The organism is Psychrobacillus sp. Z16_25 (assembly GCF_056856695.1).
On the sequence record NZ_JBXEOV010000005.1, the window covers coordinates 57672 to 115342 of the forward strand.

General features: G+C 38.0%; 57 protein-coding genes and 2 riboswitches (2 of these 59 cut by a window edge). Of the genes, 37 read left to right on the forward strand and 20 right to left on the reverse strand.

Annotated elements, in window-relative coordinates; genetic code table 11:
* The 6 genes from AC1VU3_RS07335 to AC1VU3_RS07360 form a co-directional block, all read left to right on the forward strand.
* Positions 1-454: the 3' portion of a bifunctional transcriptional activator/DNA repair enzyme AdaA gene (locus AC1VU3_RS07335; protein ID WP_482983201.1), read on the forward strand. Its footprint begins 107 nt before the window's first position; only the last 454 of its 561 coding nucleotides appear in the window; its start codon lies beyond the left edge, outside the window; the stop codon is at positions 452-454.
* Positions 451-1365, forward strand: a complete 915-nt coding sequence (locus tag AC1VU3_RS07340; protein WP_482983202.1) for a DNA-3-methyladenine glycosylase family protein — start codon at positions 451-453, stop codon at positions 1363-1365. The genes AC1VU3_RS07335 and AC1VU3_RS07340 overlap by 4 nt, the downstream gene beginning before the upstream one ends.
* Positions 1322-1837: a methylated-DNA--[protein]-cysteine S-methyltransferase gene (locus tag AC1VU3_RS07345; RefSeq protein WP_482983203.1), complete on the forward strand. Its 516-nt coding sequence runs from the start codon at positions 1322-1324 to the stop codon at positions 1835-1837. The genes AC1VU3_RS07340 and AC1VU3_RS07345 overlap by 44 nt, the downstream gene beginning before the upstream one ends.
* A 109-nt stretch (positions 1838-1946) precedes the next feature.
* The gene (locus AC1VU3_RS07350) at positions 1947-2804 is read left to right on the forward strand and encodes a hypothetical protein (RefSeq protein ID WP_480389213.1); all 858 of its coding nucleotides are present in this window, start codon (positions 1947-1949) and stop codon (positions 2802-2804) included.
* 425 nt (positions 2805-3229) lie between these two features.
* Entirely contained in the window at positions 3230-4723 is a 1494-nt protein-coding gene (locus AC1VU3_RS07355; RefSeq protein WP_480389212.1) for a malate:quinone oxidoreductase, read from the forward strand.
* Positions 4724-4950: 227 nt separating this feature from the next.
* Positions 4951-6258, forward strand: a complete 1308-nt coding sequence (locus tag AC1VU3_RS07360; protein WP_482983204.1) for a Spo0B domain-containing protein — start codon at positions 4951-4953, stop codon at positions 6256-6258.
* Positions 6259-6410: 152 nt separating this feature from the next.
* On the opposite strand, the gene AC1VU3_RS07365 is transcribed toward AC1VU3_RS07360, so the two are convergent.
* Positions 6411-7052: a hypothetical protein gene (locus AC1VU3_RS07365; RefSeq protein ID WP_482983205.1), complete on the reverse strand. Its 642-nt coding sequence runs from the start codon at positions 7050-7052 to the stop codon at positions 6411-6413.
* Between the two features lie 501 nt (positions 7053-7553).
* Here AC1VU3_RS07365 and AC1VU3_RS07370 point away from each other — a divergent pair.
* Together AC1VU3_RS07370 and splB are read left to right on the forward strand one after the other, a co-directional pair.
* Entirely contained in the window at positions 7554-7778 is a 225-nt protein-coding gene (locus AC1VU3_RS07370; protein ID WP_480389209.1) for a transcriptional regulator SplA domain-containing protein, read from the forward strand.
* Between the two features lie 10 nt (positions 7779-7788).
* The gene (splB, locus tag AC1VU3_RS07375) at positions 7789-8817 is read left to right on the forward strand and encodes a spore photoproduct lyase (protein WP_482983206.1); all 1029 of its coding nucleotides are present in this window, start codon (positions 7789-7791) and stop codon (positions 8815-8817) included.
* 176 nt (positions 8818-8993) lie between these two features.
* On the opposite strand, the gene pgeF is transcribed toward splB, so the two are convergent.
* A complete protein-coding gene (gene pgeF / locus AC1VU3_RS07380; RefSeq protein WP_480389207.1) occupies positions 8994-9755 on the reverse strand; it encodes a peptidoglycan editing factor PgeF in 762 nt (253 codons plus the stop codon).
* Between the two features lie 220 nt (positions 9756-9975).
* Here pgeF and AC1VU3_RS07385 point away from each other — a divergent pair, with 220 nt between their 5' ends.
* From AC1VU3_RS07385 to AC1VU3_RS07430, 10 genes are all read left to right on the forward strand, one after another.
* On the forward strand, positions 9976-11922 hold the full coding sequence (locus tag AC1VU3_RS07385; RefSeq protein WP_480389206.1) for a methyl-accepting chemotaxis protein: 1947 nt from the start codon (positions 9976-9978) through the stop codon (positions 11920-11922).
* Positions 11923-12268: 346 nt separating this feature from the next.
* Complete coding sequence (gene safA / locus AC1VU3_RS07390) at positions 12269-12862, forward strand: SafA/ExsA family spore coat assembly protein (RefSeq protein WP_480389205.1); 594 nt, start codon at positions 12269-12271, stop codon at positions 12860-12862.
* 318 nt (positions 12863-13180) lie between these two features.
* Entirely contained in the window at positions 13181-14272 is a 1092-nt protein-coding gene (locus AC1VU3_RS07395; RefSeq protein WP_482983207.1) for an MBL fold metallo-hydrolase, read from the forward strand.
* A 127-nt stretch (positions 14273-14399) separates the two neighbouring features.
* Positions 14400-14792, forward strand: a complete 393-nt coding sequence (locus tag AC1VU3_RS07400; protein WP_480389203.1) for a hypothetical protein — start codon at positions 14400-14402, stop codon at positions 14790-14792.
* 127 nt (positions 14793-14919) lie between these two features.
* A riboswitch (Lysine riboswitch) is annotated at positions 14920-15103 on the forward strand.
* A gap of 128 nt (positions 15104-15231) precedes the next feature.
* Positions 15232-16077, forward strand: a complete 846-nt coding sequence (locus AC1VU3_RS07405) for a transporter substrate-binding domain-containing protein (RefSeq protein ID WP_480389202.1) — start codon at positions 15232-15234, stop codon at positions 16075-16077.
* A gap of 79 nt (positions 16078-16156) precedes the next feature.
* Positions 16157-16918, forward strand: coding sequence for an amino acid ABC transporter permease (locus tag AC1VU3_RS07410; protein ID WP_480389201.1), 762 nt, complete (start codon positions 16157-16159; stop codon positions 16916-16918).
* Positions 16919-16931: 13 nt separating this feature from the next.
* Positions 16932-17666: an amino acid ABC transporter ATP-binding protein gene (locus AC1VU3_RS07415; RefSeq protein WP_482983208.1), complete on the forward strand. Its 735-nt coding sequence runs from the start codon at positions 16932-16934 to the stop codon at positions 17664-17666.
* Positions 17667-17846: 180 nt separating this feature from the next.
* On the forward strand, positions 17847-18647 hold the full coding sequence (locus tag AC1VU3_RS07420) for an alpha/beta fold hydrolase (protein ID WP_482983209.1): 801 nt from the start codon (positions 17847-17849) through the stop codon (positions 18645-18647).
* Positions 18648-18662: 15 nt separating this feature from the next.
* Positions 18663-19658, forward strand: a complete 996-nt coding sequence (locus AC1VU3_RS07425; protein ID WP_482983210.1) for a sensor domain-containing diguanylate cyclase — start codon at positions 18663-18665, stop codon at positions 19656-19658.
* Complete coding sequence (locus tag AC1VU3_RS07430; protein ID WP_480389197.1) at positions 19648-20361, forward strand: GNAT family N-acetyltransferase; 714 nt, start codon at positions 19648-19650, stop codon at positions 20359-20361. Before AC1VU3_RS07425 ends, AC1VU3_RS07430 begins: the two co-directional genes overlap by 11 nt.
* Positions 20362-20395: 34 nt before the next feature.
* Here AC1VU3_RS07430 and AC1VU3_RS07435 read toward each other — a convergent pair whose 3' ends face one another.
* On the reverse strand, positions 20396-20734 hold the full coding sequence (locus tag AC1VU3_RS07435; RefSeq protein WP_480389196.1) for a heme oxygenase: 339 nt from the start codon (positions 20732-20734) through the stop codon (positions 20396-20398).
* Positions 20735-20962: 228 nt separating this feature from the next.
* Here AC1VU3_RS07435 and AC1VU3_RS07440 point away from each other — a divergent pair, with 228 nt between their 5' ends.
* On the forward strand, positions 20963-22129 hold the full coding sequence (locus AC1VU3_RS07440) for a TraB/GumN family protein (RefSeq protein ID WP_480389195.1): 1167 nt from the start codon (positions 20963-20965) through the stop codon (positions 22127-22129).
* A gap of 148 nt (positions 22130-22277) precedes the next feature.
* Here AC1VU3_RS07440 and tatA read toward each other — a convergent pair whose 3' ends face one another.
* Together tatA and tatC are read right to left on the reverse strand one after the other, a co-directional pair.
* Positions 22278-22478 carry a twin-arginine translocase TatA/TatE family subunit gene (gene tatA / locus AC1VU3_RS07445; RefSeq protein ID WP_480389194.1) on the reverse strand — a complete coding sequence of 67 codons (201 nt, stop codon included), beginning with the start codon at positions 22476-22478 and terminating at the stop codon, positions 22278-22280.
* 100 nt (positions 22479-22578) lie between these two features.
* Positions 22579-23340, reverse strand: coding sequence for a twin-arginine translocase subunit TatC (gene tatC / locus AC1VU3_RS07450; protein WP_480389193.1), 762 nt, complete (start codon positions 23338-23340; stop codon positions 22579-22581).
* 337 nt (positions 23341-23677) lie between these two features.
* Between tatC and AC1VU3_RS07455 the strand changes: the two genes are divergently transcribed.
* The 4 genes from AC1VU3_RS07455 (at position 23678) to AC1VU3_RS07470 (ending at position 27041) form a co-directional block, all read left to right on the forward strand.
* Positions 23678-23935, forward strand: a complete 258-nt coding sequence (locus tag AC1VU3_RS07455) for a hypothetical protein (RefSeq protein ID WP_480389192.1) — start codon at positions 23678-23680, stop codon at positions 23933-23935.
* A gap of 198 nt (positions 23936-24133) precedes the next feature.
* Positions 24134-25339, forward strand: a complete 1206-nt coding sequence (locus AC1VU3_RS07460; RefSeq protein WP_480389191.1) for an MFS transporter — start codon at positions 24134-24136, stop codon at positions 25337-25339.
* Positions 25340-25357: 18 nt separating this feature from the next.
* Complete coding sequence (locus AC1VU3_RS07465; protein ID WP_480389190.1) at positions 25358-26428, forward strand: CapA family protein; 1071 nt, start codon at positions 25358-25360, stop codon at positions 26426-26428.
* A gap of 10 nt (positions 26429-26438) precedes the next feature.
* Positions 26439-27041, forward strand: coding sequence for an SAM-dependent methyltransferase (locus tag AC1VU3_RS07470; RefSeq protein ID WP_480389189.1), 603 nt, complete (start codon positions 26439-26441; stop codon positions 27039-27041).
* Between the two features lie 101 nt (positions 27042-27142).
* Here the strand turns inward: AC1VU3_RS07470 and AC1VU3_RS07475 are convergent, their stop codons facing one another.
* Genes AC1VU3_RS07475 through AC1VU3_RS07495 form a run of 5 tightly spaced genes read right to left on the reverse strand, consistent with a single transcriptional unit; the run spans position 27143 to position 32598 of the window.
* Positions 27143-29071, reverse strand: a complete 1929-nt coding sequence (locus tag AC1VU3_RS07475; protein WP_482983211.1) for a GTP-binding protein — start codon at positions 29069-29071, stop codon at positions 27143-27145.
* Positions 29072-29131: 60 nt separating this feature from the next.
* The gene (locus AC1VU3_RS07480) at positions 29132-30016 is read right to left on the reverse strand and encodes a metal ABC transporter permease (protein WP_480389187.1); all 885 of its coding nucleotides are present in this window, start codon (positions 30014-30016) and stop codon (positions 29132-29134) included.
* On the reverse strand, positions 30009-30908 hold the full coding sequence (locus AC1VU3_RS07485) for a metal ABC transporter permease (protein WP_480389186.1): 900 nt from the start codon (positions 30906-30908) through the stop codon (positions 30009-30011). Before AC1VU3_RS07485 ends, AC1VU3_RS07480 begins: the two co-directional genes overlap by 8 nt.
* Before the next feature lie 9 nt (positions 30909-30917).
* Positions 30918-31664, reverse strand: a complete 747-nt coding sequence (locus tag AC1VU3_RS07490) for a metal ABC transporter ATP-binding protein (protein WP_482983212.1) — start codon at positions 31662-31664, stop codon at positions 30918-30920.
* Between the two features lie 13 nt (positions 31665-31677).
* Positions 31678-32598: a metal ABC transporter solute-binding protein, Zn/Mn family gene (locus AC1VU3_RS07495; RefSeq protein ID WP_480389184.1), complete on the reverse strand. Its 921-nt coding sequence runs from the start codon at positions 32596-32598 to the stop codon at positions 31678-31680.
* A gap of 386 nt (positions 32599-32984) precedes the next feature.
* On the opposite strand from AC1VU3_RS07495, the gene AC1VU3_RS07500 reads away from it, so the two are divergent.
* Positions 32985-33794, forward strand: a complete 810-nt coding sequence (locus tag AC1VU3_RS07500) for a serine hydrolase (RefSeq protein ID WP_480389183.1) — start codon at positions 32985-32987, stop codon at positions 33792-33794.
* Positions 33795-33866: 72 nt separating this feature from the next.
* Here AC1VU3_RS07500 and AC1VU3_RS07505 read toward each other — a convergent pair whose 3' ends face one another.
* Both AC1VU3_RS07505 and AC1VU3_RS07510 read right to left on the reverse strand, forming a co-directional pair.
* Positions 33867-34097 carry a hypothetical protein gene (locus tag AC1VU3_RS07505; protein ID WP_480389182.1) on the reverse strand — a complete coding sequence of 77 codons (231 nt, stop codon included), beginning with the start codon at positions 34095-34097 and terminating at the stop codon, positions 33867-33869.
* Between the two features lie 360 nt (positions 34098-34457).
* Positions 34458-34639: riboswitch (cobalamin riboswitch) on the reverse strand.
* Between the two features lie 37 nt (positions 34640-34676).
* Positions 34677-36332, reverse strand: a complete 1656-nt coding sequence (locus tag AC1VU3_RS07510; RefSeq protein ID WP_480389181.1) for an FAD-binding dehydrogenase — start codon at positions 36330-36332, stop codon at positions 34677-34679.
* 141 nt (positions 36333-36473) lie between these two features.
* Here AC1VU3_RS07510 and AC1VU3_RS07515 point away from each other — a divergent pair, with 141 nt between their 5' ends.
* From AC1VU3_RS07515 to AC1VU3_RS07525, 3 genes are all read left to right on the forward strand, one after another.
* Entirely contained in the window at positions 36474-37427 is a 954-nt protein-coding gene (locus AC1VU3_RS07515) for a TRM11 family SAM-dependent methyltransferase (RefSeq protein ID WP_480389180.1), read from the forward strand.
* A gap of 12 nt (positions 37428-37439) precedes the next feature.
* Positions 37440-38084 (forward strand): LytTR family DNA-binding domain-containing protein, encoded by a 645-nt coding sequence (locus AC1VU3_RS07520; RefSeq protein ID WP_480389179.1) that lies wholly within the window; start codon positions 37440-37442, stop codon positions 38082-38084.
* A gap of 210 nt (positions 38085-38294) precedes the next feature.
* The gene (locus tag AC1VU3_RS07525) at positions 38295-39818 is read left to right on the forward strand and encodes an acetyl-CoA hydrolase/transferase family protein (RefSeq protein ID WP_480389178.1); all 1524 of its coding nucleotides are present in this window, start codon (positions 38295-38297) and stop codon (positions 39816-39818) included.
* 151 nt (positions 39819-39969) lie between these two features.
* Here AC1VU3_RS07525 and AC1VU3_RS07530 read toward each other — a convergent pair whose 3' ends face one another.
* Positions 39970-40836 (reverse strand): YitT family protein, encoded by an 867-nt coding sequence (locus tag AC1VU3_RS07530; protein WP_480389276.1) that lies wholly within the window; start codon positions 40834-40836, stop codon positions 39970-39972.
* Between the two features lie 206 nt (positions 40837-41042).
* Here AC1VU3_RS07530 and nfsA point away from each other — a divergent pair, with 206 nt between their 5' ends.
* Positions 41043-41774 (forward strand): oxygen-insensitive NADPH nitroreductase, encoded by a 732-nt coding sequence (gene nfsA / locus AC1VU3_RS07535; RefSeq protein WP_480389177.1) that lies wholly within the window; start codon positions 41043-41045, stop codon positions 41772-41774.
* Between the two features lie 196 nt (positions 41775-41970).
* Here nfsA and AC1VU3_RS07540 read toward each other — a convergent pair whose 3' ends face one another.
* The 5 genes from AC1VU3_RS07540 to AC1VU3_RS07560 form a co-directional block, all read right to left on the reverse strand.
* The gene (locus AC1VU3_RS07540; RefSeq protein WP_480389176.1) at positions 41971-43053 is read right to left on the reverse strand and encodes a CAP domain-containing protein; all 1083 of its coding nucleotides are present in this window, start codon (positions 43051-43053) and stop codon (positions 41971-41973) included.
* Between the two features lie 17 nt (positions 43054-43070).
* Positions 43071-43604 carry a superoxide dismutase family protein gene (locus AC1VU3_RS07545; RefSeq protein ID WP_480389175.1) on the reverse strand — a complete coding sequence of 178 codons (534 nt, stop codon included), beginning with the start codon at positions 43602-43604 and terminating at the stop codon, positions 43071-43073.
* Between the two features lie 241 nt (positions 43605-43845).
* On the reverse strand, positions 43846-45012 hold the full coding sequence (locus AC1VU3_RS07550; protein WP_480389174.1) for an MFS transporter: 1167 nt from the start codon (positions 45010-45012) through the stop codon (positions 43846-43848).
* Between the two features lie 14 nt (positions 45013-45026).
* Entirely contained in the window at positions 45027-45422 is a 396-nt protein-coding gene (locus AC1VU3_RS07555; RefSeq protein WP_480389173.1) for a MarR family winged helix-turn-helix transcriptional regulator, read from the reverse strand.
* A 967-nt stretch (positions 45423-46389) separates the two neighbouring features.
* Positions 46390-47553 carry an alanyl-tRNA editing protein gene (locus AC1VU3_RS07560; protein ID WP_480389172.1) on the reverse strand — a complete coding sequence of 388 codons (1164 nt, stop codon included), beginning with the start codon at positions 47551-47553 and terminating at the stop codon, positions 46390-46392.
* A gap of 120 nt (positions 47554-47673) precedes the next feature.
* Here AC1VU3_RS07560 and AC1VU3_RS07565 point away from each other — a divergent pair, with 120 nt between their 5' ends.
* The 5 genes from AC1VU3_RS07565 to AC1VU3_RS07585 all read left to right on the forward strand — a co-directional run bounded on the left by AC1VU3_RS07565 (position 47674) and on the right by AC1VU3_RS07585 (position 53805).
* Complete coding sequence (locus tag AC1VU3_RS07565; protein ID WP_480389171.1) at positions 47674-48117, forward strand: ASCH domain-containing protein; 444 nt, start codon at positions 47674-47676, stop codon at positions 48115-48117.
* Positions 48118-48127: 10 nt separating this feature from the next.
* Complete coding sequence (locus tag AC1VU3_RS07570; RefSeq protein ID WP_480389170.1) at positions 48128-48799, forward strand: hypothetical protein; 672 nt, start codon at positions 48128-48130, stop codon at positions 48797-48799.
* 146 nt (positions 48800-48945) lie between these two features.
* Positions 48946-51573 (forward strand): cation-translocating P-type ATPase, encoded by a 2628-nt coding sequence (locus AC1VU3_RS07575; RefSeq protein ID WP_482983236.1) that lies wholly within the window; start codon positions 48946-48948, stop codon positions 51571-51573.
* A 101-nt stretch (positions 51574-51674) separates the two neighbouring features.
* Positions 51675-51977 carry a DUF6509 family protein gene (locus tag AC1VU3_RS07580; protein WP_480389169.1) on the forward strand — a complete coding sequence of 101 codons (303 nt, stop codon included), beginning with the start codon at positions 51675-51677 and terminating at the stop codon, positions 51975-51977.
* A gap of 289 nt (positions 51978-52266) precedes the next feature.
* The gene (locus tag AC1VU3_RS07585) at positions 52267-53805 is read left to right on the forward strand and encodes a Mur ligase family protein (protein ID WP_482983213.1); all 1539 of its coding nucleotides are present in this window, start codon (positions 52267-52269) and stop codon (positions 53803-53805) included.
* Between the two features lie 158 nt (positions 53806-53963).
* Here AC1VU3_RS07585 and rluF read toward each other — a convergent pair whose 3' ends face one another.
* On the reverse strand, positions 53964-54668 hold the full coding sequence (gene rluF, locus AC1VU3_RS07590) for a 23S rRNA pseudouridine(2604) synthase RluF (RefSeq protein ID WP_482983214.1): 705 nt from the start codon (positions 54666-54668) through the stop codon (positions 53964-53966).
* A gap of 180 nt (positions 54669-54848) precedes the next feature.
* Here rluF and AC1VU3_RS07595 point away from each other — a divergent pair, with 180 nt between their 5' ends.
* The 4 genes from AC1VU3_RS07595 (at position 54849) to AC1VU3_RS07610 (ending at position 57160) form a co-directional block, all read left to right on the forward strand.
* Complete coding sequence (locus AC1VU3_RS07595) at positions 54849-55322, forward strand: acyl-CoA thioesterase (RefSeq protein WP_480389166.1); 474 nt, start codon at positions 54849-54851, stop codon at positions 55320-55322.
* A 19-nt stretch (positions 55323-55341) separates the two neighbouring features.
* A complete protein-coding gene (locus tag AC1VU3_RS07600) occupies positions 55342-55698 on the forward strand; it encodes a hypothetical protein (protein ID WP_480389165.1) in 357 nt (118 codons plus the stop codon).
* Positions 55699-55984: 286 nt separating this feature from the next.
* Positions 55985-56791: a hypothetical protein gene (locus AC1VU3_RS07605; protein ID WP_480389164.1), complete on the forward strand. Its 807-nt coding sequence runs from the start codon at positions 55985-55987 to the stop codon at positions 56789-56791.
* Between the two features lie 24 nt (positions 56792-56815).
* Positions 56816-57160 (forward strand): VOC family protein, encoded by a 345-nt coding sequence (locus tag AC1VU3_RS07610; protein ID WP_480389163.1) that lies wholly within the window; start codon positions 56816-56818, stop codon positions 57158-57160.
* A gap of 326 nt (positions 57161-57486) precedes the next feature.
* Here AC1VU3_RS07610 and AC1VU3_RS07615 read toward each other — a convergent pair whose 3' ends face one another.
* Positions 57487-57671, reverse strand: the final stretch of a protein-coding gene (locus AC1VU3_RS07615; protein ID WP_480389162.1) for a glycine betaine uptake BCCT transporter. 1303 nt of this gene lie beyond the right edge of the window; only the last 185 of its 1488 coding nucleotides appear in the window; the start codon falls outside the window, past its right edge — the gene reads right to left on this strand; its stop codon occupies positions 57487-57489.

A 57671-nucleotide genomic window follows, 5' to 3' on the forward strand; every position in this document is an offset into this window, starting at 1 on the left:
TTGTCGGCCATCTTGCAAATCACGTAAGCCGAAAAAGATGAATGTAGCATTCTATGAAACCGTGCAGGCAGCAGAGCAGGCTGGTTTTCGTGCATGCAAAAGGTGTCAGCCAGAGGTAGTGCGTTCCCCTCAAGAGGAGCTTGTTAAAAAGGTGACGGAGTTTTTAATTAACAATCATAAACAGAAGCTTACTTTGCAGGATATAGCTAACCACGTTGGTATAAGCCCGTTTCATTTAGACCGAACGTTTAAGCAGCTAATGAAAGAAACACCACGTTCCTATCTAGAGAAAATTCGAGTTAATCGAGCAGTTTATCTTCTAAGGCATACAGATCGATCCAATTTGGAAATTTGCTACGAGGTGGGGTTTCAAAGTCAGTCGAGCTTCTACCATTCCTTTCGTAAGCTAACAGCAGTAACTCCAAGTCAGCTTCGAGAGGAGGATGTAACATGAATTGGTCTTCTATAGCGGGTATGGTAGAAATCTATCCACCTAATGAATTTAATTTTGAAGAATGCCTCTTATTTCTGAATAGGTCTTCTAAGGAATTGTTACATCGAATAAAGGAAGGCCATTTGTATAAGCTTCTGAAAGTGGATGAATCGCTCGTTCTATGTAAAATTAGCTGGCTGGACACAATCATTCGGGTAGAATTTCCCCTTCGTTCTGTCTCTAGAATGGAGCAGGAGTATGTGGTGTCTTATATATGGGAGTGGTTTGACTTAGATTATGATATTGATCCATTTTACAGAGGCTCTTCTGAGGACAAACTGTTAAAAGGGCTGGTCAAAAATTATAGAGGTCTTCGGATAATAGGAATTCCAGACTTGTTTGAAGCACTTTGTTGGGCAATACTAGGACAGCAAATTACACTTTCCTTTGCCTATACACTAAAGAAACGTTTTGTTGAATGCTATGGAGAATCTCTCTCTTTTGAACAGGAGGATTATTGGGCTTTTCCTAGTGCTCACGTAATCGCTAAGCTAAATGTAGAGGAGTTAAAGGAGCTGCAATTTTCTACTAGGAAGGCTGAATATATTATCGATATTGCAAAGGCTATTTCCATTGGACAGTTGTCAAAGGAAGAGCTGCTTGCATTGAATGATTATCATCTAGTGAAAAAACGGTTAGTTGCTCAAAGAGGAATCGGTCCGTGGACAGCAGACTATGTCATGATGAAATGTTTACATTTCCCTAATGCTTTTCCAATAGGGGATGTAGGTCTTCACAATGCCATAAAGGCTCAAGCTAGGCTGGAACGTAAGCCAACCTTAGAGGAGATTACTGCTATATCAATGAATTGGAAAGGATTTGAGGCTTATGCAACCTTCTATTTATGGAGATCATTATACGAACCAAGTTAGTATGCTGGATTACCAGTCTCCCATTGGAATTATAGAAATTCTAGGAACAAAGGAAGCGATACTTTCTATCCTCTTTTCAGAAAAGGAGCTTCCAGAACATTCCATAACGGGTGAAACGCCTTCCGTATTAGTAGAGTGCTTTCATCAGCTAGATGAATACTTTCGAGGAACACGAATGGATTTTACATTTCCCATTCTGTACGAGGGAACGGAATTTCAGCAGAAGGTGTGGGGAGCACTCACAAGTATTCCTTACTCAAAGACAGGCTCCTACAAGGAAATTGCCGAGTCAATTGGTCACCATAAAGCAGTGAGAGCAGTGGGGACGGCTAATGGAAGAAACAAGCTAAGCATCGTCATACCGTGCCATCGAATTATTGGCGCAAATGGTACGCTAACCGGGTACGCTGGTGGTGTATGGAGAAAGGAATGGCTGCTCGAGCATGAAAGGAAGCATTATAAGGGAGAATAAATAATTATAGCTATTCAATCAAACATGGGAAAAGGTGATCTATCTGCATATTAAATATTTTTATAGGTTAATGGTCTTTAAAGCTTCACGTAAAGAATTAGAGGAAGTATTGCTTCAATTTGGAGTCCATGTTCGTCCTAAATATGAGAACGGAGAAGAGTTACCTCCATTTTATAATCCCGAGCAAGAAGATAGTTTATATTATGACTTTCAATTACTATCTTCCTTTCCTAATATCCAAAAGTTCAATGAAGAATTAGCTGACTTAATCCCTAAAATTAGTGATGGTGGTAGCTACCAACCTTCTGCAGGGTTCGTGTTTTACGAAAGTGACTATAAAAATGCCCCATTCTTTAAATTAATGGGGACAGGTAATTCAAGCCGTGCTTTTATAGATAGTCGGAAGAAAAAAATTGATAAACACATTTTTTGTACCACCTGCTCTATTCATTCCAGAAATTTGTTATCTCCACTTGAAGTGAATTATTCAAAAGCAGGAAAGCGTTTAATGGCAAATGTAGACCAAGAATATTGGGTCATAACAGAAAAGTTTGCCAACCTTTTAGATGAGTGGAAACTGACAGGTTATGAATTAAAAGAAGTGATTGATAAAAGTCCCAATCCCCAAAAACTATTTAGATTAATTCCGACTGTGGAAATGCCTAATTGGTCAAAAGATATGAAATTCCATTATATTGATCGTGGCTGTCCTAAGTGTGAATATAGAGACTGGGTTCCTTTGACTTTTCATTATGACCATTCCACTTTGAATGGTTTACAAACAGATTTTGCTTTTACGAAAGAGTACGTTTTTTCAGGAAGTATAGCTTATAAACCACTGTTAGTTAGCGCACGCTTTCGAAATTTAATTATTGAAAATAAGATTTCCAATGAAATTATTAACTTAGATGATAAACAATATAAATCCAGTAGTTGGTTTTTTCAACCAATTACGGTCTCCGGATAAAGGTAATTTTCCACATTGTAGAATCTTTTAAATCGGAATGATGTTGTCTTGTTCGCAAGTCCTCTTTATATCTGTGCTTCTAAAAAAAGCTGTCTGAAATTGTCTAATCATTAACTATTTTTATTTTAAGAATTTTTTACAATGTGTTACTATTTACTTGGTAAGATGAAGAGTTACTGCATAACCAAAGCCACCATCCTTGCAATTAGCTTGGTATAGGCTTTGTTTTTTGTGTTATCCTTGGATGGAAGGTATTCTTCTTCTATGTAAGCTTTCAAAAATCTTATTATTATAATATAATATAGTATAAATTCTCAAACTAATACTAATTTTATTGCACTATGACATGGGTATAGGTGTGTGAATAGGCACCAAGAAATCGCCTATATCATTCCTAAAAATCTTAAGATATAAGGATGGTAAAAATGAGCAATATAGAACCAAGTACAGACGTTATCTTAATTGGTGCTGGAATTATGAGTGCGACCTTAGGGACAATCTTAAAAGAGCTTGCGCCAGAAATGAATATCAAAGTGTTTGAAAAGCTAGACAAAGCAGGCGAAGAAAGCTCAAACGAGTGGAATAATGCAGGTACAGGACATGCTGCTCTTTGTGAGCTCAACTATACTACAGAAAAACCAGACGGTTCTATTGATATTAGTAAAGCAATCAATGTCAATGAACAGTTCCAGGTTTCTATGCAATTCTGGGCACATCTTGTGAAAAATAAGCTAATTAACAATCCAGAAGACTTCATCATGCCACTTCCACATATGAGTATGGTTCAGGGCGAGGAAAACGTGAAGTTCTTGAAAAAACGCTTTGAAGCTATGTCTAAAAACCCTCTTTTCCAAGGCATGGAATACTCAGAGGATGCAGAGCAATTAAAAGAATGGATCCCGTTAATTATGGAAAATCGTGAAGCAAATCAAGCAATCGCTGCAACAAAGATTGATACAGGAACAGATGTTAACTTCGGTTCTCTAACTCGTATGCTATTTACACATTTGAAATCACAGGGTGTGGAGATCAGCTATAACAATTCTGTTGAAAACTTAAATCGTACCACTGACGGCAAGTGGGAAGTAAAAGTGAAAAACAATGCTGAAGGAAAGCTAGAAACCCATAAAGCTAAATTTGTCTTCATTGGTGGTGGAGGCGGAAGCTTACACTTATTACAAAAATCAGGGATACCTGAAGGAAAACATATTGGTGGATTCCCAGTAAGTGGTATCTTCTTAGTGTGTAAAAATCCAGAGGTTATTGCGCAGCATCATGCGAAGGTATACGGAAAAGCAGCAGTTGGTGCTCCACCGATGTCCGTTCCTCACCTAGATACGCGCTTTATCGATAATAAAAAATCCTTATTGTTTGGACCATTTGCTGGCTTCTCTCCTAAGTTCTTGAAGACAGGCTCTATGATGGACTTAGTAACTTCTGTTAAGCCACATAATCTTTTCACTATGTTAGCAGCAGGTGCAAAAGAAATGTCCTTAACGAAGTATTTAGTTCAACAATTAATGCTTTCAAAAGAGCAACGTATGGAAGAACTTCGCCTATTTATTCCTAACGCCAAAAGCGAAGATTGGGATTTAATCGTAGCAGGACAACGTGTACAGGTTATTAAAGATACAGAGGCTGGCGGTAAAGGGACCCTTCAATTTGGTACAGAGGTAATCACTGCAGCTGACGGTTCCATTGCAGCTTTACTAGGAGCTTCTCCAGGGGCTTCAACAGCAGTTCCAGTAATGTTGAATGTCATTCAGCGCTGCTTCCCAGACCAATTTAAAGAATGGGAGCCAAAAATTAAAGAGATGATTCCATCGTTCGGATTATCCTTAATGGCAAATCCTGATTTATTGAAGGAAGTACATGCATCTACAGCAGAAGTTTTGTTTAAGAAAACAGAATTAGTATAAAATCTTAGCCTTCAACTCCTTCCGAGTTGAAGGTTTTTGCTTTTTCTGTCGAATAAATTTACGCATGACCAGCGCGATAGCTAGATAGGGTAATGGAAAGACTGGTGTTCAAATGATAGTAGCATGGTTGTTATATTTGCTGCTAGTTTGTTTTGGGGACTAAATCTCTTTTCCGAATTTTATAGTATAATAGGGATAACGTATGAAATAGAAAAGGATCCTGCTATATGAAACGTTTTAAAATCAGATTAATAGTTGGAGTGGCAGCCATCCTCCTCCTATCTCTTACCAGTATAAATATTTATACTTCTTACATAAAGACTATTGAAACGGTGGAGGAAACAATAGCCAACCAAAGCTTAGAAGCTGCAAAATCCATTGCTTCTGACATGGATTTACATACATACGAACAATTCTTGCAAAATCCTGTAGAGAATGAATACTATGATGAAATAACCGAATATTTAAATGATGCCAGAAATAAGCTAGGTGTCCTATATGTATACGTTCTAGAGATAGATAACCCTACTGTATCAAGAGCGCTGGCTATGGGTGGTCCGCCAAAGATGCAGGAAAACTTCCAAATAGGAGATCCTTGTACGGTTCCTACCCAGGATGTGAAGAAGGCGTATGCGGGTAATACTTACATAACAGAGGTGATTGAGGATCCTACCTATGGCAATTACCTTTCAGTTGGGGCACCTATTAAGGATGAAGAAAATCAGATACTTGGATATATAGGAATTGATATTAGTACGGAGTCATTAAATTCTATCAAAAAAGAAGTAATTAAAAGTAACATTCCTCTTTTTATTTTTAATGGACTATTCATCTTAATTGTTATCATTTTGTTCTCCTTCATACAAAAATGGTATAGGAAGGAGTTGAAAAAGGAAGTAGGCTATACAGAGGATACATATCAAAATGAAATAAAAACTCTCATTACCTCTATTGCTTCCATACGTCATGACTATGTAAATCACATGCAGGTAGTGCATGGATTTTTAAAGCTTGGGGCTTCTGATAAGGCGTTGCAGTATCTAAATTCGCTGTTGAAGGAGACTCAGCCGCTTCAAACCGAAGCTTCTTTTTCTAATCATCCCGGACTTTCCATTTTACTGCAGATTAAAAAGCTTGCAGCTCAAAATAATCATGTAGAGATGGAGCTTTCCATTTCAGAAGATTCTTTTCAGCATATTAAAACAACAGATCTTATTAAAATTTTATCGAATCTAATAGATAATGCAATTGAAGCGACGATTGAATTACCAGAGGATGAGCGTTATGTATCTATTCATTGTGAAGCAAATGATACTCACTATATATTTATCGTAACAAATACTGGTCCTATGATTATGGATAAAGAGGAAATCTTTAAGCAAGGCTATTCAACTAAAAAAGGTAGAACGAAGGAAGCAAGAGGACAGGGATTATTCATTGTAAAAGAAGTAGTGAAAAAATACGATGGAGATATCGATGTCAGCTCCTCAGCTACTCTAAAAACTACTGCTATTGTAAAAATACCGAAGAGTTAAGGCAGGGACAAACCTCTTATAATTCTTTATGAAGGGAATAGATTTTGTCCCAGCTTTTAAATAAGAATATAAAAGCCAGTAAATTCTACTCGCTGTAGAACTTATTGGCTTTTTTATATTAACGTTGGTTTGCCCCATGTCTGTTCTAGTAATTATTGTTGACCGTTAATTAAGACAGATTCAGTGATAGAGTCAAAGACGTCTAAATGCTTTTCATAGTTCTCAGGTAAGCTAGCATAAGTAAATATGAAAGCTCTATCCTCATGTATAAATGTTCGTTGGTTTAGCTGAGTTCCTTCCTGCGTGTTAAAGCTTACAGCCTCGTTCCAATCCATCCCATTTACATTGTAGTAATCAATACTTTCATAATCGAACCCTGTAATATTTGTAGCTGCCTCAATATAATCCTTTAATTCCATTTTCATTGGTAGCTGTTCCACTACCACGTTAACATTTGAACGATCATTTTGGTCTATGATATATAATGTAACTGGCATTCCTTGATCCGGTACTTCCACCTGCTCAGCGTTTTCGGGTAAATTAAAATTGATTCCTTCAAATTCTGTATTTCCTTGTATATTGCTTTCTATAGTGTTTTCTTCATCCTGGGTAGCAGAGTCATCTTCTACCTTTTCCTCTTCTTCAACAGGGCTATCAGCGGATGCTTCTTCCAATAGTTCAACGTCAGCTTCAAACGTATCATCCTCTTTAGCTCCATCTGTTTCAGAGTCAGAACAGCCAGTTAGAATGACAGTTCCCAACAACAAACCTGCTACTAAATCTTTAACAGACATGTTTTCACTCCTCTTTCCTGAATTATCTGTCTATCATATTAGGAAAAATATAATAAACTAGTATTACAATGTTTCTATTCACTTTTTTAGGTAAATTGAAACCTATTTATTTAAAAAATGTAAAGAACGTTATAAAAATGAAATATTGTTAATGTAAAATCTATAGCTTTTCTACTTAGGCAACATATTTGTGGGGGAGAGAAATTGGGAGCACTGATTGAATTAAGAAATGTAACGAAATAAAAAGAAGCAGGTAAGATAGATAACCAATTTTTCCATTGGTGCCTTCCACCTCTACGTTCAGCCCTTGAAATAATGAGTATGAGAGAAGAAGAGTTCACTTTTTCTATATATATGTATGGACAATTTGGTTGGATTTTTCTTTATAGTCTACTGTTAATTGCTTTCTTTATAGCTATTGTGACAAAAAGAAGGAAAGCATAAGAAATTCACATAATCCCCTACTAAAGAGCCAAGCTATAAAAAAATGGAGGGATTATTGTGTATCATAATTATTCAGCAGGAGATATCGTATATGTTTTTTATCGCAATCCACATACGCAAGATGTTGCCAATGTCCAGCAGGCAGCAGTTGTAAATAATCCAGAGCAACCGGAGGAGCTTGCTATTTTTCTTTATGAGACCTATTATCCTTTAACAGTGGATTTAGCTGTTTATACTACCGAGATGGAAGCGGAGAATGCTTACCGTCAGTACTTCCAATGAGGGAAAGAGTATGAGAAAGCCTTTCACACCGCAATTGGTTTATTTTGAGCCGAAAGCATTAGATTATCCTTTAGGGATGGAATTGCTAGAGAAGTTTAGAAACATGGGAACAGAAATACGGTATACAACCTCACATAATCAGGTAAGAGATTTACCAGGAGAAAATGATTTCCAAAAGTATCGAATTGCAAAATCTACGCTTGTGGTAGGGATAAGAAAGACCCTAAAATTTGATACTTCTAAGCCCTCTGCAGAATATGCCATTCCTTTTGCGACAGGTTGTATGGGCCATTGCCATTATTGCTACTTGCAGACTACAATGGGGAGCAAGCCATATATCCGAACTTATGTGAATGTGGAGGAAATATTAGAGCAAGCGGATGAATATATGGCAGAGCGAGCACCGGAGATTACACGATTTGAAGCTTCCTGCACCTCTGATATTGTAGGAATCGATCATTTAACACATACACTGAAGCGTGCCATCGAGCATTTTGGACAGTCAGAGCTAGGGAGGCTGCGTTTCGTTACGAAGTTTCATTACGTAGACCATCTGCTTGACGCTAAGCATAACGGTCGTACAAGATTTCGTTTTAGCATAAATGCTGATTATGTGATTAAAAATTTTGAGCCAGGAACCTCTCCTTTAAAAAGGCGAATTGAGGCAGCTGGCAAGGTAGCACGAGCTGGGTATCCTCTCGGCTTTATTGTTGCTCCTATCTATTTGCATGAAGGATGGGAGGAAGGCTATTACCACATGTTTGAACAGTTAGATGCAGAGCTTCCAAAGGATGCACGAGATGATATTACCTTTGAATTTATTCAGCATCGATTCACGAAGCCTGCTAAAAAGATCATACAAAAAAATTATCCGATGACAAAGCTTGAGCTAGATGAAGAAGCTCGTAGACTTAAGTGGGGTAAATATGGTATTGGGAAGTATGTGTATAAAAAAGAGGACGAAGAGGATATTAAGGAGCATCTATCTCAATACATGGAGAAGTTTTTTCCAAATGCAAAGTTTGAATATTTTACTTAAGGGGGCCTACAAAAGGCCCTTTTATATTGGCAAGCCAGCTATAGAGACAAGTGCTAAAGGAAGGGCTAAGTGTTAATATAAGCTTCTTTTTTGAAGAGCTGTTTAGGTCCATCAATCACAAAGAAGAAGCACTGACTCTAAATTAGATTCGTCAGTGCTTCTGCATTTTTCAAAAGTTATTCTTTTCTCATAATAAAGCTTACATGACGACCCGCTTTCCTATCCTCTCTATAAGAAAATCCTTCTTCACTGAGGAATGTACAAGTACGATCTATCAAAATATTATCGGAAGGGATTCCGATAAGCTCACACTGACGTTTTACTGTCAGTTGATTATCAATATGATATTTATTTGTTTCCTCATTAAAATAAATAAACTCATCTGCATAGCCCAATTCTTTAAACTTCGTATAAACGTCCTCATCTACTTCAAATTTTTTCTGACTTAAAGCAGGCCCAATGAATACAAAGAAATCTACTGCATCACAATTTTCTACTTGGATCAGATGTTGAAAAAGCTTGGTAGTTATTTCTTTCACTGTTCCTTGCCAACCGGAATGGACAGCTCCTACTAGATTCTTCTTTTTATTATAAAAAAGCATTGGAACACAATCCGCTGTAAAGCTAGTTAACAATAAATTTGGCTCAAATGTATATAAGGCATCAGTGTCCGGGATTGCTGTGTCTAAGGCGGTTGCTCCTCTGCCACTGTCCTTTTTTGTTACTTTGTAAAAATTTTCACTGTGCGTTTGGTTGGCACAGACCATTTGATCAACATTACAATGTAAGGTTGCGGTGAGGTTTTTCCTGTTGCTCAAAACATCTTCTGGCTTCTGACAAGTATGGAGAGCCATATTATTTTGTTCGGGAGCAGTTACATCCTTTAAAGTAATACCAGCAATAAAATTATCATCATTTCTATACAATCTTGTTTTCATCTTGTCACCTGTTTTCTGTTTATTTTTATTTAGTATACCTTTATTTATGTATTTTTTAAGTATATTAACCAAATTACTATTATTATACCTTGAAATGGTAAAAATATTATAGTAAGATAGTTTCTGTTGTTTTTAAAAATTAAGAATTTTATCTTATCGATTGTTTTTTTATTAAGGGTAATTTTACCTATAAGGATAAATGAAGGGAAGAAAACAAAGTATGAAAAAGGTTTTAAATTTTTCTATTCAAAAGAAGCTGATATTAGCATTTGTAACAGTTTTATTAGTACCAAGTATAGCGATAGGGGGATTTTCCTATACATCTGCTAAGAGTAAGGTAGAGGAGCAAATGCTCAACGCTGCATCTCAAAATGTTGAGCTAATAAACCAGAACGTCAACCTGTATTTTGAAGATAGAATGCGATTAATTATTTACCTAGCTAATTTTATAGAAGGTAAAAATGCGGAACAATCATACCCTATATTTCAAGATATGTTAAAAGAATATCCTGAAGTGCAGTCTTTCTACATAGGTACCACCGATGGAACGATTATTAGCTCTTCCACAAACTCTGATAGGATAGCCACTTCGCAAGAATGGTATAAACAAGCAAATAACGATCCTTCTAAAGTATATATAAGTGAACCATTTACAAAAGAAGATTCACAAGCTGCTTTCATTACTTTATCGAAAAAACTAACCGATGGTAGTGGTGTAGTTGCTTTTGAAATGAAAATTGATCAATTGAAGGAAATGATCAATAAAGCCAAGATAGGGAATGAAGGATATCCTCAGGTTCTCGACCAGAATAGTAAATTCCTTATCCATCCTAATCAACCAGTAGGAGCACCAGCTAATAATGCAGAGCATAAGTATATGTTTGAGCATGAATCAGGCACGACAGAATATATGCTAGAAAAAGAAGAGAAGAAGCTAATGTTTACCACGAATGAGCTTACTGGATGGAAAATATCTGGAACAATGTATTCGAAGGAAATTACGGAAGAAGCAAGCTCTATTCTTGTAAATACATTAACTGTCATTGGAATTGCTTTTATAGGTGGAGCGCTTCTTGTTACCCTTATTCTAAGATCTATACTTCGTCCATTAAAACGTTTAATGAGTGCAACAGAAAAAATTAATAGCGGGAATCTTAACGAACAAATAGAAGTGCATTCTTATGATGAATTAGGTCAACTAAGCAATAGCTTTAATGACATGGTGGACTCTCTCCGTTCGATGGTAGATCAAGTGAATCTTTCATCTGCTACTTTAACGGCATCTTCAGAAGAGCTGCTAGCAAGTGCAGAGGAAAGTAATCATTCTGCTAAGGAAATAGCGGAAAAAACCGAACAGATGGCCATTGGTTCAGAGGAGCAGTTAAATAGTATCAATGGTGCAGCGACAGCCATTAACCAAATGTCAGCAGGCATACAGCAGATAGCAGCACATAGCGAAGAAGTTTCTGGTTTAACAACTAGCACATTAGAGCTTTCTGCTAATGGAGCAAGTAGTGTAAGAAATGTGATTCATCAGATGAATGACATCCATCACACAGTCCAAGACACAGCAAAAATTATTACAAGTCTAGGTAACAGATCAAAGGAGATCGTGAGCATTGTTTCTATTATAACGGAAATATCTAGCCAAACGAATCTTCTTGCATTGAACGCTGCGATTGAAGCAGCGCGTGCTGGAGAGCATGGTAAGGGATTTGCTGTTGTGGCCGACGAGGTTAGAAAATTAGCAGAACAATCTACTACTTCTGCACAACAGATTTCAGAGCTCATTATGTCTATACAGAAGGAAACAGAGCAGGCTGTATCCTCCATGCAAAGTGGAACTGCTAAGGTGGTAAGTGGGGTGGAGACAACCCAAAAGTTTGGGGAACTATTTAAGACCATTAATGAGCGAGTGACAGAGGTAAGTGAAAGAGTTCAAGAGGTAGCTGCCTCTATTAACCAAATGTCAGCGGGAAGTGAGCAAATTGTAGAGTCTATTGAAGTTGTAAAAGAATTGGCTGAGGAAGGCTCAAAAGTAAGTAGAAATAATACTCAAATTAGCGAAAATCAATTACAAACAATCGAAGAAGTTACAGCAGCAGCTCAGTCTCTTGCACACTTAGCAGAAGAAATGCAAACTACTCTATCAAGATTCACCCTTTAGATGGAGTATTGGCACAACTCTTTTAAGTTTTCAAATACATCTATTCTAGACTAGTACAAATGAATATCTACATTGAAGTAAACACGTACGATTAATCCAGTGGATATCGTGCGTGTTTTTATTAGGCTTAGTTTATCCATATTATGGTCGAGAAAGAATTACCAAAAGCTTTATATTACATTCGTATTACATAAATGGAAGGGTCTAAACTTTTGACCTTTCCACCTTTTTGAAGCATATAGCTTTCTCTGTAATCTAACTGTAAAATTTCTTCCAAATATTTTGGTGTGAGTAGGTGAAATTATTACTTTAGTATGGAGGTATAAAAAATGAAAGGATTGATAGAATGCTAAAGAAAATTATTCTAGCTTCACTATTATCATTACTATTACCTCTTTCTGCTATGGCGGCAAACACATATACAGTAGTATCAGGAGATACTCTTTGGAAGATTGCTGTAAAAACAGAAACAGGGATATCTGAATTGATTGAAGCAAATCCTCAGATTAGTAATATCAATTTAATTTATCCAGGACAAAAAATAAATGTACCAAGCAACCAAGAATATTCAGTAGAGCAAGAGGTTATTCGCTTAGTAAATGCGGAGCGTACAAAAGCTGGCTTGTCCTCCTTAAAATATGATTGGGAGCTTGCAAGAGTAGCAAAATATAAATCTCAGGATATGCATGATAAGAATTACTTTAGTCATACAAGCCCAACTTACGGTTCCCCATTTACTATGTTGAAAAATTTCGGTATTAACTATAAGTCGGCGGGCGAAAACATTGCTATGGGGCAACGTTCTGCTCAAGCAGTAGTTAATGCATGGATGAATAGTGAAGGTCATCGTGCCAATATTTTAAATAAAAATTATACTCATATTGGAATCGGGTATGTAAAAGACGGTCACTACTGGACACAAATGTTTATACAAAAGTAAGGGAAAAGGGATATCCCATAAGTAGAAAAATTATGGGACAATCTTTCCTTCTTTGATAGATATATGCTATTTACCCTGCTCCTCCGATGCTCGCATGGGGAGATAGAAGAAGTAGATAAAAACATATATAGAAAAAAACAGGGTTGAGAACCTCTCTAATTAGTCATCGACTTTTTAGAGAGGTTTTTTATTTGATTAACAGCTTAAAAAGTAAGTTACAAAGCTATGACAAGTACCCAGAAAAGGTTTGTTTTGAGTTTACTCGGGAATAGGAAGGACACATTATAGAACGGGAAAGCAGAAGAGGAGGTAGATTCTTTGCAACTTCGTCGTTACCTTGTAGTTATTCTGTTTGGGATAATAAGTGTTGGTTTTGTCAGCATGCAGATAGAGGAGGTAGAATCCAAGAGTGATGAGGAAATGCAGATGATAGAAGCTAGAAAGAAGTTCTTTGGCAAGCGGTATGTAGATGAGAACACCGGTAAAATTAGCCCCGATCAAGTAATTTTCTCATGGGTAGGGGTCTCCAATTTTGCCGTGGCTGTAAATGGCCAAGTCATTTTACTGGATGCATGGATACCTGGAGAGGATTCTAACTATGTTCCTGCAACTGCCGAGGAGCTAGCTGCTCTTCAGCCAGAAGCAATCTTCATCGGGCATTCTCATTTTGATCATGCAGATCATGCGGCGGAGATAATAGAAAAGACAGGGGCCACATTAGTAGGCACTCCAGATCATTGTGAGCAAATAAAACAGGATGTAGAGACCGAAGCTGCTATAAATTGCGTAGAAGCGATAAAAGCGGATTCGGCTCCTGGGGCGATTCAAAAACTTAAATTTCTAGAGGGTGTAAAAATTACAGCGATTTCTCACGTTCATTCAGCTCTAGAGCTACCAGATACAGATGACCAATCAGCTCCGCTATTTTCAAAGAAAGATAGAAACAGTGAGGCTCCTAAGGGGGATATAAAGGAATTACTTGCTTCTGTAGGGGAAGACGAGGGAGGTACGGTCATGTACCAATTCCAAGTAGGAGAGTTTACCTTTGCTTGGAATGATTCTGCTGGACCAATTAAAGAAGAGGCACCAGAGTTAACAAACATTCTAGCTTCTTTATCTGAGACAGATGTTCAGCTAGGAGCGATTATGGGCTTTAACCTATATACAAATGGGTTAAGAGACCCGCGAATGTATATAGAGGCTTTAAATCCTAAGGTGTTTGTGCCTACCCACCATGATAATTGGTCTCCACCAATTACTACTAGCGCAGAAAACTATCGTGAAGCTCTTGAAAAGGAGCTGGACAACCTTTCAGGAAATATTCCCGAGCTTATATTCTTATCGGATCCAGATGACTACGTCAAACCCGAGCGTTTAACCTTTAATATATTAGATGAAAAGTGGCGATAAAAAAGTGGTGAGTAGAGAAAGATATAGTCGCTTTCTCTACTCATTTTTATGGTAAGCAGTCATTTTGTATGTAACGTTTCTTTCCTTTATTGCGTCTATTATAGTAACTGTGTATAGGAGCTGAAAAATGAAAAAGCTACTGTTTATTTTGTTACTATTCCTGGTCGCTGGATGTGAAAGTATAAACGAATCTCACCAAGAATACCTATCCTCGTTAGGCTGGGAGATAAAGGCGTCGGGTGAAGTAAAAAAGTATATATTAGATGTTCCGGAAGAGATGCTTGAAAATTATCGAGCAAGTGGTGTGACGTTTATCGAGCAATATAACGGAAAAGAAATAACAAGATATGAATATAAACTTAAGGAAAAAACGGTAGACAATCAGCATTTAATGGCATATGTCTATGAGTATGAGGAGGAAATTATAGGAGGAAGTGGTTCTCTGCCAACTCATACCCCAGGAACCTTCAACTTGGAGAATAAAGAGAGATTGGTAAAGGAGAAATTAATTAAAAAGTAGAAGAAAATTAATGGAAATATGAATTTATATATGGATTAAAAAGAAAAAAATGTAATAAAGAATCATTGACAGATAGAAAATGGTCATGTAGACTATGAACAATAATTGAATAAAACCTCGCTTACATAAGTGAGGTAGAGGCGCGATATTTAACAGTTCCTAGAGGAGCAGGAGAAAGCCATGATGCTAGGAAGAAGGAAATGTCGCCGAAGTGTGTAATAATCTCGTTATTACATGCTGGGTCTACAGTGAATAACTGTAGGACTGTCCATGTGAAACATCCCGGTTTCTCATGGTGTGCTATCTCATTAGGGAAAAGTAGAGGAATTCTGGGCAACCATACATAACGGACCTGAGTTCATCTCAGGGCTTTTTTTGTATGTTTGTCCTTTTTTTATTGCTTGGAACATATCATTTATAAAAAAGGAGATTCATAGACATGAAAAACAAGATAACTATTTTCTTAACCATTCTAATTGCTACCATGCTATTAGCGTCATGCGGTACATCTAATCAAGAAGAGACAGGAAATGCTAGTGCTAGCGAGGAAAAAGAAGTGTTTCGAATTGGCTTAGAAGCAGGATATCCTCCTTTTAACTGGACGCAAATGGATGAGTCAAATGGAGCAATAAAAATTAATGGAGCTGCAGAATACGCAGGAGGCTATGATGTAGAAATTGCTAAAAGAATTGCAGAAGGGCTTGGAAGAGAATTAGAAGTGGTGAAATTAGAATGGGATGGCTTAGTTCCAGCTTTAACTTCTGGAAAAATTGATGCTATTATTGCCGGAATGTCTCCAACGGAAGAAAGAAAGAAAACGATTGATTTCTCCGATAATTACTATACCTCTAATTTTGTCATGGTCGTAAAAAAGGGTAGTGCTTATGAGGAAGCAACCTCTATTCAGGACTTTAAAGGTGCTAAAATAACGGGACAATTAAATACCTCTCATTATAATGTGATTGATCAAATCAATGGAGTAAAGAAGCAGCCTGCATCTGATAATTTCCCTGCAATGAGAGTAGCCCTAGAATCTGGCATGATTGATGGCTATGTATCGGAGCGGCCAGAGGGAGTAAGTGCATCCACTGCAAATGAAAACTTTGTGATGATAGAGTTTACTGAAGGTTTTAAAGCAGATCCAGTAGAAACAGCTACAGCTGTTGGATTGCAAAAAGGAAATCCAGATATCGATAAAATTAATGAGATTCTAGCTGGAATAAGTGAAGAAGAACGTCAAAAGCTGATGGATACAGCAATACTTAATCAGCCAGCAGCTGAATAAAAAAGATGGACCAGCTGCCTAAATTAGTAGCTGGTTTTTAAACAGATAAACGAACGAATGTCTTAAATAGGGGGAAAACATGAGTGTAGAGTGGATCATATCAATCGTAACAAATTACTGGCCAATGTTTCTTCGAGGCGCCGGCATTACCTTGCTAATCTCTATTATAGGAACCATTATTGGAGGGGCGATTGGCTTACTTACTGGGGTTATTCGTACAATTCCAAAGCCTTCAAGAGGTATTAAGAAATTTATTTTAACATGTATCAATTTCTTTTTATCAGCTTATATAGAGTTCTTTAGAGGAACACCTATGATTGTACAAGCGATGGTTATCTTTTATGGCTCCGCTTTAGCCTTTGGATGGAACCTGCATACTTTAGTAGCTGCCTTACTGATTGTTTCCATAAACACGGGAGCTTACATGGCTGAAATAGTTAGAGGAGGAATCATCTCCATAGACAAAGGACAGTTTGAAGCCTCCCAAGCAATTGGTATGAATCATTTTCAAACAATGTTCCACGTGGTACTTCCACAAGTAATTCGCAATATTTTACCAGCAACGGGAAATCAGTTCATTATTAATATAAAAGATACTTCTGTGCTTAACGTAATTGGTGTAACAGAACTATTTTTCCAAACAAAATCTATCGCAGGAAATAACTTTCGGTACTTTGAGTCTTTCTTTGTAGCTTGTATCCTCTATTTTGTCATGACGTATGCAGTCACATTAATTTTAAGATATTTTGAGAGGAAGCTAGATGGTCCTGAAAATTACACAATGATAGTTGGCCAACCCCAACAGCTCACTATTCCAGTAAGTAAGAATGAAAACCACTAAAGGAGGAGTAGAAATGGAAAAAGTAATTGATATTCAACATCTAAGCAAATCCTTTGGCACACATGAGGTTCTGCGGGATATAAATTTCTCTGTCCAAAAAGGAGAAGTAGTTTGTATGATCGGCTCCTCTGGCTCAGGTAAATCCACTTTATTGCGTTGTGTGAATCTCCTAGAACAGCCAAGTGGTGGGCAAATTATATATAACGGAGAAAATATTTTAACCTCTAACCAAGACATAAACAGCTATCGAACGAAGCTTGGTATGGTGTTTCAGCAATTTAACTTATTCAACAATCACACTGTATTAGGAAATTGCACAGTTGGCCAAATAAAAGTTTTAAAACGCTCTAAAGAAGAAGCAGAAAGAATTGCGCTTAAGTATTTACAGGTAGTAGGAATGCACCAATATATTCATGCAAAGCCTAAGCAGCTTTCTGGAGGTCAAAAGCAACGAGTAGCTATAGCCAGAGCGTTGTCTATGGAGCCAGACGTTCTATTATTTGATGAACCAACCTCTGCTCTTGATCCAGAAATGGTAGGAGAGGTCTTAAAGGTAATGAAGGAGCTTGCGGAGTCCGGGCTGACCATGCTTATTGTGACTCATGAAATGGATTTTGCTAGAGAAGTATCTCATCGAGTAGTTTTTATGGACAAGGGTGTGATAGCAGAGGAAGGGAGACCAGAGCAGCTCTTTAATAATCCTACTCAGGCACGAACAAAGGAGTTTTTAAAGAGAGTAGTCAGATGATAAATAGGTGCATTGTTGCATTTCCTTTATTCAACTAGAAAATTATAAGATAAACTAGTATATTAGAAGTAGATATTTTTGGAAAATATACTAATGACTTGATAGGCTTCCCTTCTTTACTGATGTGGGAGCTATTTTTTTAAATGGAGATGAACAAGAATTCTGTCCAGAGGTGTGTATATGGTGAATGTGCTAGAAAGGAACAATGTACAAGTAATCGGAAATGGTGAAAAAACATTGGTTTTTGCTCATGGATTTGGGTGTGATCAGACAATGTGGAGATATATTACTCACGCATTTAAACAGGACTATAGAATTGTCTTATTTGATTATGTAGGCTCTGGAAACTCTGATTTATCCTTTTATGACTTTCAAAAATACAACTCGTTAACTGGGTATGTAGAGGATCTCTATGACGTGTTAACCTCCTTGCGATTAAAAGAGGTTATTTTCGTTGGACATTCCATTAGTTCTATGATTGGAATGCTAACAGCCATAAAATATCCTGAGCTTTTTAAAAAGATGATTATGATTGGTCCGTCTCCAAGATATTTAAATGATTTAGATGGCTACTATGGTGGCTTTGAGGAGCCGGATATCTTAGAGCTATTAGAAATGATGGAGATGAACTTTGTGGGATGGGCGACCTCTATGGCACCGAAAGTAGTAGACAAGGAAGAAAGTCCGTTAGTTGCAAAGGAAGTAGAGACTAGCTTTCGTTCCAATGACCCGGCAGTGTCCAGACAGTTTGCAGAAGTAACCTTTTATAGTGATCACCGTCGTGAACTTAACGATCTGGATATTCCAGTTTTAATCATCCAATGCTCGGAGGATAGCATTGTGCCGATTGAGGTAGGGCAATACCTGCACTGTCATTTAAAACATAGTAGCCTTCAAATTATGGAGGTAAAAGGGCATTATCCGCATCTTAGTCACCCAGAGGAAACTGCTCAACTGATTTATAATTTTTTGTTGGATTAAGAGGAGATAGCTAAAATGGATGAGCGTTTAAATAATGCCCCTTGTGGCTTTTTCACTATTACGCAAAAAGGCATCATTCAAGAAGTGAACGAGACATTCTTGCAGATGGTTGGTTATAAGAAAGAGGAGCTTATTCAAAAGCATATAGAAATAATTCTAACTGCGGCCAATAAGTTTATATTTCATACTTACTTTTACCCATATATAGAGCTATACGGTAGGGTGGAGGAAATGTTCTTGAGCTTGAAAAATAAAGAAGGTCAAGTTGTGCCAATTCTGCTTAATGGTGTTTACGTAGAAAGGGAAGACACTAAGCTGATTGATTGTGTTGTCGTCTCTATGGGAAAAAGGATGAGTTATGAGAGAGAGATTCGGCAGGCAAAAAAACAGGCGGAAGAAGCATATCGAGAAAAGGAAGAGGCACTTACTAAGCTAGAACAATTACATATAGAAATAGAGAAGAAGCAAGAGAGTCTTATCAGTTTAAATACAAAGCTGGAGGAACTAGCAATAACAGATAAGCTAACAGGTTTGAGAAATCGTCACTATTTTCATCTAAAGCTGGAGGAACTGATCATTGATTTTGAGAAGGGGCAAGTTCCATTTTCCTTATGTATTTTTGACATTGATTATTTTAAAAAGATAAATGATACGTATGGACATCAAGTAGGAGACAAGGTTCTAGTACAGCTAGCTGGATTGGTAAAAGATATTATAAGAGAAGAAGATTCTGTACTTCGTTATGGAGGAGAGGAATTTATTATTTTATACCCACGTGCAAGTGAAGCAATAGCTCAGAAGGAAGCAGAGAAGGTTAGAAGAGCAATAGAAGAATCCAATTGGGATGCTGGAAGTGTCACCATTAGCATGGGTATCTCTACTTACGGAAAGAATGATACTCATTCGTCCATTGTAGAAAGTGCGGATAAGGCGCTTTATTATTCAAAAGCAAATGGCCGAAATCGAGTGACACACATAGATCAGATCGGAGAAGATACAGATGCTTTTTAATACGATAAAAAAAGATAAAGAGTATTGGCTTGTGGACCAAAGGAAGATGAAGGGTGTGTCAACGGAGGAATATCAACAATCCTTCGCTGTACTCTTGGAACAGTGGAAATACGAGCAAGTAGCATACCTTTCCCTTCTCATGAATCAAGAACTGGAAGAATGGTTACTGGAAAAAGGATTTCATAAAGTATCCTCCATAGTGGAATATACTCGCCAGCTTGATGAGCATTTCTTAACAGAAAGCTTGGTTACCTATGAATCGTTAGAGGAAAGTGAAATGGATGATGTTGATTTTGCGAAGCTTTATGACGTATGTCGAAGTGGCTCGGCAAACAAAAATAACTTATTTTCGATAGAGCAGATTATGGATTCTTTAGAGAGCGAGCTGGGAAGCGGCTGGAGATCCCACTGCTTTATCTTTTCAAAGGATAGAAGCGTACTTGGAATAAGTGTTCCTCACGTCGAAGAGGGGACAAAGGATGAGGGAAGGCTATTCTATTTTGGAGTCATTCCAGAGGAGCGTGGAAAGGGCTACGGAAAAGTATTTCATCGCATATCATTGGAATTAATGAAGAAATTTCATGCCACCTATTATGTTGGAAGTACAGATGAGAACAATAAGCATATGATTCATATCTTTGAAGCAAATGGCTGTAAACTACGCGATAAAAAAGGAATTTATCGAATAAATAAGATCATATAAAAGAGTACAGACAAGAGAGTCTGTACTCTTTTCCTTACATATGAGAAATTGCTTTTACCGTGCTCGCTACTTTTGAGATGATTAACTCGCTTCCAAGTAGAGGAGATTCTTTAGGAGCTTCTCCCTCCTTTGGTTCAGGACGCTTATGTGCTTCTTTGAAAATATCACTATTTCTCCATGCTTGGAAATCCTCTTCTGTTTCCCAATACATATTCACATTCATTTCATCATATTCAGTAGGTCCTTGTGTAATCGTTACCTCTACCTTGATAAAGCCTTTCATTTCTTGGAGAGGACCTGGCTTCGTAAAATTAGGAGCCATTTTTTCAGCAAATCCTGGTTTTGTTTTAATACGGTTTGTTACAATGATCATTACGCATTCTCCTTTCCATGTTTCATAGAATAATTATATCATTATTCTGAGAAACTAACCTTTCGGGGAGGTAGCAGACACCACCCGACAGCCAATACTTCCTATATTTTCATTTTTTCTAATAAACATAATTGAATTTTAGTCAAGACTCCTTCATTATTAAAGATAGACCCTTTTCCTAACGTAATGATGGTGGAGAAGAAATAAACGTATAAAAGGAAGTAGCTTATGTCAGAAGAAAACGTTACTCGGCTAGTAGTAGATGGCAAGGAAGTTATTTTAATAGGTACAGCCCATGTGTCACGATTAAGTGCGGAGCAGGTAAAAGAGGTAATAGAGAGAGAAAAGCCTGATTCTGTTTGTATAGAACTAGACGAACAAAGATATCAATCTATTTCTGATACAAAAAAGTGGAAAGAGATGGATATATTTAAGGTGATAAAAGAAAAGAAAGCAACCCTTTTGTTAATGAATTTAGCGATTTCCTCCTTCCAAAACAGAATGGCTAAGCAGTTTGATATCCAACCAGGCCAAGAAATGATTCAAGGAATAGCAAGCGCGAAAGAAATTGGAGCAGAATTAGTTTTAGCTGACCGTAATATACAAACAACTTTCTCACGTATCTGGGGTAACCTTGGTCTTATGGGAAAATCTCAGCTTCTATCCTCTGTTTTCTTTAGTATCTTTAGTAAGGATACAATATCGGAGGAAGAGCTAGAAAAAATGAAAACCCAGGATACACTGAATGCGGTCTTAGCTGAATTTACGGAAGCGTTTCCTAAGTTGAAAACACCGCTGATTGATGAGCGAGATCAATACCTTGCTCAAAAAATTAAGGAGGCTCCGGGGGGAAAAGTAGTTGCCGTACTAGGAGCAGCCCATGTCCCTGGGATCACAAAGGAAATATATAAGGAACAGGATTTAGGGAAGCTTTCCGAATTGCCTCCTAAGTCTATTGTTCCTAAAATTCTTGGCTGGTCCTTGCCTATATTGATCATTGCATTAATAGCATATACATTTATCATAAATCCGACTGCTGGCTTCGACCAAGCGCTTAGCTGGATATTATGGACTGGAACGACAGCGGCAATTGGTACGGCTGTTGCGTTTGGGCACCCACTGGCAATTCTTACAGCCTTTGTAGCAGCACCGATTACGACACTTCATCCTATCTTAGCATCGGGTTGGGCTTCTGGACTTGTTCAAGCGTTTGTCAAACGACCAACGATAGGAGATTTTGAAAATCTCACAGAGGATGTTTTTACAATTAAAGGATTCTGGAGAAACAAAGTAACCCGTATTTTACTAGTAGTAGTTTTGACGAATATTTTTGGCTCTTTTGGAACATTGATTGGTGGAGCAGATGTAGTTCGTTTATTCTTTAAAAATCTATAATATAAGGGGGTGGCATAAATATATGTCCTACCTCCTGTAGGCCATCATGATGTTCACATCCTGATGGCCTTGTTATTTTATTCGAGTTTTTAGTTAAGCTATTATTCACTATATATAAAAATAGCCGAGCTAGTAGCTCGGCTATCCATTATGCTTTCTTTTTATCTGCGTCTTTATCTTCCATTTTAAACTCATCTGTTACGTCATCTACGATTTCTTTCGTAGAGTTCTTGAACTCTTTCAATGTTTGTCCAACTGCTCTACCTAGTTGAGGCAATTTAGATGGACCAAAAACGATTAATGCAATGACTAAAATAATGATTAAACCCGGTAAGCCGATATTTGGCATATGAGTTCCTCCTAAAGTTAGTTTCTATATATATCAAGTGGCAAATTGACAATTAGTTAACGTTGATAGTATAACACATTGGAAGAATTTACTTAAGTAATTAATTTTCCAACTTTTTTTGCTCTTCTGCTTCTTTTGCTAGCCGTTTTTTATACGCCCAGTTAGAAACTAATATACTTATTTCAAACAGTAGCAACAAAGGCACCACGATAATAAAGTCCGAGATAAAATCTGGAGGAGTGATAGAAACACCGACTACAACCAGGACAAAATAGGACACCTTTCTCATTTTTCTTAACCGATCTGGTGTTATAATTCCGAGCTTCGTTAAAAATAAGATAATGACAGGGAGCTCGAAAACGATTCCTACCGGGATGATTAAATTAAACATAAACGTAAAATATTGTTGCATTCCATAGGTTTCAATTGCACCTATCGATTCGTTAATATTAGACATAAAGTTTAACATCAAGGGGAATAAAATAAAGTAACTAAAGCTGATCCCAGTTAGAAATAGCAAGAAGGAAGCAGGAATAAAATAAGCAGTTCCTTTTGCCTCTTTTTCTAGTAAACCAGGCTTTACGAATAACCAAATTTGATGCATGGCAATCGGTAATGTGATTAAGATAGCAAGAATTAATGCACATTTTACATAAATCATCAGCCCATCTGTATACCCAAACACGTTCCATTCTACGTGCGCAGCAGTAGGCTGTTGCTTGAGAAAGTTTAAAGTTTTGGGAGCCATCCAGAATCCAAGAGCAAGGGTAAGAATAAAGGTGGAAACGATAACGATCAGCCTTTTTCTAAGCTCTGATAAATGCTCTACAAGCGTCTGCTCTTGTTCTTGAGTTTTTTCCATTGTATTTTCACCCCGTCTACTTAAACCAAGTAAATTCTTTTAATACAGGATATATAATCCATCTGTATCAACTCTTCATTATACTCCTTCCAAGCATTTTGTAAATATAACTAGCTTGTATAAAAGGAATTATTAGTTAAATTTAACATTTCCGACACTAAATAAAGTAGATTAGCGATTAGCAAATGGAAAGGAGACAGAAATCAAAAATAGAAATAAAGATATTTTTAGTTTAATTTACACTTTTTTCTATACAATCCAATAACTATTGTAGTAAAATATTTAACGGTGTTTTATCTGTAATGGTTAAAAATGCCGCTAAGAAAGGAGTAGAGTCATGACACAGTATAATATAGAAGAGCTCAAGTTAATGAATCAAGTGTTCCTAGCACTTTTTCTAGTAGCTGATTTTGCTTTATTCTTATATTTTTCCAATACAACTTTTCCATGGTTTGCACTAGTGGGAGCCGGAGTAGGTTTAGCCATAATAGTGCTTTGTTGGAGCGGGAAAAAATATCCTTATTTTATAGGGAGTCTTTTGGTAGCTACCACACTGTTTTCTGTTGTATATAATTGGCAATATATAATTCATTAAATTTTTTTTAATCTAATATTTATCTAGTTAAATACTAAAGAACTTATTTACTTCTTACCAGCGGTAGGAAGTTTTTTTATTTTTTTCTCTTGCTATTGTAGTTAATAGCAAGAGAAAAATTAATATCCTGGAAGGCACTTGTATTCTTCCAAATGAGGTATATAATTCAAGCTATACTAGTAAGAATGGACGACTAATATGAGAACTATAAATGAGAAGATTAGCATATATCACGGTATGGCTTCTACAGTAGCGACAAATACTTCTAATAACTATTTTCCTATATTTGCAATTACAATCTTGGGAGCTTCGAATTATCAGGTGGGGCTAATCAGCTCACTTCCTCCATTAGTCGCATTGCTCATGACCATCCCCGCAGCAATACTGCTGAATAGGACCATCACACAAAAAAAGTTAGTGGCATTGGCTATTTTGTTTGCGCGCTTACTATTGTTATTTATCGCTTTTGTCGTATATATGCCAGATCCTCTTACAAGGACTTGGGCATTCTTATTAATCGTAGCTTTGATAAGTGTACCAAACACTGTAGCCAATGTAGGATGGCAGACCCTTATTAGTGGATTAATAGAGGAAAAACGGCGTGGTCAATTTTTTAGCGACCGAAATAGGATGCTAACAATTGTAGGATTATTCGCTACCCTTATTATCGGTGTCATAATGAGAGACTCTGAAACCGATTCACTAGCCTATCAAATTCTTTTTACGCTAGCTTTTGGATTTGGAGTGTTAGAAGTCTACTTTTTAATGAAACATGACGAGCCCGCTACGTCGATTGAGCAGAATGTAATTAAACGTAAGTCGATGGATTGGTCTATTTTCCATAACAAAAATTATGTTTATTTTTTAGTAGCTGCCTTATTTTTTAACTTTGCTTGGCAGATGGCCTGGGGCTTATTTAATATTTATAATGTTCGAGTTGCAGGAGCAACAATATTTTGGATTAGTATGTTCTCGGTCGGTAGTGCACTTGTCCAGTTTCTGACATTTCCGCTTTGGAAGAAATGGGCTGAAAAATATACGAATATGCGTGTCTTTATATGGGCTGCAGTTGGTATGGCTACTACACCTTTTTTAGTTGTATTATCTACAAATTTATATTACTTAACTTTTATCAATACTGTAACAGGCTTTTTTCTCGCGGGTACTGTCTTAATACTCTTTAATTTATTGCTAGAACAGTCACCAGAGGAGTCAAGGACATACTGTATCACAACATATAATGTATTGCTGGCTCTTATTGCTTTCATTGCACCACAAGTGGGTATCTTCCTTTTAGAGTTAATGGGGATGGATATTGCAATGTTTATCAGTTCGGCCCTGCGTTTATTAAGTGCCGGAGGATTCTTTTATGTGTATATTCGACAGCGTAGACGTCAAGGATAGGGAAAGGAGGCTTGTAGCATGAAAATATTCTTACCCATTCTTGCGGTAATATGTTCATTTATTTCTCTACCTATCTTTATTAGTCCTGAGACATTTGGAGAAGAATTTAAAGGAAAAGAAGTTACTAATTTTCATCTAATTTACGAGGAGAAAACAATAGAAATTGGTATGATAGGTGATATTCTTCTCCATAGTCCACTATATCACTATCCAAATTTCCTTCCTTCATTTGAAGCGGTAGAAAAAGAGCTTGCAAGCATTGATTTTTTATTAGCAAATCAAGAATCTATACCAGCCGGAGTAGAGTTTGGATTGTCGGGTTATCCAAACTTCTCAAGCCCTTCTCATATTATTCGAGATTTAAAGAGGTTAGGGGTCGATCTAATTTCTATTGCTAACAATCATACGTTAGATCAAAAGGAAGCCGGCTTATTATCAGCCATTCAAACAATGGAAGAGGAAGAAATGCCCTACTTGGGGGCTTTTAAATCGTTAGAGGACCAGCAAAGAAACCGTATATTTGAGGTGAAAGGTGTTTCGATTGGATTTTTAAATTATACCTATGGCACAAATGGCCATACAATTCCGGAAGGCAAAGAGTACTTAATCAATTTGATTGATCCGGAAAAGATAACGAGTGACATCCAAGATTTAAAGGAGAAAGCAGATATTGTAGTGGTAAGCATGCACTGGGGTAATGAATATGAGCTTGAAACAAATAGCACACAAAGAGAACTAGCCAAGTTGATTTCTGAGGCAGGTGGTGATATTATTTTTGGTCATCACCCACATGTTATCCAGCCATATGAAAAGATTGTATCTTCTACGGGAAAGGAAACACATGTATTTTATTCTCTAGGAAATTTTTTATCTGCTCAGCAATTTGACTATACAAGCATCGGTGGTATAGGGAAGGTAGAAGTGAAGCTAAAGAAAATACAAGATAAAAAAATAATCCAAGTGAAAAACCCATCATTTATACCAACTGCAGTAGTAAAGGGAAACCCTTATAAAATTTTTCCGTTAGAAGAAGTATCAAACCCAGTTGTATCTCCGGAATGGGTACAAGAACATGTATTTAATCAGTAGGAGGGAGTGTATGAAGGAATCCGAATTTGATCGATTACTGCGTATTCAAACCAGCGGGCTCAAAGAATTCAGATATCAAACGACTCATTATCATCGTTACGAAGCAACACCTTATGTCGCATTAGAAACGTTGTTTGAAGAATACCCTATTAATACCTCAAGCTGGTTCGTGGATTTTGGATGTGGAAAGGGACGATTCCCTTTCTATGTTCACCATTTTCTACATGCCTCAGCAACAGGTATAGAAATGAATGGACAGCTTTACCAAGCAGCCATGGAGAACTTAGCAAATTACTTAACAAAGGCAAAAATCTCTAATGCGACTCTTAGTTTTGAATGCTGTCTAGCCGAGGAATACGAGATAAACCCTCAGGAAAATGTATTTTACTTTTTTAATCCCTTTTCTACCGCTATATTTCGAAAGGTTATCCATCGTATATTGCGTTCTGTTGAACAGTCTCCAAGAGCGGTGGATGTCATTCTTTATTATCCAACGGAGGCTTATCTGCAATTTCTAGAGACTGAGACTCCTTTTCATTTTTTTCGAGAGGTGAAAGTCCCCGGGATGTATGAGCGAGATGAAAATGAAAGATTTATGATTTATCGGTTCTAATGATAAAGACATTATTATTTTTAGGGATTGCTATTAATGAATAGGAAAGAAGATGACTCCTACACAGCAAAGGAGTCATCTTTTCATTTTTCTTATCGTACTTATTTCAAACAATGCATAGCAGCTTCTGCTTCATACCAGGGTACCTTGTATCCTGTACCTTTCGCACAAAAGATAGAGGTGGATGTATATTCAGGATCTGCATCCTTGTTATAGCTGATTTTTTCGATTACCTCGTTTGTATTATGGCAGATGTCATAGCCGCTAAATTGTAGGTTTAGTACTCCCTTGCCGTGTGTGTAAGATGCAAACGTTGTACTGTAATGCATAAAGGTAGCCACTGGTACCTTCCCCTTCACTACTACCTTGTCTCCTAATGTTTCCGGAGGCTCAAAAGTGCCATGAGCTAGTTGTATATCGGATAATACTTTTCCGATGAGATCTTGCTCCACTTTTATCTTAAAATCATAATAAGGCTCTAAAAGTATATTTTTCGCTTTTTCTAAGCCTTGCCGTAGTGCCCGATAAGATGCCTCTCGAAAGTCTCCACCTGATGTGTGCTCATTATGCCCGCGCCCTGTTAACAAGGTAATCTTCACATCTGTTAAAGCAGAGCCTGTTAGTATGCCATGGTGATCTTTTTCGAGTAAATGATGTTTCACGAGGTTCTGATTACCAATTGATAAATCATTAGCATGACAGACATTATGAAAGCTAACGCCACTTCCACGAGGTGTTGGTTCTATGAGTAGATGGACCTCCGCATAATGCTTTAACGGCTCGAAATGCCCATAGCCCTTTACTGGCTCCTCAATCGTTTCTTTATAGAGTATTTTAGGCTCTCCAAAAGTTACATCTAAGGAAAAGCGTTCCTTCATAATTTGGATTAGTACCTCTAGTTGTATGGTGCCCATGACATGCACGTGAATTTCTTGAAAATGCTCCTCCCAGACAACAGATAGGGAAGGATCCTCTGCGTCTAACATCTTAGAATACTGCAATACATCCTTAACTGAGATGGTAGGATCAAATTCTACCTTCGATTTCAAGGTCGGAATTAATTCGAAGGAGACTTTTTCCTCCTGACTACCAATGATTTCTCCGATAGCTGCATTGCTTAATCCGATTATCCCAATAAGCTCACCGGCCACTGCCTGATCTACTGTCTTAAATTTGTTTCCATTATAAGTGCGCAGCTGGGTTACTTTTTCAGATGACTCTCTGTATGTTAATACATCTCTAACTCTTAATTTTCCCCTAAGAATTTTTAAAAAAGTGATTCGACTACCAGTGTCGTCATGCCGAATTTTATACACTCTCCCTACAAACTCTTCCTCCGAGGAATAGCTTGTTATTGTCAGTTTATCTAGAGAGGCTAAGAATTCTAGTACACCAATATCCTTTAAAGCGGAGCCGCTTGCACAAGGGAACACCTCACCTTGCTGAATCATCCTTTGAAAGGCATTTGTCCAGAGTTGCTGATCAAAACCACTTTCCATATAAACGTCTAATAGTTCTTCATCTCTCTCTGCAATGAATTCAATAAGCTCCTCCGTATACAGATCATCAATCTTGCATACTTCAGAGGAAAGACTTTCTTGTATTTCTTTGAAAACTTGATCTGGGTCTGTATCTATATAGTCTGTTTTATTAATAAAAAAGAAGGTAGGCACCTGGTGCTTTCTAAGAAGCTGCCATACTGTTTCCGTATGCCCCTCTACTCCATCTACTGCACTGATAAGAATGATTGCGTAATCCATCGCCTGTATCGCTCGCTCCATCTCAGGAGAGAAGTCGACGTGTCCAGGAGTATCTATTAAAAAATACGTAGAATTGTTATAGGTAAAAGTTGCTTGATCGGCGAAAATCGTAATCCCACGATTCTTTTCAATAGAATGTGTATCTAGAAAGGAATCCTGGTGATCAACTCGCCCTCTTTGTCTAATTGTCTTTGTATGAAATAGTAACTGTTCTGAAAAGGTTGTTTTTCCTGCGTCAACATGCGCAAGAATGCCAATTGTTTTATACAAAAAATCACCTCTGTTCTATCTCTTCATTATAGCAAATGAAGGTAGAAGAGAGGTGAACCCTTAAGAGAAGCTCTTTAATGTATTCATTTTTACTTTTTTTCTTTTTCTCCAAAGAAGCCCAATGCTTGGGTAGAATAGAAATACTAGAAGGAACAGAACACCAACCATGCCCGCCATCATCCCTGCAATGGAAGTATTCCAGAGCTTCGCAACATAATAGCCTGATATGGCCGCAGTTACTCCAAAGATCATACTCCAAGTAATCATTCCGCGGACACTTTTACTGATTAAATAAGCAGTCGCTGCAGGTCCGATTAACATGGCTACTACTAGCACTGCCCCTACACTATCAAAAGCAGAAACTGTTGTTAACGAAACAAGGGTCATATAAGCATAGTGCATGACGATTATTGGAAGCCCAATTGACATCGCAAAGACAGGATCAAAGGTAGTCACTTTTAGTTCCTTATAAAATAGGAACAAAAATAAGATATTTAGCGCCAAAACAAATAGGAGCATCCAAACTGCTTTTGGCATTTCAAAGCCAAAGAGACTCCATGTATCCCATGGAACAAATGCTATTTCTCCCATTAGAACATGCTCTACATCTAAGTGAACATTTCCTGCGAACAAGGTGATGAATAAAACACCAAGAGCAAATAGAGAGGTAAAGACTACCCCGATTGCGGCATCCTCCTGTAAACCGCCTGTTTGGAGCAATTGTACAAGATAGGTGGTAAGTACCCCTGCAATTGCAGCCCCTACTAGCATCCAGAAGCCATTTAATGATTGAGTCACCATAAAGGCAACAACAATGCCAAAAAGCACGGTATGACTAATAGCATCAGCAATCATAGCTGTTTTTCTCAATATGAGATATACGCCTGTCATCCCGCAGGTAATGCCAACCAAGGAGCCGGTAAGTAGGACCCAAAACTCATTCATGGCTAGTCACCTCTATCGCATGCTTTCTTTGCTTGAAGGCAAGCTTCTTTCTATATTTAGATATAAGCCCTCGATTCGGGGCAAAGAAATAAGATAAGAGAAAGAGAGATGCTGCACAAAGCACAATAATAGGACCAGTGGATAAGCCAGTTTTCAAAGAGCTTACAAACGTACCAAAGGCTCCTGACAGACCACCAAAAAAAGCACTTGTTACAAGAATCACACCTAGATGATTAGACCAAAATCTGGCTGCAGCAGCAGGGATGATAAGCATAGCGGCCATCAAAATAACCCCTACTGCTTGAATTCCGGTAACAATAGTGAGAACGGTAAGAGCAGTCAAGATACTTCTTAGACGTTCAACGGGCATTCCAATCCCCTTTGCAAAGACTGGATCAAATATCATGAGCTTCCATTCCTTAAAGAATAAAAGACACATGCTAATAATTAATAAAGCACTTCCTGAAAGCCAGATGAGATCAGTCTTTGCCATAGTTGCCGCTTTTCCAAAAATAAAATCGTTTAATCCACTTTGGTTTCCGGTGCTGCTTTGGTTAACGATGGTGATAAGCACAATACCAATCCCAAAAAACACAGATAATACTAGACCGATTGCGGCATCTGCTTTTATCTTAGAATATTGGATAATCCATTGGATTACGTAAACAGATAGAGTGGCAGTAATAGCAGCTCCAAGCATGAGAAGCGGTAAATCCTTCGATTGGAACAATAAAAAAGATAAAGCAATTCCAGGCAACGCTGCATGAGCTGCAGCATCTCCCACCAGGCTTTGTTTTTGAAGAAAAGCAAAGGTCCCATTAAGACCAGCAGCAATACCTAATAAAATTGTACCTACTAAAACCCAGAGTAAGTTTCCTGTTATCACGGACATTCACCTCTCTCACTTGATGATGCTTTCTTTTGTCTGTTCCATAAAAAATAACTTTCCTCCGTATGCTTCCTGTAATTTATCCTTTGTAAAGGTTGTTTCAGTAGGTCCAGAAGCTGTTAAAGTTTGGTTTAATAAAATAATCCAATCAAAATACTCAGGAGCTGTTTGTAAGTCATGATGGACGACAAAAACAGATTTTCCTTGAGCTTTAAGTTGTTTCAGAATTTGTATAATGGTTCTTTCTGTAGCAGCATCTACACCGACAAACGGTTCATCCATAAAATATACTTCTGCTTCCTGTGCCAATGCTCTAGCCAGAAAGACACGCTGCTGCTGCCCCCCGGATAGCTGACCAATAGAACGGTTAGCATATGCCTCCATTCCAACTGCTCGTAGGCTCTCGAGGGCAATTTGTTTATCCTTTGCAGACGGTCTTCTCATTATTCCGACATGACCATACCGTCCCATTAGAACCACATCTATAGCGTTTGTTGGGAAATCCCAATCTACTGCATTTCTTTGGGGGACATAACCGACTTTGCAATCTTTAGGGCGAAGTGGCTTTCCAAGTATGCTCACCTCACCGGTTTTATTAGGGAGCTGGTTTAAAATAGCTTTTAACATCGTAGACTTACCTGCTCCATTAGGGCCAATAATTCCGGTTATTTTTCCAGCAGGAACTTCGACACTTATATCCTTGAGTACTACCTTTTCCTCATAAGCAACGGACAAATGCTTTACCTGTAATGCATTCATGATGTCTTCACTCCTATTTTAGTGAATCTACAATGGTATTTACGTTATGCTTATACATTCCGATATAAGTGCCTTCCTCTGTTCCTTCAGGTCCCATAGCATCTGAATAAAGTTCTCCGCCAATTTTTATGGAGTGTCCTTTTTCTTTTGCACCTTCAATCACTGAGTTCATTGCTTTATCGGATACACTTGATTCTATAAAAACAGCCTTAATATTTTGGTCCACCAAGAAATCTACTACATTCTGAATATCTTTAATACCATATTCGGATTCCGTGCTAAGACCTTGTAGACCACGTACCTCAAGGCCATTGCTGTTTCCAAAGTAATTGAAAGCATCATGTGCAGTTACTAAGACGCGCTGGCTCTCTTGGATTTCGCTCATTCGTTCTTGTGTCCAGTCTTTTAAGCTATCTAGCTCTTTAAAGTAGGCAGCCTCATTGTTTTGAAAGTCCTCTTCATTGGTTTTTATTTCATTTACCAATGTTTTGGTGATTTCTTCAGTAGCAAGCTTCCATAACTGGATATCGAACCAAATATGTGGATCGAACTGACCTGGATAGTTTGGGTCTTCCAATAACTGGTCTTCGGGCAATGCTTCACCGATTGCCACTACTACCTTATCTTTTTTCATCTTCTCAAAGATTTCACTCATTTTGCCCTCTAACTCTAGACCATTATAAAAAATCATATCTGCATCCTCTAATAGCTGAATGTCTCCTTGTGTTGCTTTGTAAAGATGAGGGTCTACCCCAGGTCCCATAAGTGACTTAACCTCGACATGTTCTCCACCAATGTTTTTAACAGCATCTGCGACTTGACCTGTAGTGGCTACAATAAGAGGCTTATCTGAATCAGCTTCCCCTACATTTTCATTACCGTTACAACCTACAACAAAAAATACCGCAACAAACAATAACCAAAGTTTTTTCACAAACAACACTCCTTTTCTTTTATATTAATTTATTTCCCGGAGGAAACTTTTAAAACAAAAAAATTTTTATTTCGTTATAACTATATTATTTCCTAAAGGAAACTTTTGTTCATAAGGTTAACACTAATTGTTCGACTTGTCAAAATAATCTATGTAGGTGGATGAAAAAAGGTGAACAAAACATCGCAATTTGGAAAAGAACTAGATGTAGCCTGACTTTAAGATTGGAAGAGAAGGAAGAGGGATGAAATGGATAAAAAAAGTAGACGTACTTTCTAGCTGACTAATAAAGCATACTGCCAAATTTTTAATCCCTGCAACACAATATACAAAATATTTTGATTATAATAAAGTTAGAAATAAAAATAGAAAAAGGGAGTGGAGCTGTGGAAGTATTAGTAGATAGAGTAAAGGACATTATTAAGCCTTCAAGAGGAACATGGGGAATTATTCTAGAAAATCTAGTCACCGGAGAAAAATGGGAGCTAAATAGCGAGGAGCTTTTTTATGCAGCAAGTGTAATCAAGGTACCAATTATGGCTTCCGTTTTTACGAAAGAAGAGAAAGGGAGTTTTTCATTAGATGACCCTTTCGTTTTGCGTAAGGAGGATTTAGTAGGAGGCTCGGGAGTTCTTCAACACCTAACACCAGGTACTTCCTTGCCAATACGAGATTTGGTCACGCTGATGATTATCCAAAGTGACAATTCTGCTACTAATATGTTGATTGACCTAATAGGAAAGGAAGCGGTTGTCTCTTTTATGAAGGAAGCTGGAATGGAGCTTAGCACGTTCTATAACAAGCTCATGATGAACAACCCAAATCCAAAAGGATATAACATGATAACTGCCGCTGATATTGCGATACTGCTAAAGAAAATAGCTAGGAAAGAGCTAGTGAGCGAGAAAGCCAGTGAGGAAATGCTACGTATTATGAAGAAACAGCAAATCCAAGACTGTCTACCGCAAATGTTTCCATCACCGTACTCCAATTATAATAATGGCCGCCCAGCTTGGAAAATGGCGCATAAAACAGGATGGGTTCCTGGAACAAGACATGATGTAGGAGTTTTATATGTAGGAGATAACCAGCTGGCGATAACGGTCTTATCGAAGGAAGAGGATGATCTTGTATCTAAAGCCATTTTAACTGAGATAGGAGCAGCTGCTTACGAATATCTAGCAAATAAAAGCTGAAGAAGGTGTAGTAACTACCAAGTTAAACGAAGAAAGCACTCACATCACAAGATAGTGGGTGCTTTCCATTTACTAAATCTTCATCTCAGCATCTTCTGTTTTTGATTCTCCAATTAGCTCATAAAGAACCTCCTGATAGGCATTCTGTAATTGAATAAGATTTGCTTCCTTTGTTAGCTCCTCAGAGTTTTGAATATCCTGTGCTAAGGAACTAAGTATCTTCTCTAAAGTAATCGAAGCATTCGTGACAGTGTTATAGAGTAGCACCTGCTTGAACTGCTCTTTGTATTCCTCTTTTGACATCCTACTTTCTCCTTTCCAATAAAGTGAAACTTTGATTGGTGGGGGTTTCTTTCATCCCCCGCCATTCATTAGTTGAACCAATCGGGCTTTTAGGGACAGTTGGTCTCCCACTTAGCTGTCTCATTTCTTTCGCCATCTTGAAGTGGGAGTCTTACTGTCCCTTAATGCGGGATAAAAAAAATCTTCCCCTTTAAAGAGGAAGATGTTCGTGAATAAGAATACGGCAACATATAAAACCATTTGGATAGGAAAGAATAGACTTCTTCCAAATCCATCTGTGAGTATACGGTTTGTCGTACCATGAATCCTTCAAGCAATAGCTTGACGATCACTGAACACCCCCTATCCGCGTAGGTTTTTGGTGTGTACTAAAATTAGGCAGGTCTCCTGGCTTATGGTCATTGCTTTACTTTCCCTTCCCATTACAAGTAACAGTGGTTAAAAGCTTGCTCCCATTTACAGTTGCGGGACAGCGTCGGATTCTCACCGAACTTCCCTTTTAAGTTCTTCTCTCGAAGAGCACCTAATTCTACACAATATGAAATTACATTCTTACTATATCATACGTTCGTTACTTTGTTATTTTAAATCGTGAAGTATGGACCGAGCTGCTTCTCTCCCTGAGAATAGGCAGCCTCCTAAAAAGGTGCCCTCTAGTGCTCGGTAGCCATGCATTCCTCCGCCACCAAAACCTGTTAGCTCACCTGCAGCATATAATCCGGGAATTTGCTTTCCGTCTTTATTTAACACATGACCCCCTAAATCCGTCTGTAGGCCGCCTAATGTTTTACGAGTCAGGATGTTCAAACGAACAGCAATCAACGGTCCTTGTTTCGGGTCTAATATTTTGTGGGGTGCTGCCACTCGAATAAGCTTATCACCAATATAATTACGTGCTCCTCTTAAGGCGGTTATTTGAAGGTCTTTCGTAAACTTGTTATCCATTTCTCGATCTCTTGCTACAATCTGTCTATGGACATCCTCATATGTTAGTAGAGTGTTTCCGACAAGTGAGTTCATTCCTGCCACAAGGTCCTTTAGATTATCTGCTACTATAAAATCCTCGCCCTTCTCCATAAATGCTTTAACAGGAGCTGTTGGACCTGGAAGAATACGCTTTAACACTTCCTTCACGCTTTTTTCTGTCAAATCAGGGTTTTGCTCTGAACCAGATAAAGCAAATTCTTTTTCGATAATCTTTGCTGTAAGAATGAACCACGAATAATCATAGCCGGTATCTTGAATTGCTTTTAAGGTACCCAATGTGTCAAAGCCAGGAAAGTTGGGGGCAGGGAATCTGTTCCCTTCTGCATCTAACCAAATAGAAGAGGGACCGGGGAGAATTCGAATGCCGTGATTTTCCCAAATAGGATTCCAGTTTTTAATCCCTTCCGTGTAATGCCACATTCGATCTTTATTCACCCAGCGTGCCCCGGCCCTTTCGCTTATCTCAAACATTCTGCCATCGACATATGCAGGTACGCCAGCAATCATATTTTTAGGAGGGGTACCTAACCAGGACGGCCAGTTTTGACGAACGAGCTCTAAGTTAGCACCGATTCCACCAGTAGTTAGGACGACTGCTCGAGCATTGAATTGAAAAGAGTCTATTACCTTTCGAGAGCTGGCTTCTCCTCTTTTCGCATCAGAGGGTTCAAGGACTGAGCCTTTAATCCCTATTACTCTCCCCTTATCTACAATTAATTCATCTACACGGTGCCTTGATTTATAGGTTACAAGTCCGGTTTCCATTCCCTTTCTTACGATTGCCTCAAAAGGCTGGACAACCCCGGGTCCTGTTCCCCAAACAATATGGAATCTAGGGACTGAGTTTCCATGCCCCTCCGCTAAATACCCTCCTCGCTCTGCCCATCCCACTACAGGGAAGAAGCGAATTCCTAGGCCATGTAGCCATTCTCTCTTTTCTCCAGCAGCAAATCTTACATAAGCTTCGGCCCATTTCTTTGCCCAATATTCTTCTTCATTGTCTTCGTCAAAGCCAGCAGTCCCTAACCAGTCCTGCCAAGCAAGGTCATAAGAATCCTTTATACCAACTCTTCTTTGTTCAGGTGAATCTACTAGAAACAGTCCTCCGAAAGACCACCAGGCTTGCCCACCAAGGGAGCTTTCAGGTTCTTGATCTACCAATAATACATGCTTACCTTCTCTAACCAATTCAGCAGTAGCTACTAATCCAGCAAGACCAGCACCTACTACAATTGTTTCCCCATTCATTTTCCCAACCCCTTAAATTGGATAAAAATTCTGAATACATATCCATTATATTTCTTTTCTGGGAGAATAACTATGAGATTAGTAAGTCAGGCGTCCAAAGGTTAAGCGTGCTATAATAAGAGTATTAATGGAGGGAATATATTGGATACAAATATTCGAGAGTCTAGTTATATATATACATATGGATATAAAGATGGGGAACGCGCTCTATGTCAACTAGAGATGCGCTCTTTTTTTGGATTTGATACAGAACAAAAAATACTAAAGAGCAGTATTGCCATTGATCCTTCTAGAAGTCCGTTTATGAAGGGGCGGCTAGATGTACTGATAGAGGCTGATACAATAGAAGAAATTATTCAAGGAGCATCCAGGTATGGCAGTGAGGAGAAAACGAATAAAGTGATTTTCCTGAAAATTAATGATTTGCAGGGAGATGCGATTATTCGGAATGCCGACAGATTAGCCATTGTGCGTGCAATAGGCAGTGAGCTTCAAGGTAAATTTGATCTTCATCAACCACAACAGGTATTTGCTGTAGTTCCTTACCAGAGCCGGTGGTATTTTGGAGAATACAAGAAGAACGAGGCGATTTGGCTAGCTCATATGGAGAGACCTAGGGGTTATTCAACAGCTTTAAGCACGAAAGTGGCACGAGCAGTTGCAAATATTGCAGTACCACATCCAGCTGGAATAAAAGCAATCGATCCTTGTTGTGGAATAGGAACTGTTCTAATAGAAGCTCTTTCCATGGGAATTGATATAGTAGGAAGCGATATTAATCCACTTGTTTGTATAGGTGCGAGAGAGAATTTAGCTCATTTTAATCTAACGGGAGAGGTAACAAAACGTTCTATTGCAGAAATAGAAGAACACTACCATGTTGCCATCATTGATCTACCGTATAATTTATGGACTCATTCATCTTGGGAAGAGCAATTATTCTTATTAGAGCATGCAAGGAGAATCGCTGACAGGGTAGTTGTAGTGACAATAGAGTCTATGGATGAGCGACTTGAATCGGTTGGTCTACAAATAATAGATCGCTGTGAAACGCAAAAGCAACAGTTTATACGTGAAATATTACTATGTGAATAAAGGAGCAAAACGATGAAAGATATATCTGTAGGATCACTATTAGAAGTAATTGGTCAATTATTTTCCGATGAAATATCTATAGCTGTTACTGATCAGGAACAATATATTTATTATCGACCGAGTAAACGTATCGATTTAAAGATAACCCCTGGAGACCCAATTAAGGAAGGAACCCTGGCACATAAGGCTGTGCATGGAAAGCAGAAAGTCTCTGAGTTTATTGATCGAGGAGTTTTTGGAGTTCCATACCATGGAATGGCAGTCCCATTTCAACAGGATGGGGAGATAGGGGGGAGTGTGTTGGCGATATATCCAGCGTTTACCGAGGGAAAATCAGTTATTACGGTAAGAACGCAGGATGGCTGGGTCCCAATTCCGTTTCAGGACGTCATGTACTTGGAGGCGAAGGAGCGTAAGACAACTATTGTGACAAAGGATTTAACCGGCAGCCATAATAGCTCCTTACAAGATTTTGAATATAAACTTCCGAGAGATACCTTTATACGCTGTCATCGTTCCTATATTGTAAATGTCCATCATATTCAAGAGATCTATCCGGATACGCACTCTACCTTTGTATTAGCAATGAAAAATGGAGAAAAGATTTCTGTGAGTCAATCCTACTCTCGTTATTTTAGAAAGTTGTTGGGATTCTAAAAGGTTGAATAAGGGGAAAAACCTCTTTTATTCAACCCTTTTTTTCTATTTTATTCCTTTCTAAAAAATAATTATTTTTAAAAAATTCTGTTTCACCCATCAATTATTCTGCTTCAGTAATATTAATCGGCTCTCTGTCTATTTTTAGCGATTTTGTGACAAAAAGAGTTAAAATTTATTAAAAACTTACTTGTTGATGGGGGTAAACTGATGCTGAATAATCTTGATCGAATTAAAGACACGAGTTTACATAGCTTAGTTGTCAGTGCCGAAGAAGCAGCATCTTGGATTCAAGATGGTATGACATTAGGGTTAAGTGGTTTTACTCGTGCTGGTGATGCGAAAGCGGTTCCACAAGCACTTGTTGAACGTGCGAAAAAAGAAACGTTTAAAGTAAACGTATTTACAGGGGCTTCCTTAGGCTCTGATATCGATAAATTAATGGCTGATGCAGGGATTATTAATAAGAGATTACCTTTCCAAGCAGATGCTACTATGAGAAAGCATATTAACAATGGAGATCACTTATTTGTTGATCAGCATTTATCACATACAGCCGAATTGATTCGTGGAGGCGTACTCCCTACTATCGACTTTGCTATTGTGGAAGCGGTTTCAATTACAGAAGATGGGCTTATTATCCCTACTACCTCTGTTGGAAACTCGGCTACCTTTGTTTCTCAAGCAAAGCATATCATTATAGAGTTAAATTTAGCGGCGACGGAAGCGTTAGAAGGCGTGCATGATGTGTATGAGCCAAAAGCACAAGGGGAAAGAGATCCAATTCCTTTGATTGCTTCCAATCAAAGAATTGGGACTGCTGGTATTCCTGTAGATTCTTCTAAGATAAAAGGGATCGTGTTTACAAAAAATGTAGACTCTCCATCTCCAATTGTTCCTCCCGATGAAGAGACGGAACAAATGGCACAGCACTTGATCACATTTCTTCGTGAAGAAGTGAAGGCTGGAAGATTAACAAATGAATTGGCTCCATTACAAGCGGGTATTGGTTCTGTTGCTAATGCCGTTTTACATGGCATGATTGATTCGGAATTTGAAAACTTAGAGGTATATTCAGAGGTTCTTCAAGACTCTGTGTTTGAATTAATTGATGCAGGAAAAGTTAATTTTGCATCAGGCTGCTCCATCACATTATCTGAGGAAATGATGGATAAGATATATGGAAATTTCGATCTCTACCGTGATAAGCTAGTTTTAAGACCTCAAGAAATTACGAATCATCCAGAAGTTATTCGTCGATTAGGGCTTATCTCTATTAACACTGCACTAGAGTTTGATATTTATGGAAATGTTAACTCTACACATGTATGCGGAACAAGAATGATGAACGGAATCGGCGGATCAGGAGATTTTGCACGAAATGCGCGAGTAGCGATTTTTGTGACAAAGTCAGTTGCTAAGGGTGGAAATATTTCAAGTATTGTCCCATTCGTAGCACACGTAGATCATACCGAGCATGACGTAGATGTAGTCGTTACAGAGCAAGGATATGCGGATTTAAGAGGACTTGCACCTCGTGAAAGAGCAATGAAGATTATTAATAACTGCGTTCATCCGATGTATAAAAAACAACTGCAGGATTACTTTATTGAAGCGCTAGAAAGAGGAGGACAAACTCCTCACGTTCTAGAGAAAGCATTCTCATTCCATACAAATTTCACTAAAAATGGAACAATGCTTGAGCTTGAGCAGCAGGAAGAAGTAGTAAAATAAATAAAAACGAGGAGCCGTCTGAAAAGTCATTTTTAGACGGCTCCTTTGCGTCCATCCCAAGAGTAATGCTTCCTAGCGGAAATCCGTTAAAGAAGGAAGGGGTTTCCCATAAGTTTTTTACCGATGAGATACCCCTTTTATTTTTGTTCTATTAATGAATGTCTTTCTTTTTAAATCTACCACCTCTAACCTCTGCTATATTTCCAACTGCCAAGAAAGCAGAGTCATCAAATTCCTCTACAATCGACTTCAGCTTTGCTTCCTCCAAGCGAGTTATCACGGTAAAGATTACTTTTTTGTCATCACCTGTATAGGCTCCTTCTCCTTTTAAATAGGTCACTCCACGTCCCAAACGATCCATAATGGCAGCTCCTATTTCTTCTACTACGTCGCTAATAATAAAGATTGACTTAGATTCATCTAAGCCTTGAATGACAATATCAATAGTTTTAAAAGCAACAAAATATGCAAGAAAGGAATACATTGCTTGCTCCCAAGTAAATACAAAACCAGCAACAGAAAAAATAACTAGATTTATGATCATAATAATCTCCCCCACAGAGAAAGGGAGAGCTTTGTTAAAGAGGATTGCAAGTATCTCAGAACCATCTAAAGACCCGCCATGTCGTATAACCAGCCCAACCCCCATTCCTAGGACAATTCCTCCGAAAACAGTGGAGAGTAGTAAATCTGTAGTGAAGGGATGAATATGGTGTAAAAAAGAGGTACATAAAGAGAGTACTGTTATACCAAATAGAGTGGAAAGGGCAAAAGTTTTGCCGATTTGCTTATAGCCTAAGAAAAAGAAAGGGATGTTTAGAAGGAAAATATAGATGCCAAGACGCACACCAGTTAAATGAGCTAGGATAATAGAAACTCCTACTACTCCACCATCTAAAATTTGGTTAGGTACCAAAAATAGTTCTAAGCCTACTGACATTAATATAGCGCCTATAGCAATCATAATCATTCTTGCGGCTACAACTTTTCTAGGGGTGCTACGATGGGGAGCTTTCATTTTGATTTCTTCTTTTACTTTTACTTCTTCTAGTTCTATAACACTCAAAATACCTCTCCTCTTTTCTGTATATTCTATATTTTCTATTTTATAGAAGAAAATGAAAAAATAATATTACTTTTTACATCTTTTATAAGTTGTTTTAACTTTTATTCATCGTGATATAAATACGTTATACTAGAGAAAAAAAGAAAGAGGGGAAATAAGTGGTTGATAATTTATTAAAATCTCATGCGTCTGTTAGAAAATATAAGGATTATCAGTTAACAAAGGAAGAAGTTACTGAGCTAGTAGAAATTGCTCAACATGCCGCTAGCTCTCATTTTATTCAAGCTTATAGTGTTATATGGGTATCTGATAAAGATAAAAGAACTGAGCTAGGTAGACTATCAAAGAATCCAGTTCAGTTTGAAACAGCTGGTGCAGCACTTCTTTTATGCGCAGATTTCAACCGGTTACAGGAAGCAGGAAAACTACATGATACTAACATTACAATCGATACTGTAGAAAATGTACTAGTTGGAACGGTGGATGTTGCGCTATTTGCTCAAAATCTAGTGATTGCTGCCGAATCTAAAGGATATGGCATTTGCTATATTGGGGGAGTAAGAAATGCTCCAAAGGAAGTAAGTGAGCTATTTGGACTGCCTGAAGGAGTATTTCCGTTATTCGGTATTACACTAGGGCTACCTGATCAGCAAAATGGGGTGAAGCCTCGATTACCTGTAGCAGCCGTCCTACATGAAAATGAATATAACGCTACAAAATACGCGAAACTATTAAAAGAATATGATCAAACAATAGAAGGCTACTATGCGAATAGAGGGTCTAATCAAAAAGTATCCAACTGGACGAAACAAATGGCCGAGTTCCTAGAGAAACCTAGAAGAGAGCATATGGCAGAATTCCTAGCTAGCAAAGGCTTTCATCTAAAATAACATAAACATAAGAATATTTAAGTATGCTTGGAGGGAAAACGGAAAGTGTCACGTCGTGTGACAACGTTTTCCTGACCAATATCCTGTTGGCTCGCAGAAAGCGTCCGACACAGCGGAGAACCCTGAGGCCACAAAAAGAAGCACTTAAGATTCGTCTGATAGAATCATTAGTGCTCTCATCTGTGTCGTGCTTCGTCTATTTCGTGAAGAAATTTTGTGTATAATAGGGAGTTGAATTTTCGTTAAAAGCCGTACCAATCCCTAGTTTTTCATAGTTCGTATTTAAAATGTTTTTGCGATGACCCAAGGAATTCATTAAACCCTCATGCGCAAAAATGCTACTACTCTGTCCATAAGCTAGATTTTCACCAGCAAAGGAAAAATAATGACCATCTGTTTCTAAACGATCAAAAGGTGATTCACCACGAAGATTTTCATGAGCAAAATAGTTGTGGGCTGCCATGTCATTACTATGCTTTCTAGCAGTTTCGCTAATTGTCTTGTCATAAGTTAAAATAGGTAATCCCCTAATTGCTCTTGCTGAATTGGTCAAATCAAAAAGCTGATATTCAAACCCTTTTTTTAGTTCTTCAGAGGGTTCACCAAACGTATTGGGCTGACTTTTTTCTACTTCTTTGTCGATAATTTGAATAGCCGTTAGTGTTTGATTCTCATGTAAATCATAGAAAAAAGTAATGTAATTATCATTGATTAAAAATAAATCATACTCACCGGTATCCGGAAGAAGATAAATAATATTTCCTTTTCGTAGCTTCTTAATAGGATCACCTAAAGTATTTAATACTTCATCTCGCGTGCTATCCATCTCTAAGCCTAAAAAGGATTGAAAGGATGGCTGGTTCGTAAACATTGCGTTTACTTTGTTGTCATCGTCATACGAAACCATAAAAAAGTTTAGATAATCCTCGTGGTAGGTATGCCACACAAGGTTATACTCATTTAAGCTTACTCGCTTGGGATCTCCAAAAGCATCTTCAATCTCGCTTTTTTTCATGCCCATTTTTATCTGCTCTAGTTCGATGCCGTCCTCGGAAAGAATAATTTGTTTTTCGGCTGGCTGTGCAATAGACTCCGCTTTTATATCCTCTAAATACGCTTTTGCTTCACTGAAATATTGTCCAACCTCTAAAGAATCAATCCATTCATCAATGGGCTCAAGGAAAGAGAGATCTACATATTCGGTTGTATATTCCTCCCATAAAGGTCTAGACAAGAATAAAGCGACAAACAAAAGGAATGTCCATCCAATTACTCTCATACCTTTCACCGTCCAGTTTATTTCTTAATTTCTCCACAAACAATTCTTTTTCCTGAATTGCCGGAAGGATCTGTTTCATAATCGTCCGCATTTTCGTGTATGACTAATGCACTGCCATCTTCATCAAGTAAGGAATTACTTTTTCCAGCAGTCAAAACTACTGCGGGTGTTATTGTTTCTAATTCAATGGTACCATCTTGGTCAACCTCAATATTTGGTAAGTCTCCTGCATGGTAACCCTTTGGATTTTGGAAACCATGCTCTTTTCCTGCTGGATTAAAATGAGCTCCGGCTGAATCAAATGTTGGTTTTTCACATTTAGCCGTTTCATGAAAATGGATAGCCTTTACACCAGGGGATAAGTTTTTCGCTTGAAGTAGAATATGAACACCTTTTTGATTTTCTGTCAGTGTTGCTTTACCTACTTCTTTCCCTTCACTATCTACTAATGAAACATCTACTTTTTCTTTTTCACCTGCATCTGCCTCTGAAAAGCCGCATCCTGCTAAAATAAATGCGAGTGTACAAAATAATCCGATAAGCCTATACATAATATCCCTCCTAATGGTAATTCCACATAAGTCTTGCCAAAACAAGGGATTTTATACGAAGAAAGCGTAAGTACCTATACAATCCCCAAGGAGGTAGAAGGAAAAATAAAAACCTCCTGTTAGTTAACCGATGGAGGTTTCCTAACAAGGAGGTCGCAAACGATAGAAAATATGAGTAACTGAACGACTGTCCTTCCCATACTCTCTGCTAAATATATTGGGCTTTTTCGGATTCCTTGGTCTAACCAAGACGAGTCTTACGAGATCGGATAATAAAAACGATTAGAGTCACTACTACAATAATACTCGCGAATAAATATAGATTTTGATAACCGAGGTTTACGGCTACTAGGCCAAGTACGAAGGAGCCAACAGCAATGCCGATGTCAAACAGGGTAAAGAATGTTGCCGTAGCATAACCACTTCGATCATGGCTAGTAGATTGAATAGCCATTGTTTGAAAGCTTGGCACTACCGCTCCATAGCCTAGTCCAATAAAAGCACCACTTATAAGAAACAGGACAGGGCCATTCATAAAGGCTAGTAAAGTAAAGCCAATCATTAAGAAAACTAAACCAGGAATAATAATATAACTTGGACCTTTCTCATCAAATATTCTTCCTGTAAAAGGTCTTGTTAATAGCATGACAATAGCAAACACAGCAAAAAATGTACTAGTTAAATAAAGGACATTTTTTTCTTGTGAATATATAGATAGATAGGACAAGATACTCGAATAGGAAAAAGCAACACATCCCGCAATAAAAGAAATAGCAACAGCTTTTTTCTCAAATAAGTCGTTCCATGTAATCTTACTTCGAATAGGAGACTCAGCTTTTCTTTCATCCTTAGGGATTCCTAATGCAGTCACAGAACCAATCACCACAATGAGACTCATGACAATAAAGAATGTATCGTAGGAGAAATATTGAACTAGTGATAAAGCAATAAGCGGCCCTACTACCACTGCAAGGTTAGTTGCCATCGTAAAATACCCTAGTCCAGCCCCGCGTCTAGATGTGGGGATTGTATCAGCAGCTAGTGCTCCACTAGCTGTAGTAGCAATACTAAACCATATACCCTGAATGAAACGTAAAGCTAGTAAAATACTAAACAGCTCGATAAAATAATAGAAAATAGTACATAATAAGTATAGCAAGAGACTGACCCAGAGCATTCTCCGCTTGCCAGCGACCTCTAATAACTTTCCTGTAAAGGGTCTTACAGCTATAGCAGAAATTAAAAATATAGTCATTAGTAAACCAGCCTCTTCATCTGAACGGTCTAACGTGTCTGTCACGTATAGAGGAAGTACTGTTACTAAGCCATAAAAAATAATAAAAATAGAAAAGTTTGTACAAAACAAACTGATGAATGATTTTGTCCAGATAGGTTCTTTGTTAGCCAACTAGCATAACCCCCCTACTTAATTTTTCGCAAAAGCTCCATAAGCGTGTTTTGCTCTTCTTGAGAAAGGTTGGAGACTACACTATTTTCGAAGTCGGACATAGAGCTTTGAATCACAGGGAAATTCTCTAGAGCCTCAGAAGTCAATTTAACCATTTTCTCTCTTCGGTCCCTCCCTGAACTAACTTCCAACCAGCCTAAATCGGCTAAGCGGTTCACTGTTCTAGTGATCGTGGGGGCTTCTACATTTAAATATTTCCATATCTGTGTTAATGTCATTTCCTTATGCCTCTCCACGCAGTAGAGCACTGACCACTGAGAAGAATACAGCCCGTGTTGCTTTAAGGTTTGATTCGCCTTATAGGATAAATATCGTGATGTTTGAAAAAGGTCATGAATAAGTGGATTCATATATTTTCTTATACTCCTAAATCTACTATTTACCTAGCTAAACATATCGCACGAAGGTTGCTTTGTAAAGCATAAATAGCTCGGTATAATTTTAAGATAACATAGAAAATAACAAATATATACATAATTTGTTAGTAGTATTTCTTTACCTTCTGATTTAGTAGATTTCCGTTTGGGTTATCCTCAAAGGCACACTCTGAGGTACTGGGAGTGGTGAGGGAAATGTTGTAAAGCAATGGAAAGATTTTAAGGGACTGCCTGGCAATAATCCAGCCGACATATCCTTATAAAGACTTCCCTGGCTAGGCTTGATATGTATCCAAAAGAGGAAAATAAAAAATATCATTTTCCTCGGGAGAGAAAAATGATATTTAATAACAAGACTGATTTTTGTAAAAGAAGCAGGGATTCCATTAAAAATCTTTTATAAAGTATTATAGTTAAATAATTGCTTTTTCGTATAAGTTAGCGATATTTCTTAGAAAAGGATATCCTTACTTGACTAGAAGCACTGGAAAGAAGATACGCGACCTAAATCGGTACCATAGTAGGTCCACGTGAAGCCGTTCCAACGAAAACCGGAAACGGAATTCCGCCCTACATAGGTTGGGAAAATCCAAAATGATCGGCCATTATCTAGCCATATAAACGTGAACCTAAACAAACATCCCCTAATAGCACCAGGATCTACTGCAAATAAGCTAGGGCCACCGCTCTCGCGTTGTGGAGTAAATGAGGGTGGTGGCGTGCTTGGAGGGCCCTGTGGTCTCTGGCTCGGTTGACTGCCTGGCACTCTCGGTCTATTCCCCATACCTGGAAGACCTGGTATTAACGGCAAGTTAATGTTTCCAGGCCATTGTCCTCCTGGGAAATTATCTTGTTGGGGAAACGGAAATAAATTGGTCAAACAACATCCTCCTTTCAATACGGATGAAACTAGTATATGTAAGGAGCAGGAGTTAGGTACTTATAGAAGAGAAAGTGCTTGCTGGACAAGTTTCTCTGCAGGAACTATATGGTCACCCCCGCCTTGGGCAAAGCTATCGTTTCCTCCTCCTTTTCCATTTATTAAGGTTAGTAGCGATTTAATAAGCTCGTTCATTTTTTCTGTTCTTTCCGTTCCTCTCGCTAAAATGATTTGGAGCTTATTATTATTTTCACCTACAAGCATACAAATAGATTGTGGGTCTTGTTCGACAACTAGCTTGGAGAGCTTTTGGAGCTGTTGAATGGGTCTATTTTGATAAATAGCTGTGATGTTCTTATCCTTCAGCTGCTCTCTTAGCTCTTTAGCTTCGTAGCTTAAAAGCTTTTCTTGCGCTTCATTCAATTGCTTTTCAAGATGGTTTTGCCCAGCTATAAGAGTATGAATGGACGCCACTAATTGATCCTCAGGAGAGCTGAGCGTACTGATAAGCTCCTTTAATATTCGATCTTTACGAGTAAATTGAGAAAGAATCCGATTCCCACATAAAAACTCGACCCTTATTTGTTTTTTCTGTCTTTCTGTCCCAACAATTTTTAGCTGTCCGACTTGACCTGTAGAAGAAGGATGGATACCGCCGCAAGCATTATAATCATAGTCTGGAATAATGACTAAGCGGATATCCTCCTTTACTTTGGTTGGCTTTCTTAAAGGATAATTAGATAGCTTGTCTTCCGTTACCCACTTTGTTTCTATGGGCCTGTTCTCTAGGATAATTTGGTTGGCTAGTTTTTCAACTGCTTCTAGCTGTTCTGGAGAAATTTGTTCTGTATTCAAATCTATCGTTACATAGTCTTTACCAAGGTGGAAGCTCACAGTCTTAAATTGAAAAAGCTCGTCAAAAGCAGCAGAGAGGATATGCTGACCAGTGTGTTGCTGCATATGGTCGAACCGCCTCTCCCAGTCTATTGTCGCTTCTACTTTAGTTTCTGCTATTGGTGAAGCAAGATAATGCCGAATTTCTCCATTGATTATTTCCACGTTAGTTACTGCTATTCCATTCATATAGCCTAAATCGTGAGGCTGTCCTCCGCCGGTTGGATAAAATGCTGTTTGGGAAAGGACTACATAGTCAGCTTCCTTTCGAACTATCTGTGCAGAAAATTCCTGAATATAGGGGTCCTCGTAATATAATCTCTTGCTCATCTTTTTCTCTCCTTTTTCTACCGGTAATTTCTAGATAAAAGCACTAACTTTGATTGGATAGTATTTTTCTCTTTAGTTTACTATACTAAAATTAAAAAAATAAAAAATGAGGGTGCTGACATGAGTAAAATTGTCGAAGAATATTGGGATAGGTATTGGGGAGGTCAAGAAAAGCCGGAGGGGATGACTGCTTGGCAATTTGGAGAGAATCCTGATTATCTTGCCCAATTAGTTGTAGATGGCGTGAAGACAGCGACATGCTCTGCCTATGACCTTTATGAAATAGAAGGAGAGCCCCTTCCCCAGGCGGGTGAGTATAGCATTATTCTCAACAGCAAAGATGAACCTGTCTGTATTATTCAGACGATAGACGTTCAAATAATGCCATTTAATGAAGTGCCAGAGGAGTTCGCTTATGCCGAAGGTGAAGGTGATCGTAGTTATACATATTGGAGAAATGTTCATGTGAAGTTTTTCGCAGATGAGTTAAAGAGTATAGGAAAGGAATTTATAGAAGACATGTTGGTAGTTTGTGAACGCTTTAAATTGATAAATGTGAAATGAGGTATAGGTGATGTTTAAAACAGTTACGATGTATACCAATAAATTAAGAATGCTAAGGGGTTTTTATGAAAATGTTTTAGAGATTCCCATATCGGAAACTGGTGAAGGCTTTTTTAAAATGATAATAGGAGACTCCACCCTTATTTTTGCTGAAACCGAAGAGGATACACTCTATCATTTTGCCATTAATATTCCTGGAAACCAGTATACACTCGCTAAGTACTGGGCTAAAAACAAAGTCACACTTAACAGAGAGGCTGGGGTGGAGGATATTTTCTACAGTAGATTTAATGCAGACGCCTTTTATTTTGAAGACCCAGCTGGCAATGTAATAGAACTTATTGCTAGAAGGCATGTCGATAAATGGAGCGATTTCTCTGTTGACTCCTTCCTAAATATTAGTGAAGTTAGCATTACAACCCCACTAGTAAAAGAAGTAGGAGAAAGACTTCAGGACTTAGGAATACCTATTTCCGGAAATTATCAAATCGAACCCGATTCTTTAAACTTTCTGGGAAGGAATGACAGTTTTATTATTTTAGTACCTCCTCAGCGTAGATGGTACTTCTCTAAACAAATTAGTAAAACATCTAAGGTGGATATAGAACTAGACAGTGGGCAACATATATCTATATCACAGGAGGGAAACATAGATTTGGATAACAAACTAGGAGACCTCTAGAAGGAACATTCATGAAATCTGACAACAGGTTTCTTTTTTAAGAAAACTGAAATTATTTGATTAAAAGGGAGCATACTAGTCAATGGCTATTTTATTGACATAATTTCTACAAGTTTTCTTTAGGTATTTCAAACAGAAAGGCTGGTATCCCTATGTGGTACAACAAAACATCCCAAGAAGTATTATCAGAGCTTAAAATCAAATCAGCAGATGGCCTAACAAATGATGAAGCAAAGGCGAGAATAGAACAATACGGACCAAATCGCTTGGCTGCTGCAAAGAGAAAGACATGGAGTCAAAGGTTTTTTGCTCAAATAAACAACGTGTTAATCTATGTATTGCTAGTTGCTGCTGTTATTTCCCTACTAGTGGACGAAATAGCAGACGCAATTATTATAGGTATAGTGGTCATCATAAATGCGGTAGTAGGAATGATTCAAGAGTCTAGAGCTGAAGAAGCGTTAGAGGCACTGAAAAGCCTGTCTACTCCTAAAGCCATTGTAAAACGAGATGGAGTAGTAAAGGAAATAGACTCATCAGAAGTTGTTCCTGGAGACTTAGTAATCGTGAGTGCTGGATCCTATATTCCGTGTGATATCCGTTTGACCGAATCTGCAAATTTAAAAGTGGAAGAGGCTGCACTTACAGGAGAGTCAGTACCGGTTGATAAGGACGCAGAGGCAGATTTAATTAACTCATCAACAAATATTCCTCTGGGTGATCAAAAGAATATGCTCTTTATGTCCACACTCGTTACATCTGGAAGAGGAGCAGGAATTGCTGTATCCACAGGAATGGACACCCAAATGGGGAAAATAGCAGGAATGCTACATACAGAGGACGAGCAAACTCCTCTTCAAAAGAGCTTGGCACAGGTAGGAAAATATTTAGGATTGGCCGCCTTAGCTATCTCAGCAGTTATTTTTGTAATAGGGATACTGCAAGGAAGAGAGCTTTTGGAAATGTTTATGATTGCAATTAGTTTGGCTGTTGCTGCAATTCCAGAGGGTATGCCTGCTATCGTATCCATTGTTTTAGCAATCGGGGTCCAACGAATGATTAAACAAAATGTCATTATTCGGAAGCTCCCTGCTGTTGAAGCATTGGGTTCAGTAAATGTTATCTGCTCTGACAAAACAGGAACGCTTACGCAAAATAAAATGACAGTAACCAATTTCTATGCTAATGGTGAGATAGTTGACATCCAAAAGTTTGAAAAGAAGAACCAGGCTCATGCCCAATTATTAGAAACGTTTGTCCTTTGTAATGATGCATCCTATTCGGATAACGAGACTACTGGAGATCCAACAGAAATAGCGCTTTTGGCAGCTGGAGCTAAGAATGGAATAGATAGACCGACTCTCGAGAAAGATTTTCCACGTGTAAGGGAAATACCTTTTGATTCAGATAGAAAGCTGATGACGACTATTCACAAACAAGATGACCTATACTATGTCATGACTAAAGGGGCAATTGACCGATTACTCAATAAATGTAATCGTATTCTTTACAAGAATAAAGTTATGGACCTAACCGCCGATTTAAGAGCAGACATATTAGTTGCTTCTCACACGATGTCTCAAGCAGCTCTACGTGTCCTAGCAGCTGCATTTAAGGTGGAGGAGGAATTAAATTTAGATGCAGCGGAGCAAGATTTAGTTTTTATTGGATTTGTCGGAATGATTGATCCGCCAAGAGAAGAGGTAAAGGATTCTATTGCTACTTGTAAAGAAGCTGGTATACGGACAGTTATGATTACAGGAGACCATAAGGATACCGCATTTGCTATTGCCACGAAGCTAGGAATAGCGACTAAAAAAACGCAGGTAATGGAAGGAACAGAGATTGACCAATTATCAGAAGAACAGCTTTCTACTGCGTGTAAAGATACCAATGTATTTGCACGGGTTTCCCCAGAGCACAAAGTAAAAATAGTGCAAGCGTTAAAAAGCTCAGGACATACTGTTTCTATGACAGGTGATGGTGTAAATGATGCCCCTTCTTTGAAGGAGGCGGATATTGGAGTAGCCATGGGTATTACAGGGACAGATGTTGCGAAGGGTGCTTCCGACATGGTCCTAACAGATGATAATTTTTCTTCTATTGTCAAAGCGGTAGAAGAGGGAAGAAACATTTATAAAAACATTAAAAAGTCTGTTGTCTTTCTCATTTCCTGTAATTTGGGAGAGATTGTTGCTCTCTTTATAGCAATTGTTGCTGGCTGGCCAACACCACTCCGTTCCATTCATATCTTATGGGTAAACTTAGTGACGGATACATTCCCGGCATTAGCTCTTGGAGTTGATCCAGAAGAGTCGGGAGTGATGAAGGAGAAGCCACGAGGGAAAAAAGAGCAGCTATTCCATGGTATGATACCGTTCATGCTGCTTAATGGAGCACTAATAGGAGCATTAACGCTAGTAGCCTTTTATATAGGTTTACAAGGACAAACTAGCGGTGCAAACGAAGAGCTTCTAATTCATGCGCAGACTATGGCGTTTATTACGCTCAGCTTTTCTCAGCTAGTCCATTCACTAAACTTTAGATCTTTAAATCAATCTATTTTTAAAGCTGGACTATTTAAAAATAATCTGTTAATATATTCCATTTTATTTGGAGTGCTTGTACAAGCTTTTATCGTATCTTTTGGACCTCTTGCAGAGGCATTTAGCGTACAGTCCTTAGAATTAAATGATTGGGCAATCGTGATTGGCTTAAGTATTGTGCCGTTATTGGTAAATGAATTAGTAAAAGCAGTGAAAGGTTTCCGGTAGGAATATATATTTTAAAATTAGCCCAAACAAAGAGTATAAATAAATATTTTTTAAACAAAAAAGAAAAATGCCTTCTCTAGTGCTAAAATGGGTGAATGGAGGTGTGCCTTTTGAAAATAGAGTCTTATGAGGTAGAACGAATTCTCGATCCTACTGGAATAATTGCTGGAGACCGCTATGAATTTCTTTTAGGAATTGAAGTCCCAGAGGACGATGAGTTATATGAAGAGGGAAATTCTCTAGATTTACGTGTTATTTTAGCTATCGTAAATGATGCAGCTCAGATTAAGCAATATCATTTTATTAATCGATCTAATGGAAAGATATTAGACTTTGGACTTGAAGAAGAGGAAGAAGCAATGGTATTAGCTTTTTGTATGGACAAGTATCAAGAAGCGGAATAAGGTCACAAATAATCAGTAAAATACAATACTGCTTATCAAAAGAAACCGTCCTGTTGGATGGGATGAAACGAGCACTTACGATTTTTATTTCCTATAAAATTGTAAGTGCTTTTCATTTGTTAATGGTATATTTCCACTACATTTTGGTACACAGCAGATACGAAATTCTGTATTATACCGTGAATAAATGTCATAATAATTGGTAAGGTCTTTCTTTTATTTCACATCTTTTTGGAATTGATGTAAACTTGATTGGAAAGATTTAAAGATGATAAAGGTGGCTATTTTGATGGAATTAATTGAACTAATGAAGCATCTACCTATTGTAGACGTCAAAAATGCTAAACAAGTGGACATAACAGGCCTTGCCTATAATTCACGTAAAGTGGAGAATGGACAAGTTTTCTTTTGTATAAAAGGTTTTAAAACGGATGGTCACTCTTATGCTGGACAAGCTGTGAAAAATGGAGCTGTTGCTTTAGTGGTGGAAGAGTTTTTGGAATTGGACGTGCCCCAATACAAAGTGGAGGATGCACGACAAGCGCTAGCAAAGGCGGCAGCAACCTATTATGACCATCCAACAAGTAAGCTAAAAACGATAGGGATTACTGCTACCAACGGGAAAACCTCTACTTCCTTTATGACGAATGCTATTTTAGAAAACCATGGATACAAAACAGGATTAATGGGAACTGTGGTAGTGAAAATAGGAGACTATGCAGAGCCTTCAGAGTTAACTACACCTGAGTCTCTTGATTTGCAACGTTTTTATGCCCAAATGGTAAAAGAAGAGGTAACACATGCAACCATGGAGGTTTCTTCCTCGGCACTCGAATTACATCGAGTTGGTTGCGTAGACTTTGATATTGTTACGTTAAATAATATTAGTAGAGAGCATATAGACTTACATTCTTCCTTTGAAAACTATTTTATGCATAAGTCGAGTTTGATTCGCAATGCTGGAGAGGGAAAAACAGCTATCCTAAATTTAGACGATTCATACTCCGCATCTCTTGTCGACAAAACGAAAGCTACAGTAATAACAATTGGTGTAAACAATCAATCTGCAGATGTTATCTGTAAAGACTTAGACTTATCAACCGGAAGAGCTAAATTTACTGTAGAAATTACAAAGGACTTAGTCACTGCGGATGTAGTAGTTCCAAAACAATCGTTCTATATTCAGCTTTCCACTCCGGGTTTCCATTCTGTTTATAATTCTATGGTTAGTATTGTGATTGGTCTTCTATGTGAGGTGCCGGTTGAAACAATTCAAAAAAGCCTACTGGAATTCGTAGGAGTAGAGCGACGCTTCGAAATCATCTTTGAGGATAATTTCAAAATTATAGATGACCATTTTGCAAATAGTGGGAATATCGATATTACACTCGGCACTTTAGAGAAGATGGACTTTGATCAAATAAGACTTATTTATGCGATAAGAGGAGATCGTGGTGTAACGGTTAATAGAGAAAATGCCGAAACTATTGCACGATGGGCCCCAAAGCTAGGGATTACAGAGGTGGTTGCAACGCTTAGTCGTTCCCATGTTACGGAGAAGGATGTAGTATCTGAAGAGGAGCTAGCTGTCTTTAAAAAAGTGATGGATGAAGCGGGCATTGAAGTGAAGCTGCATGAGGAACTTCCTGATGCAATCAATGAAGGACTATCCGAAGCTAAAGAAGGAGACGTTGTGCTTCTTGCAGGTTGCCAAGGAATGGACTATGGAGCTAAGCTTGCATTAGAGCAGCTAGAAGGGATTTTACCAGAGGTTGATAAGAAAAAACTATATCAGCCACTCGAAAAACGAGTAGCTGGAAAATCATAAAAAACAAGGGGGTGTCCATAAGTAGAAAACTTATGGGGCACCCCTTCCTTCTTTGATAGATATCTTCTATTTATCCTTGCTCCTGTGGTGGTCTCATCAAAATGCCAACATCCTCGTCACAAGGGCCCTCTCAAAATGACTTTTCAGAAGGCTCCTTGTTATCTTTTTGGCACATAATTTAGTTCTTTAAATAATTCCTTTTTCTCTTTGTCCGTCAAATCTCTCCATTGCCCAGTAGCTAAGCCATCTAGCGTTATATTCATAATTCGTATACGCTGCAGTCTTTTTACCGTGAAACCTAAAGCAGCACACATTCTTCGGATTTGACGGTTTAAGCCTTGGGTAAGGACAATATTAAATGTATAAGGTCCTAGCTTCTTCACCTTACAAGGGAGTGTTTTCGTATCTAGAATTCGTACGCCATTGCTCATTTTTTCTATAAAGGAATCAGTGATTCTTTCGTTCACTGTAACGATGTATTCCTTTTCATGCTTATTTTCTGCTCTAAGAATTTCATTTACAATGTCTCCATCATTCGTTAAAAGAATCAAACCATCTGAGTCTTTATCTAAACGACCTATATGAAAAATACGTAACGGATGATTAACAAAATCTACAATATTGCCTGGAATATGACGTTCCGTCGTACTTGTAATTCCAACGGGCTTATTTAGTGCCAGATAAACAAGTGGCTGTTCTACCACAACAGGCTTTCCATCCACTCGAACATCATCTCCCTGCTCGACCTGGCTACCTAACTCGGCAATCTTTCCATTAATCGTTACCTTGCCATCCGCAATCCATTTATCTGCTCCACGTCTCGAAACAATTCCTGATTCACTTAAAAACTTATTGATCCTCATGTTTTCCCCCTACTTTTCCTATTATAGTTAGTATAACAAAAGACTTGAACCTGAGTAACTTCTTATAGTTTGGGTAATATACCAGCAAAAGCATTCAGAAAATTTATCGAATAAAAAAATGTTATACTAGAAAATATAATCATGTTTTAATAAAGTTTAGACAACTAGGAGTGGAACTATATGAAAACGAACCCAATGGGTCAATCCAGAACCATACAAACGCATTTAATCTTACCGCCTGATACCAATCACCATGAGACAATCTTTGGTGGCAAGGTTCTTGCATATATTGATGAAATAGCTGCAATCACTTCCATGAAGCACGCCAAGGGACCAGTAGTTACTGCGTCTATAGACTCGGTAGATTTCTTGTCCTCTGCAAAGGTAGGAGATGTGATTGAATTGGATGCTATTGTTTCCTCTACTGGACGCAGTTCTATGGAGGTTTATGTTCGTGTTACTTCCATGAATCTTCTAACTGGAGAAGAAAAATTAACAACAGAATCGTTTCTTACAATGGTAGCGGTAGATGACAACGGAAGGCCGGTGCCGGTACCGGGAATCCACCCAGAAACAGAGGATGAAAGAAGATTATTCGAATCTGGTCCAGCAAGACGTGCACACCGTAGACAACGATTAGAAATGAAGTATTAAACCCTAAGGAGGTGGCTATGTGTTAAAAATAATAGAGGAAAACTATAAGTATCTTTTACTGTTGCTCCTAGCCATTTATCTGATTAATACTCTCTTCTTACATGAAATTACCATTTCAATTACAGTAATTATTTTGGTCCTTGGACTGGAAGGGGTTAACCATCGACAGGAAATAAAAAAACTATCTTATTCACAGCTATCAGTTATGGGAGTGGTCCTTCTAGCTGGGATCGCTTCGGTTCTTTATTTAGTTATTCTAATTCAAATCTTTATAGAGCCTCTTCAGCTTCCTATAGTGATAGTAGATATAATCATTATTTTTGTTTTTGTCATTGCAGTGTATCTGCTCTATCAATTTCTTAAAAAATTATTTTAGCGTTCTTTGGAGCACTAATGACGAGACAAAAGATAGAAAGCACCTATGGTTTTATAAAAAATCATAGGTGCTTTCTTAATTTTTGAGACTTAAGATCTCCGCTGTTTCGGACGCTTTCCCGGAGGCCAACAAGATGTTGGTCAGGAAAACGTTGTCACACGATGTGACGGTTTTAGTTTTCCCTCCCTAAAATGAGCCACAGCCGGACGCTAACGCGTGAATGTTCGCTATCTTTGTGTGGAACTTTTCTGAATTCTATACGTAGCTATAGAGGAGGTGAATAGGTATGAAGCATATTTATGAAAGATCAGCCAAGTATACTAGGTTATCTGCATTTATAGGTATTATTCTTTATGTAATCTTTCTCCAGTTTACGGATACAAACCTTAAAGAAGACTTGGGAGATTATTTTCTCGTTGCTTTTCTTTTCTTGATGGCTTTAGGTGTTTCTTTCTTTTTTCAAGAGGCAGCTAATAAGCTTCCTGCAGATGAAATAGACAAAAATCGTTATTCAACAGAATTTCTGATAAATGAGCTTAATTATCAGAGGGACATTAGTGTGATTCCGATCACTTATCTGGTATCGAATACGGGGGAGAGGCTATATAAAATTACCCCTTCTGAGGATTATCCAATAGCTAGGCTTTTCACAATCGTTGATTTGTTTAGGAAAGGACTCTTTTTTCCTGTTACATACTGTGTCTATACAATGGATGAAAAGCTAGTGAGCTACTTCACCATTAAAAACAAATGGAAGTTTGTTCAAATAAAAGTGTTTAATGCTGAAAAAGAACACCTCTCCACTGCTGTCCTTCCTTTATTTTCTGTTAAAAACAGAGTGATTGTATATGATCCTCACCATAATAAGATGTTTCAGGCGGAGGCAAAAAGCGTATACGGAGATATTGATATAGATGATTTAGAGGGGAAAAGGCTTGCTACCTATCGGTTTGGCATTTTTCCTTATGCGACACACCCGGCATTTGAGGCTCAGTCAATGAATATACATGTGTCCTTATCGAAGGATTTACTAATGAATGAAAAGCTGACATTTAATGCACTGTTTTTCTATTGGACAACCAATTCACAATAAAGCAAGGGGAGAGGGAGGATTCGCTTGATTGAAAGAATAGACACAATCTGTTTACGGGTAAGCAATTTAGAAGGGGCTAGTAAGTGGTACCAAGAAAAGCTCGATTTACACGAAACCTATAAAGGGGATACGTACCGAATTTTACGTATAGGTTCTAGTGACATACCACTAACATTGGAGGAAGGGAAACCTGTCTCTTCAGAGCAGCAATCGTATCCAATATTTTTTACGAAGGATATTCATTCGGCATACGAGAAACTTAAAGATAAAGGTGTGAATGTTAGCGAGATACAACATGATGAACCAAATCACTTTTTTACTTTTTATGATGAGGATTATAATAAGCTACAACTTTGTCACTGGGAGTAGCACTTACGTTGTCCAATAGAAAAGGTGCTTTCTGAAATGTCTTCAGAAGGCACCCTTTTTCTATTAGTTAGTTCTTAAACAGCCTAAATCAGCCCTTAATTATGGTCGTTGAAGCATTAAAAAGAAATCCTCCATAGCAAGTGGCTGAACTCAAAAAAAGGTGCTCCGTGAGCCTAACAACCCAATGATATTCGTACTTGCTTGTTTCATTTCCTCTACAGGAAAGTCTAGTGCTACTTCCTGACTGTTTGCAATGCCTAACGTACGTATTATCTTATCAACTTGCCTTTAGCTGCTATTCTACTTCATCTGCTAAAAATGAATCGTTAAACCTTCTTTTTGGGCTTCTCATCTCTTAAAGCTTTAAATAGCGAGATAACCATTAATATCATGATAAATGAAAATGGCAGTGCAGCAATAATAATCGTATTTTGCAATGCGGTAAGCCCGTTTACAGATAACAATACCAATGCGATTGTTGACTGGATAACGCCCCAAGTAAGCTTCACTG

Bases quoted from the DNA above. Each gene is read 5' to 3' on its own strand.
- AC1VU3_RS07340 (WP_482983202.1), top strand. From the start codon at position 451: ATGAATTGGTCTTCTATAGCGGGTATGGTAGAAATCTATCCACCTAAT.
- AC1VU3_RS07345 (WP_482983203.1), top strand. From the start codon at position 1,322: ATGCAACCTTCTATTTATGGAGATCATTATACGAACCAAGTTAGTATG.
- AC1VU3_RS07355 (WP_480389212.1), top strand. From the start codon at position 3,230: ATGAGCAATATAGAACCAAGTACAGACGTTATCTTAATTGGTGCTGGA.
- AC1VU3_RS07360 (WP_482983204.1), top strand. From the start codon at position 4,951: ATGAAACGTTTTAAAATCAGATTAATAGTTGGAGTGGCAGCCATCCTC.
- AC1VU3_RS07365 (WP_482983205.1), bottom strand. From the start codon at position 7,052: ATGTCTGTTAAAGATTTAGTAGCAGGTTTGTTGTTGGGAACTGTCATT.
- splB (WP_482983206.1), top strand. From the start codon at position 7,789: ATGAGAAAGCCTTTCACACCGCAATTGGTTTATTTTGAGCCGAAAGCA.
- pgeF (WP_480389207.1), bottom strand. From the start codon at position 9,755: ATGAAAACAAGATTGTATAGAAATGATGATAATTTTATTGCTGGTATT.
- AC1VU3_RS07385 (WP_480389206.1), top strand. From the start codon at position 9,976: ATGAAAAAGGTTTTAAATTTTTCTATTCAAAAGAAGCTGATATTAGCA.
- safA (WP_480389205.1), top strand. From the start codon at position 12,269: ATGCTAAAGAAAATTATTCTAGCTTCACTATTATCATTACTATTACCT.
- AC1VU3_RS07400 (WP_480389203.1), top strand. From the start codon at position 14,400: ATGAAAAAGCTACTGTTTATTTTGTTACTATTCCTGGTCGCTGGATGT.
- AC1VU3_RS07405 (WP_480389202.1), top strand. From the start codon at position 15,232: ATGAAAAACAAGATAACTATTTTCTTAACCATTCTAATTGCTACCATG.
- AC1VU3_RS07410 (WP_480389201.1), top strand. From the start codon at position 16,157: ATGAGTGTAGAGTGGATCATATCAATCGTAACAAATTACTGGCCAATG.
- AC1VU3_RS07415 (WP_482983208.1), top strand. From the start codon at position 16,932: ATGGAAAAAGTAATTGATATTCAACATCTAAGCAAATCCTTTGGCACA.
- AC1VU3_RS07420 (WP_482983209.1), top strand. From the start codon at position 17,847: ATGGTGAATGTGCTAGAAAGGAACAATGTACAAGTAATCGGAAATGGT.
- AC1VU3_RS07425 (WP_482983210.1), top strand. From the start codon at position 18,663: ATGGATGAGCGTTTAAATAATGCCCCTTGTGGCTTTTTCACTATTACG.
- AC1VU3_RS07430 (WP_480389197.1), top strand. From the start codon at position 19,648: ATGCTTTTTAATACGATAAAAAAAGATAAAGAGTATTGGCTTGTGGAC.
- AC1VU3_RS07435 (WP_480389196.1), bottom strand. From the start codon at position 20,734: ATGATCATTGTAACAAACCGTATTAAAACAAAACCAGGATTTGCTGAA.
- AC1VU3_RS07440 (WP_480389195.1), top strand. From the start codon at position 20,963: ATGTCAGAAGAAAACGTTACTCGGCTAGTAGTAGATGGCAAGGAAGTT.
- tatA (WP_480389194.1), bottom strand. From the start codon at position 22,478: ATGCCAAATATCGGCTTACCGGGTTTAATCATTATTTTAGTCATTGCA.
- tatC (WP_480389193.1), bottom strand. From the start codon at position 23,340: ATGGAAAAAACTCAAGAACAAGAGCAGACGCTTGTAGAGCATTTATCA.
- AC1VU3_RS07455 (WP_480389192.1), top strand. From the start codon at position 23,678: ATGACACAGTATAATATAGAAGAGCTCAAGTTAATGAATCAAGTGTTC.
- AC1VU3_RS07460 (WP_480389191.1), top strand. From the start codon at position 24,134: ATGAGAACTATAAATGAGAAGATTAGCATATATCACGGTATGGCTTCT.
- AC1VU3_RS07465 (WP_480389190.1), top strand. From the start codon at position 25,358: ATGAAAATATTCTTACCCATTCTTGCGGTAATATGTTCATTTATTTCT.
- AC1VU3_RS07470 (WP_480389189.1), top strand. From the start codon at position 26,439: ATGAAGGAATCCGAATTTGATCGATTACTGCGTATTCAAACCAGCGGG.
- AC1VU3_RS07480 (WP_480389187.1), bottom strand. From the start codon at position 30,016: ATGAATGAGTTTTGGGTCCTACTTACCGGCTCCTTGGTTGGCATTACC.
- AC1VU3_RS07485 (WP_480389186.1), bottom strand. From the start codon at position 30,908: ATGTCCGTGATAACAGGAAACTTACTCTGGGTTTTAGTAGGTACAATT.
- AC1VU3_RS07490 (WP_482983212.1), bottom strand. From the start codon at position 31,664: ATGAATGCATTACAGGTAAAGCATTTGTCCGTTGCTTATGAGGAAAAG.
- AC1VU3_RS07505 (WP_480389182.1), bottom strand. From the start codon at position 34,097: ATGTCAAAAGAGGAATACAAAGAGCAGTTCAAGCAGGTGCTACTCTAT.
- AC1VU3_RS07510 (WP_480389181.1), bottom strand. From the start codon at position 36,332: ATGAATGGGGAAACAATTGTAGTAGGTGCTGGTCTTGCTGGATTAGTA.
- AC1VU3_RS07520 (WP_480389179.1), top strand. From the start codon at position 37,440: ATGAAAGATATATCTGTAGGATCACTATTAGAAGTAATTGGTCAATTA.
- AC1VU3_RS07525 (WP_480389178.1), top strand. From the start codon at position 38,295: ATGCTGAATAATCTTGATCGAATTAAAGACACGAGTTTACATAGCTTA.
- AC1VU3_RS07530 (WP_480389276.1), bottom strand. From the start codon at position 40,836: ATGAAAGCTCCCCATCGTAGCACCCCTAGAAAAGTTGTAGCCGCAAGA.
- AC1VU3_RS07540 (WP_480389176.1), bottom strand. From the start codon at position 43,053: ATGAGAGTAATTGGATGGACATTCCTTTTGTTTGTCGCTTTATTCTTG.
- AC1VU3_RS07545 (WP_480389175.1), bottom strand. From the start codon at position 43,604: ATGTATAGGCTTATCGGATTATTTTGTACACTCGCATTTATTTTAGCA.
- AC1VU3_RS07555 (WP_480389173.1), bottom strand. From the start codon at position 45,422: ATGAATCCACTTATTCATGACCTTTTTCAAACATCACGATATTTATCC.
- AC1VU3_RS07560 (WP_480389172.1), bottom strand. From the start codon at position 47,553: ATGAGCAAGAGATTATATTACGAGGACCCCTATATTCAGGAATTTTCT.
- AC1VU3_RS07565 (WP_480389171.1), top strand. From the start codon at position 47,674: ATGAGTAAAATTGTCGAAGAATATTGGGATAGGTATTGGGGAGGTCAA.
- AC1VU3_RS07570 (WP_480389170.1), top strand. From the start codon at position 48,128: ATGTTTAAAACAGTTACGATGTATACCAATAAATTAAGAATGCTAAGG.
- AC1VU3_RS07585 (WP_482983213.1), top strand. From the start codon at position 52,267: ATGGAATTAATTGAACTAATGAAGCATCTACCTATTGTAGACGTCAAA.
- rluF (WP_482983214.1), bottom strand. From the start codon at position 54,668: ATGAGGATCAATAAGTTTTTAAGTGAATCAGGAATTGTTTCGAGACGT.
- AC1VU3_RS07595 (WP_480389166.1), top strand. From the start codon at position 54,849: ATGAAAACGAACCCAATGGGTCAATCCAGAACCATACAAACGCATTTA.
- AC1VU3_RS07605 (WP_480389164.1), top strand. From the start codon at position 55,985: ATGAAGCATATTTATGAAAGATCAGCCAAGTATACTAGGTTATCTGCA.